A 57671-nucleotide genomic window follows, 5' to 3' on the forward strand; every position below is an offset into this window, starting at 1 on the left:
GAAGAGGCCTGAACTTTCCTGTCAGCTCCTCCACATCTATCTTCATAACTGTGACTATAGAAACCATACGTTCATCAAATGTGAACTCGTCCTTACCTGTCTGTGTTTTCATTATAGCCTGCAGTCCCTTATCTTTTTCCGCCGGGTCATCCACAAAGGTAATCTTTCCGGTTCCCATAAGGCATTCATAGCTTACTCCATATTGGCATGCCATCCTGCCTTCAAAAGGCTCAGCATAAAGCTCCATTGTGAAACAGCACTCTGGATTCTTTCTCATAATATCCAGCTTCCTGCCGGTGTGCCCACTATGAAGATAAAGAATGTAATGTCCATCAGACTCGTCTCTTGCGACACCATAGTTCATAGGCACCACATATGGTTTTCCATCATCCACCAGGCCTAGGTGAAGGTATAAGCAATTGTTCAGTATGTGGTCTATCTTATTTGGGTCAGTAATTTCCCGTTCTCGTCGTGTCATTTATCTCTCCACTTTATAAAATCACAAATAGTGGGGACAGAAAATTTCCCCACTATTGATATGACATAATCTATTATTTTTCTGACAATTAGCGCACAAAATTATCCTATTATCTCTTCATATCTTGCGCTGACCTTACTCCAGTCCAGCACTTCGAAGAACTCCTTAATGTAATCTGCTCTAAGATTCTTATATTTAAGATAATATGCATGCTCCCAAACATCCAATGCAACAAGAGGTATCATGCCGGTTCCCTCGGAAATTGGATTATCCTGATTGCCTGTTTTAGAAACTGCAAGCTTTCCCGATTTATCTGTAGAAAGCCATGCCCATCCAGAACCAAACTGTGTGGTAGCTGCTGTGGTGAGCTGCTCCTTTAAGGCATCCAAGCCTCCAAAAGTCTTATCAATAGCCTCTGCCAGCTTGCCGGTAGGTGCTTTAGCTGGGTTTGGAGAAAACATTTCGAAGTAAAGATTATGGTTATAATATCCACCGCCCTGATTCTTCAGTCCCTGACGAAGAGTAGCATCACTTACTTTATCGAGAGAAGCTAACAGTTCCTCCACTGGAAGGTCCGACATGCCAGCCTTCTCAGCCAGCTCATTAAAAGTCTTAGTATATGTAGCATGGTGTTTGCCATGGTGAGTCTCCACAGTGAGCTTGTCAATGTGTGGCTCGAGAGCATCTGTTGCATATGGCAATTTAATCTGTTCGTACATTGTAAAAACCCTCCCTTTTGTTATAAATTTTTATTAATTATACACTATTTTGAGCCTCTATTGCCAACTATTAGTTCCTCAACTAGCCTCTCAGCTCCGCAGCCATCTATAAGCTCCTGCATTCTTGTTCCAATCTTGCATCTCAAATTATAATCATCTGCCAGCTTTTCGGCAGCCTCTATAATTCTAAGTTGAGCATCAGCGTACAACTCTCCGCTAATCACTTCGTTTGCATCTATAGATTCAGGTACCCTTAAATCTCCTACATTAAGAGCCAAGCCTTGCTTTTCAAACGCCTCTGCTCCAGGAATCTGATTGTCTGCAATTGAATATGTAAGCATCGGCACGCCGCATGCGCAGATTTCATACATTGTAGAACCTGCTGCAGAAATGGCGATGTCACAGGACTGGATTAGTGATTTCATATCTGTTACATTTTCGTGCAAGACCACATTTTCCAATCCATCTGCCATAGAATGAATCTCTTCTCGGTCCTTATTCATGGTGCCAATCAGGAAATGATATACTCGCTCCTCGTTGTCCCTATTAGCAATGGTCTGCAATAATTTAATTGCCAAATGCAATTCATCGGACCCACCTGTGGAGACGAGAATGTCTCTTACCTGCTCTGGCTGAGTCTTGCGAGGTATTCCCTTGAACATCCCGCGAAGTGGAGTGACGGTCGGTCCAAGTATGAGTCTTGGCAATTTAATATCAGCGCCAGCATATAAACCTTCATAATCCACATATGGACCATAAGCGTTGTAATCAACCAAAATATCTACTGGATATGGAAATGTTGCCACGTCATCGATGTATGTTAGCGCCCCTGCTGGATACTTTTCTTTCAAATTCTTAAAGTATCCTTCCGTGACAAAATAGGAATCTAATATGATAATCTCCGGCTGCAAGCCATCTGGCCAGCTCTCTAATTCAGATTCCATATCTCTAAAATCACTTTTCAAAACAGCTGTGCTAAATCCCCGGTCATTTATAAGACTGACCACACTATCATCTGCCAGCACAAACAAAACATTTTTACCAATAGCGTTAAATGCATCAGCTACGCTAAGGCATCTCATTACGTGCCCCATGCCGATATTAGGATTTGCATCTGCTCTAAAAACTATGTCGTAATTATTGTTCATTTAGTATTATTTACCTGCATCAGAGTTTCTAAAGGTAACAACAGTCTCCTTAATCTTCTTCACAGTGCCCTCAGCCTCATTAGCGTAGGCCAACTTCATTAGCTCACCGAGCTGTCCGATAAAAGCAAGCGAATCAAACTTTATAGGCTCTGCAACGTGAATCATGTGATTCTCAGTTTCCTTAAGGCCTTCCTCGCTCATGAGCTTTTCTTCGTAGAGCTTCTCGCCTGGACGAAGACCGATTTCCTTGATTTCGATATCGATATCAGGACGAAGACCTGCAAGCTCAATCATGTTGCGAGCCAAGTCAAGAATCTTAACTGGCTCACCCATATCAAGAACGAAGATTTCTCCTCCAGATGCATTGGCTCCTGCTTTAAGTACAAGCGAAACCGCCTCTGGAATAGTCATGAAATATCGGATGATATCCCTGTGTGTAAGGGTAACTGGGCCACCCTCGGCAATCTGCTTTTTAAACAGAGGTACAACCGATCCGTTAGAACCAAGTACATTTCCAAAACGTACTGCCACATACTCAGTATGACCTGTACCTGCTGCAACCTTGCCCATCTCATTGCTGTCCACATCCACCTGATGTGTGATAAGACATGGGAGCTTATCCTCCTGATGAGTCTGCACCATGTAATCAAATGTCTGGATAATCATTTCGCATATACGTTTTGTGGCGCCCATAACATTTGTAGGATTTACAGCCTTATCTGTGCTGATAAGGACGAATCTGTCACAGCCATATTTCATGGCAGCATAAGCAGTTTTGTAGGTTCCCACCGCATTATTCTTGATAGCCTCGCAAGGGCTGTCCTCCATAAGTGGTACGTGCTTATGAGCTGCTGCGTGGTAGCAAATATTTGGTCTGTATGTCTCAAAAACTGACTCAATACGACGAGCATCGCGAACCGAACCAATCAAAGTAACTAAATCAAGATATGGATATTTCTTCTTAAGCTCCAGCTGAATGTCATAGGCATTATTTTCATATACATCGAAAATAATGAGCTGCTTTGGCTGATACTTTGCAATCTGTCGACAAAGCTCTGAACCGATTGATCCGCCACCGCCTGTAACAAGAACGACCTTGCCCTGAAGCTGAGCAGCCACATCCTCCTGGTGGAGGCTGATAGGATCGCGTCCAAGAACATCCTCGATAGTGATGTTCTGAAGATTTCCAGCACTGATAATTCCAGCCTTCTCAGCATACATATTTGGAAGCTGCTTGATTTTACAATTTGTCTGCTGGCAAATGTTAATCAGATTACGCTTCTCACTAGGACTGAGACTTGCTATAGCAATGAAGATTTCCTCGATGCCATAATCCTCTACAGCCTTGAGAATCTTATCTCTTCCACCAATAACCGCCACGCCATCAATGTAGCGTCCCCACTTGTTAGAGTTGTCATCGATGATAGCCACAATCTTTGAATTGCCATGGGCTCCGCCATCTACAAAATTTACATCGCGTAGAATCATACGACCAGCAGAACCGGCGCCAATAAGGAGTACCTTCTTCTCATCCTGCAACGCCACGTTCTGATTAGTGCGCATAAGAAGGACAAATCGATACGAAAATCTAATCATCACCGCGAAGAAAAACTGGAAGCCGATACCGAATACGTAATATGAAATTGGCATTCGCTGAATAAATGCTGTAACAAAAACCACCTTACAGAATATCGTAATTACGGTAGCGTAAATCAAACGCTTCAGCTCAAAGAAGCTGGCAAATCGCCAAATACTGCGATAAAGTCCGAGCAACTTATAAACTACCACTGTAAAAATCGCATAAGGAACGATGATGCGATAATACATGGATAAATACTGCCACCCAATATGGGTAAAACGGCAGTCAAATCTAAGCCATAAGGCCAAAAAATATGACAGTATAACTGTCAGTAAATCATATATTAAGAGCAAGTAGGCAATGAATTGCCAGTGTTTTATTCTCTCTAAAAATTTAAGCATTATGTGTTAACCTCTTTTGTCATGATAATTATCAAGGTATATTTTAGCATACTTCGATAAAACGGGCGAGACTATATGTCTCTATTGTTCTAGTGTTTCGCAACACACAAAAGAGCTAGTCGGCCTGACCGCTACTAGCTCTTTTAAAAAGACAAATTTTAATTGTTTATATTGTAATTTAAATTAAGGAGTTTTGCAATTGCATCCTGCAATACCCTAGAATAATTTAATCCAGCTTGATCCGCTTTTACTGTCATCCAATATGGTATAGTACAATTTTTTCGTACTGCACGATTGTCATATTGCTTTCTATACTCAGTAAGATCTACATCTACCATTGTCTGCAACCCATCTGAATAATCAAATACTTCCTTGTTAGCCTTTGCTTTTTTTACCGCTTCTTTATAGTTAGAAGATTTTGGCAAATCATCTTCTTTATCCATACAGGCTATACCTATGTAATCTCTAGCCATTTCAATTGCATCTGCCAAATCCTTACCTTCAGTATAACCATCTAAGTCGGGAATAAATACTAAAAAATCTTCCCCATACTCTTTAATTAATACTGGATAAGCAACTTTCATAGTAATTTCCCCTTTCTAATCTAAGCTAAATGACAGAGATACCAAGTAAGGTAGGGATTAAATCCCCGCCTTCTTGATAATCTGCTTTGCCGTTATCTCATTGAGTTCTTTATGTCTCGGCACAACTAACTGAATATTTCCATTAGTATAAATATCATGACCTCCACCATGTCTCAACAGATAATAGCCAGCATTTTCAAGGTTTTTAATTAAAATTTGTCTTTTCATCTTGCCACCTCGAAAACGGAATATTTAATTCATTTATAATTATACGCATTATATGCGCATTGTCAAATGCCATTCTATTCTATTATCACATCAACTCCAAGAGCTCAGCCGCAATCTTATCATCGCATACTCTCATGATATTGTCATCGGCATCCTCTTTTGATAATAAGTTTATACTTCCATACCACACAATCTGATTATCAATCACTGCAAATCTTTCACAATCCTCAGTTCGTAGTCTCACTTCGAATCCAGCGCGTCTAAGTCTCTCCAGGAGCTCCATTCTCACATAATCTTTACCATACACATAAACATCTGGATGCCAAGTTACTATCGTAATATTTACACCTTGCTCATATTTAGGTGACAGCAATTCGATAAGTTTTTCTACTTTATTCGTATTGATACGAGGACTAGAAACCACAACAGACTTCCTTGCTTCCACTAAATCTCTATTATAAACTACTCCATAAGTATCAATGCCGTAAATGGCGTTAGCCTCCTGCTTTTCCCACTCTATTCCTGTGCAAATATCATATCCTATCTTCTTGTAGGCTTTTAATCGTGACAAATACATTTTGTCAAACTTCGGAATATGAATATCTACATAATCAAAAACAACAACTTTATCCTTACCTGAGTAATCTCGATTTAATCTACCAACATACTGCTCAACCACATTTTCCCCTCTGATTGGTGTAGCCATAAAAAGTGTATCTAGACGTGGATAATCAAATCCCTCTCCCAATAAAGAACCTGTTCCTACTAAAATCAAGCTTTCATTTTCCCCAACTGAATTAAGTTCAGCCACTTGTGCCCTTCTAGCTTTTGACCCATCCTTACCTGTGAGAAGAATCACTCTATCAGCCTTACCTTGCATGTTAGCAAACAACTTCTCTGCATGATTTACAAATTTTGTCAGTATTACAGGTGTTCTTCCCGCTTCAACACATACCACTACATCATTTACTATCTGTTTATCCCTGACATCATTATTCCTAATCAATTCATATGCATCATTACCATATGGAGACTTATTCAAATGATGGCTGACAACTGTTCTTGTAAATCTTGGATAAACCAAATGCGGTATTCCCTGCTCCTTCGCCCTATCTTTAGCAGTAAATCTGTACCTTATTGGACCAAGCAAAAGCTCATTAGTTTTCTCTTTTCCATCGCCTCTTTTAGGTGTCGCCGTGACACCATATAAATATCTTGCAGTAACTTCTCTTAATATTTCGACAGCAGAATCTGAGGCACCATGATGGCATTCATCTAGAATAACTTGACCATATTGTTTCAAAAATGGATGTAATCCATCTTTCTTCTTTAGCGATCTAATCATTGCAACATCAACTATACCTGTCAATGAATCATGTGCACCTTGCAAATTTCCGATTAAATCTTTCCGCCTCTTTACACGTCCAGTTTTAGTCTTATACTCAGGAAGCTCTTCATCAATTACTAAAAATTCTTTCAGTCGCTCTGTCCACTGATTCATCAATTCAGCTTTATCCACCAAAATCAAAGTATTAACCTGATGTTTGGCAATCAAATCACAACATACTACTGTCTTACCAAACGCAGTTGCAGCATGAAGTATCCCTTCGTCGTACTTCATCATAGTGCCTAGGGCTTCTTGCTGTGAGTCCTTTAATTCCCCTAAAAAAGACACTTTGATTTTCCTGCCATATTCGCGTTCATCTGTAATTTGATATTTAATACTTGAAGCCCTCAAGAGCTCCTCTACCTTTTCTTTAAGACCTCGCGGTAGTGCAATATAATCTCCTACATCCTCACCGAGATATATGAATCTGGGAGTATCATAATTAGGCATTTCCATAGCCTGATTTCTATAATAGTCTCGATTTGAAAATGCCGCCAGCTGTCTCAGTTTTCTCTTTAACCCGTTTGATAGATTACTCCTCTTTATATACAACTTATCAGCAATCGTTATATCCACATAACCTTCTACATCTGAAGCAGATATATTATCTGTATCCTTCCATGGAATATAATTCTCATCATCTTCGTTTGTGATTGGCTTACTCCACTGCAACAGGTAGCTTTCAATCTCTGTCCTTGTTAGCCTGCGAACGCCCCCTAACGCCTGAAGCTGATTTGGATATGCATTCCAATTTTCATCAACAAAAGCACTATTTCCCTCTCGCAAAGCTCGACCTTGCAATGGTAGTGCAATCACATTTCCCAGTCCTCCTGGTAGCAGTGTGTCTTGTGTAGGTATCATTCTGTCATAATATCTAAAAGATTTTAAATCCACAGACTGTGCTCCTCTTTCCAATAGAGCAAATCCAAATCTTCTTGCCAGCTTCGCTGGGATCATTTCTTTAAAGAAAATCCATACATGGGCGCCATTGCCAGAACGAGAACGCTCTACTATTTCAGGAATCGATAATTCTTTGCATATAGCAATTAACGCATCAACTTCTTCCATCCAATCTTGATTGATGTTTGCAAAGTCCTCCTGCTCTGAGCCCTGTGCATGATTGTCAAAATCAAAAACTAACAGCTGACACATGTTATTTTCTAATGTAGGATATATTGCCACCACATCATTACCGTTTGGGTCAGCCCCTCTCAAATGAGCTTTTATCAAATCTGATGTGACTGGCTTATATGCACGAATCTGGCAATCTTTACATCTAACTCCATCATGTTTATTTATATGACATTCTTTATCCCATCTGTTAAAACACTGTGTGTAATAGCCTGTTTTTCCAGTCTTCGGATTACAATAACGAAGGTCATAAACATCCTGCCTACCTCTGCAGAAAAGCATAAAAAAAATATTGGCGTTTTTATCATTTATCTCGATTGGTTCAATTCTTGCGCCTTGATTTTGTTCGTACTTTTCCTGAGTGTAATCTGTCTGTGCACCTGCAATGTTCTTCTCATTATAAGAAATCCCTGCCTCATCCAATAATTGTTTGAGGCAGAGATTTTCGTGCTCTAGTTGTTCTATTTTCTGTTTCAGTTCAGATATTTGCTGTTGATATGATTCCATCACTTTTCTTATCTCACAACCTTCTCAAAGTCCGCCTTTGGATGCTTGCAAATCGGACAGATGAAATCATCAGGCAATTCCTCGCCCACATACTCATATCCGCATATGCGGCATCTCCAAACTGTCTCGCCCTTTGGTGTGGTTCCAACAGCCTCAGGCTTTGGCTTGATATTATTCTGATAATAGTCGTATGTGACTGATGGTACATCAGAAAGCACAGTCATAAATGTAGGCTCACAGATAAACAATGTGTGCGAACCCAAATCTACCGTCTCCATAACCTTCAGCGAAAAGTATGCATTAGTTCCAGCAACAATATATGGGATTCCATTATCTGCCTGTTTGTAATTCTCCTTTGGATAATCAGCAAATTTATCTACATCACGTCCTGACTGAAATCCAAAATGCTTGAACAAATCAAAGGAAGCATCCTGACTAATGACAGAAATGTTGCAAGCGCCGGTTTCTTTCACCATATCGTGAGTGAAATTCGCCTTGTTAATTGCTACGGAAATACGATTGGGCTCCGATGCCACCTGAATAGCGGTGTTGATGATGCAGCCATTAGCTCTGCCATCACGAACCGCTGTACATACAAACAAACCATAGGATAACTTAAACATTGCCTTAGTGTTCATTTCCGCCATAATAACCCCCTCCTTTTAATTACAACCAATTTGAATCCATTTCATCCTTTAAGTCTTGGAACATTTTCACATATTTTTGCTTGGAATTATTGATAATGCTCTTTGCTATAGCCTCGTTATAAGAATGTGCGACATTATTTCTATCAACAAGTGCAGCCAACCATATCTCTTCATCGTTTATCAATCCCGCACTGTACGCTGCTTTGATAATTTGTCTTGGAGAGCCTGTTTTAAAATCCATATATCCCCCATTTTCCATTATCTCTTTTATAGCTTTCCATGCTTGTTCAAAACATATTTCAAACAAACCTACCATACCAGTAATCTCAACGGTACCTACCGGATCTTCATAATCATAAATATGCTTCAAATTATTAAGTGCATTTGCAAAATTCTCATATTTTTTCATATATTACTATTCCTTCTTTTTTTATCGATTCCAATAGTTCTTTTTGCACAGGACGCTCTAAGTCGATAATATCGAATTTTAGTAACGTATCTATTTCTTCATCCACTTCTAAAATAAATGCGTTAGAATCCCCGCCACAAAAAGCTAAATCTATATCGCTTCTTTCTTTATAATCTCCCCTGGCCCTAGAGCCAAATAATATTACTTTATCTACTTTATTCCTCTTGGCAGCCTTAATAATTTCTTCACATATACTCTTTTTTAACCCGTTTTCCACAGTGTCTACCTCCCATAACAAATAAAAAAGCCAGCGCCGCAAACAGGATGCTATGCGGAAACTAAGTCCTAATTATTCCTAAACAAGAGTCACGTGGCTAGCTATAAATCATTATATTTTATGGGTTGGTTATTCGCAAGTTGCTTACACAAGCCTACCATCCCATCGGTAGATCAAGCTTCCACAGAAAAGTATCAATATCCATACTCATAGCTCCAGCACCTGACTTTGAAGATTTGATATAAACTTTACCTAGCTCTGATTTTATGCTTACATAAGAACCGTCATCCCTGTATATCTTCATTTCCTCTGGTTGATTTTCAAGGATACTCAATGGATTGTTCATCTCTTTCAATGCTTGAATTTCACTATCAATCATATAAAACTCAATCTCTGTTATATTCCTTGGCTTCTTCAACCCTTTTGTCCTGGAACTGCCATCGGTATTCTTGAATCTGTCTGCAAATAGAACATCATCACTCATCCTAGCAAGTAATTCCGATACACCTTGAATATTAGTAATAGCTTCTCCTGAAAGAACTCCTTCAACTACTTTCCGATATTCATCTGTGGTTACTTCAATCCCCATCTGCTCTTTGTCTGGATTCTGTTTATATGTTTTTCCATTTTCGTATTTTATGCTGTATGTGTAGTTTAGTCTCATCGATAAGTCCTAAAAATGCCGCGTTTATTTAAACGATAATAACAACTTGCTTCTATACCTTTACCTAACGGGGTAGAGATTAAATCAAATAAATAATTGATAGTTCCTCCATGAAACACCTTCATTACATCAAATTCACTACACCTCGTCTTTTCTGCCAACTCATGGATTGAATGAGGTTCATGATCCATCATAATACTTAGAATTAAACAAATATCTCGCTTCATCAAAAGCACCTCCTTTATATTTTAATAATTATATTATAATGGACCATTTTTGAATTTATCCCTCCTCTGAGGACATAAATTTTTAGAAGTTCTTCTTTTCTCCCACCTCTTGTCCAAAGCATTTAAATTTATCATTTATTTAAATAAGCTCTATACTCTCGAGTAGCAATAAAATCATTAATATTAACCTTCTTTAGTGCAAAGCCCAAAATATCATTAAATTTGTCACCAAAAACGTCTCTTATTTTTCCCACATCCCCAACATCGCTTATCTGTATTTCCCCAGTATTAAGAGCATCAATAAATAATTGATTTGTTATGATACCCTCATTCAAGGCAGCATTTAATTCCTCCAGTTTTTTACTCCATCTCTCTGTAAAATCTTTTGAATAATTAATGCAGTAAATAGCTGTTACATCTGGTTCAAGTTTACCATCAAACGAATTAACTTTTGATATATTAATACTAAAAAGCCTCGAACCTTGTGATAAATCGAACGCATTCACTTCGGCATCATTCATCAACTTATACTCAGAATCTTTATAATACAAATTGAGAATAAATAATGCTCCTAACGCATTTAGACAATTAATCATGTTTGCTTTTTTATAATTGTCTATTCTGTTATGCTTAACCGCTTGATAAGCCCGCTTCCATCTGATAGCTCTATCTCCAATTTCATCAGCTTTTTTCAACGGCTTAAGATATTTATTTTCGGATTTTTCAAATAAAATCTCTGTGTTTGATACAATAAGTACTTTTTTATCAAGCAACCATGTTTTATTTAAATATTTAAGACAAATATTATCGAAATACTTTTCACTGTCTTTTTGAATAATTGGTCCACCCGCAATATCATATAGAATCTTTGATAAAGCTTCTACCTCGACGGCAGTTCTCAATAAAATATCTAGATACTTTTCTGAGTATACCTCTGCCTGTAAATCGTCACACAAAACATATTGAAACGTAGATATAAATTCATCTTCTAACGATTTATAAATTGGCCAAAAATAGTTTTTCATACGTTTCATCCCCGTATCCCATAGCCCAAAGATTTAACTTATCTTTCTAACCATCCATAATAATCTTTAGCCCACTGAGCACATTTCTCTTCAACTTCGTCTGACGATATTTCTCCTGGAACATATAGATAATACAACCTGGATTCTTTACTATAACTCGGAATTACATCAACTCCAGTTTCGCTACATATTAATTCCATCAACATCGACGAACCCAATTCCTCAATTAGATATGAATCAAGTTTTCCACATTGTCCTTCGAATACAATGCCATCACTCAGGATATAATCACATATGCTTTCTAAATCCGTACCCAAATGCACCTTCAATTCTTCTAAATTAGAAAATTTATAAAAATGTGTTCCATTACTCATCTATATCTCCCCCCCCTAATAATAAATATTCATCTTCTTCACCGCTGGGTTGTCATCCAAGAAAACAACTTCATCGTATCCGCATCTCAATGCTATATCCGCTATTACTTTTCCGTGCCAGCTAGCACCGATTATCACTAATTATTTCATTAATAATCCTTTTTAATATTTTTTTGCGCCAATCTCTCCCCTACAAACTCCTCAATCTGCCTATCCATCACAGCCCCAACATCCTCGCCATTCAGGTAAGCCACCGACCACTCAACAATCTTCTCCATTGTAGTCTCAACGTTCCAAACAGGCTTCCATCCAAATATTGTCTTCAACTTGCTACAATCAAGCTTAAGGAAATTAGCCTCGTGAGGGCCACCATCATGCTTGTTAACCCATTTTGCTTTATTAAGCGCAGCAGAACAGCCAGCAGCCTCAGCAACAACATTCCACTTATCACAAAACAGCTGCACGAGCTCACCTGTAGTCCAACAGTCACTGTCATCTGGCCCCACGTTATAGCTTCCAGCTAATGTTCTGTCCTTATACTGAGCCTCAGCAATCATAAGGTAAGCCATAACTGGCTCGAGTACATGCTGATATGGACGAGTAGAATATGGATTGCGCACAACAATCTCCTGGCCATCTGACACAGCACGGATACAATCTGGGATGATTCTGTCATTTGCAAAGTCGCCACCGCCGATTACATTACCAGCACGACATGTTGTAACCGCAGGCGCATCCACACAATACATCTTATGGTACTCCTCATCAGTAAAGAAAGAATTCTTGTAACTTGATGTTACAAGTTCCGAACAAGACTTCGAGTTAGAATAAGGATCAAATCCATTAAGCTCCTCGTTCTCACGATAGCCCCACTGCCACTCCTTGTTCAGGTAAACCTTGTCTGTGGTAACATTCACGAAAGAACGTACACTTGGCGAGCGACGCGCCGCCTCGCAAATGTTAACTGTTCCCATGACATTAGTCTCATATGTATATACAGGATCCTTATATGAGTCACGCACGATTGGCTGAGCCGCCATGTGAATCACAATCTCTGGCTTCACTTCCTCAAACACCTTGAGCAAATGTGCCAAATCGCGAATGTCTCCCTCAACTGAATTCATCTGTGAAGCCAATCCAAGCATATCAAAAAGGCTTGGTTCTGTAGGAGCCTTCAGTGCATAGCCTGTCACATCCGCCCCTGCGTTGATAAGTGCCTTGCACATCCATGAGCCCTTAAAACCTGTATGTCCTGTAACTAATATTCTTTTTCCTTTATAAAAGTCTAAATTCATATTTACAACTCTCCCATCAGGCTCTTTCTATCTTCAAGAACTCTTCTAAAGAACTCCTGCTGTTCAAAGCCTTCCTCTACGAACTTGCGTCCTGCTGTACCCATAGCTTCCAAATCAGCAGACATTATTCTCTTCATTGCCGCAGAAAGCTCCGGAATAGATTTCTTTTCAATAACATATCCAGTCACATCCTTAAGCATAGCATCTGTTGGGCCTGGAATATTTGAAACAATTACAGGAACCGCCATAGCCTCTGCCTCCACAACTCCCATGCCAAAGCCTTCGCGGTAACTAGGAAGCACGTAAGTGTCCATTGCAGCCAGATACTTCTCTACATCACTTACGAATCCTGCGAAAATAACTCTACGCTCTGCCTTTGCCCATTCCATCAATTTCACATCTATTGTAGCATCAGCTTCATCTGGACCAACGAATATCAGATAAGCATTTTTTTCAACTGCAAATAAATCCTTAGCTGCAGCCAATAATTCATTAATACCTTTATCTCTGGTGATTCGTCCTACATAGCCATAGACAAACGCATCCGTAGGAATAGACAATTTTTCACGCACAAGACTACGCCATGCATCTTTATTCTCCACCTGAAACTTATCAAGCTTCACACCGCATGCACTACCGTTCCAGATCACCGAACCCTTATCACTAGGATACAGCCCCTCAGCATGCGAAAAATCCAAATTGCCCATGCTGTCCGGCTCAATCCAAGTAGCTGATGAACAAACATATTTCTCCACGGCTTTAAAAACACGACGTTCCAATCCAGAGAAGCCTACAAAAGCCATGCCCCACTGACAGTAAAGTCTTACCGGCACCTTTGCCATCTTTCCAGCCATAGATGCATACAAAGATGCATTTGGAGTTGAATACTGAATCAAATCGAATTTCTGCTCCTTGAAAAACCTCTTCATCTCAAGCATTGCGCCGATTCCGGCAAAGCTGATTCCTCTCTCCATCTTTATAGGATGATAGTGAATATACTCCGGCAGGCTAGCCCCGAAATCCTCATCCTCATCACAAACAAAAGTAATATCCCAATCAGTATGCTCGTGAATATATTTAGCACTCTCTAAAATGAAAGCATTAATTGTCGATGGAACTGTAGTTATATAACAAATCTTTTTCAAGATAATCCTCCCGATAATACAAAGATATCAACAGACTCTTATTTTGCAACAGTCCTTCTGATACCTTCTTCAAAACTCACAACTCTGTAATTCACTCCCTCTATCTCAGATAGCTCGGCAGCATACTCGATTCCTCCGTATGCCTTTCGAGCCAAAGAAGTCCACGAAAACAGATATGCTCCCAAGCCCAGTAACTTAGACCGACCTCGAGACAAACCTATTCCAGAAGCAATGGCAGACATCAACTCAACGGCACTCACTGCCTTGTCATCCTGTGGCATAAAAACTCCACCCTTGTGAGCCAAAGCCAAGCCATAAATGAGCTCCACCAAATTATCAATGTAAATCACGCTCTGTTTTACACCATTATAAGCTGCCGGAATAACTGGCAACTTTCTTACAATGGAAGTAAATCCTGTAATATAACCACCCTTGCAACCTTTTCCATAAACATTTGGAGGTCTTACAACTGTGACTGTAAATGACTCATCTGCCAGCTCGCCAAGAGCCAGCTCGGCCTCGTATTTACTTCTTCCATAAAGACTTGTAGGGTTAGGCACCGAAGCTGCATCTAGAACATTTCGTACCAGCTTCTTTTCCACTCCGTACACACCCATGGTACTAAGGAAAATAAACTGCTTTACTCCAGCGGCCTTTGCAACCCTTGCAATTTCAACTGGTAAAACAGTATTCACCTGATGATAGGTCTCCCAATCGTTAATGGTCTTGTTGTGCACAATAGCCGCAACCTGAATCACAACATCAACACCTGTAAAATCAAAGTCACGCCACAAATCGTTTCTGGCATCCACTTCCACGACTTCATTTCCGGAAGCCTCCAAAAACCTGGCACCGATATGATGCCCTATATAGCTATCCTTACCAATTATAGATATCCTCATCTTTTGCCTCTACATCTACAAAGTATAATCCGTCCTCATTTCTAAACCATTTGAACTTCATGCCAAGCTGCTTTGGCGCCTGACAATCCTTGGACAGATTATCTCCAACATACATAATATTCTCGAAGGGCATACGCCAACGATTCTGCATAATTCTGAAGGAAATATCATTAGGCTTTCTAAACTGAACACCACCAAGCTCGTCAGTGATAATGATGTCATCCACCAACTCTTCCAATCCAAGAGCCTTTATCTTATTCTTCTGGCCCTCAACACGACCATCAGTAATAATACCAAGCTTAATACCTGACTCCCTGAGAGCGATCAACCTATCCTTCACGCCTGAATAAAAATGAATATCCGGCATCTGCTCTCGGTAAACTTTCAAACATTCATCCTTAGTATCAAGCATACCCACCGACTCTAAATAACAATCAATAGCAGCCTTACCCTGGCTGAAATACTCCCAAAGCTTGTCAGCTGCTCCAGCAATTCCCAGATACTCTTCTATTTTCTTATAACCAGAACGAACATACTCCTTCTCACCATATAAAGTATCATCCAAATCAAAAATGATTCCGCGAAGCTGTGCATCTTTTCCGCTAGAAATACATACGCTGTCATCAAATCTGCTGTAAATGGCATCATCCTCGATGACACCATCAAAGTATCCTACTGACTCTCCGCAAAGCAATCTCAACACCGCCTCTGCAGAACGGGCGCCAGCCTTCATTGATAAAGGAGCGCCGCCGCCATAACGAGGATTGATTTCGATATAGTAATTCTCTCCAGTAACCTCATCCTGAATCAACTGAACTGTCATAGGGCCGCATGGCTTAAAGTCAGCAATAAGCTTCTTGCTTTCCTCTATCATTACAGAATCCATGTGAATCTGAGTCTTCAAAACCTCGCCTGCACGCACCTGAAGACGCTCTCTTGGTGTGATGAAAATTGGATTTCCATCAAAGTCGCAGAAGATGTCAATAGTATATTCCCTACCAGACACGAATGGCTGAATAATATAATCCTCCACCTGATGAGCATATACCTCCAACTCCTGTGCATCCTCTACCTTGAAAGCATTAATACTACTGCTTCCATCCTTAGGCTTGATGAAGCATGGGAATTTATTATCGTATTTGCGATAATCATTGTAGGTCTTAGGAGCCTTCAAACCGCAGGACTCGAAAAACTCGCCTGTATTGTTCTTATCTCTGCAAATTGCAATCTTATCAGGCTTGCTAATCAACACCTTTGTTCCGATTTCATCAAAGCGACCAGCGTTCTGAGATAATACTAATAAATCTGTATCAATTGTTGGAATGAGCAAATCGATATTGTCCGCCTTACAGATTTCCAGAAGCTCATCAATATACTGAGGCTCCTTCATTCCGCAAACACGTCTTGTGAAATCGCAATATGCCAATGCAGGTGCTGTACCAGCCATATCTGCACCGTAGATTTTTAGATTGACCTTCAGACATAAAGCTGCCTGTCTGAAAGCTTTAAGTAATTCAATTCGTCTTCCAACGCCTGTAAATAAAATATGTATTTCTTGCATTTCTATTTTCTTCTCCACAAAGTATAGCCAGCTTCATTCTGAAGATGTACTTCATAATTAGTTTCAAGGATATCTCGAATTGTGTCGTAATTCCCTTCTGTCAAAATCCATTTAGCTTTAAGAGTACCATACTCTTCAACTATTTCTTTTTTAACTTTTTCTGAGGCCTGGCTAAACCATTGCTCAAATAAGCAATACTTATAATCAGGAATAGTATTTGTGACCATATATACATCATCAATTTTGAATCCGCCATATGCTACAAAAGAGTCAAGCTCATCCACCGGAATTACACATGTTACACCTTCATAATCTCGTACAATACGTTCTCTATAAAAGCGTTTATCTACGGCTTCTGCAACACTAGGAACAGTATTTGCCACTAAATAATGGCCAACCCATACTATAGATAAAACAGCAACTAAAAACTTAAAGTAATCATCCTTTTTTGTCCACATTATTAGCATACCAAAAAAGATTGGAATATTAACCATACATATGAAAGGATATTGATTGTATAAATCACCTAGATTGAATACATATCCCTCAACTAAAGCTGTTATCGTAAATGCGATACACATTCTGTACTGCTTGTTAACAAATGTAACCAATACAATCACCCATATACAATGATAGGCCAAATAACTGTTGATAAATGTAATAACACCATTTGAACCCCATGCAGGGAACCAATTAGTAAGCGTCTCTGTATATAAATAATTATGAATAAAGGTACCATAAATAAATTCATAAAAAGCATGATGGAATGCAAAATATAAAGAAAATGGTACCCATACAACTAAAATACCAACTATACCTGCAACTAGATTCTCTACTAAATTCTTATACTGCTTGTTAATAATCAATGAAATAAATACAACAAAAATCAGACCAATAATCTGGGCGATATTTGTCAGTCTTGTAAGAGAGCATATTCCAATGGTAATTCCATAAAGAAAGGCCCAGCTATAGTAATGATTCTTTTCCTCGGATGCAGATTTGTAGTATTTCATCAAACCGTACACTGTCCAATTTATAAAAGGCATGCAAAACTCTTCGACAGTATCTCCATTAATATAATTAATCTTCATTAATAGAATTGTAAGCACAGTGATTAGAATTGCATACTTTTTGCTTTTGTCAAAAAGGGTAGAAATCTTATAAACACCAGTCAAAGATGCTGTCATAAAGATAATCTGTAATAAACAAATACCGTATTTTCTTCCCCCACCAATAACAAAACCAAGCATATTCACAAAAAATATCCATGGTCCCTTGTGATCAAAAAATTCTACATATGGAATCTTGCCCTTGTACCACATCTTTCCGAATGTAATATAGCAGGCACTATCATACCCATAAAAATCCCTATAGAGTGGTGATGTAGAATAAGAAAATAATATTACAAAAGCACTGCTTATTACAAAGCAAGCCAAAAACCAACTCCAATTCTCTTTAACCAAATCTCTTATATTAATCTTTTTAAGCATAATTCATCGTTTCCTTTTCCATTTTTCACTACTCATATACTTCATCCCAACAGTTGGCATTTAAGGCATTAACCCATTTTCTTGTAATAATTTATAATAGTTCTCAGCACTATTTTTATAATCTTCCCTCTCACCTTTAATAATATTGATATCTCTTACACTCTCTCCTGTATATGGAATCTGGAATGTTTCAATATATGTATTATAGGTTTCATTATGCAATCCTAAACAATTAGATGCGTCAAGAACATATCCTGCCATATAAACCATCACTATCAGCATAGCATAGATTGCAACAGGCTTATTCGCTGCACTAACAACTCCAAGCCCCTTATCCATCAAAAGCTCAAATCCATTCATCGCATATGGGAACAACAGAATAAAATATGTAATAGTATACTGAGATTTGGTCTCCCAGAACAGAAGGAAGGTAAATCCACCCACAAAGCTCAGTAATAAAAATGACTTAAATACAAATGCTTTTTTATCCTCAAAAATAAGCCACAGGATTGTTCCTGTAAATATAATAATCTGGAAGAAATTAAATATCTTAGTAGCTACAGCATATCCCTTCACACTCATAAAAGCATCCAACCACTTAGGGAAGTTTACTCTGTGATTTCTTACCTGATTTATCCAGTAACTCTGGTAGGTTGGCTCAATCCATGTAGATGCAATCTTTCTTGAAAAGAATTCGTAAGCATTATGCTTGTCTCCGAAAAGATAATGTATTCTTTCAATCGTCCCTTCCTTTGCGGCCTTTTCTGATGCCGGACCATCACAATCATAGGCATAGTAAACTAACAATGGATACCCATTGTACCAGCCTGCAGTAGAACCATCTTCCTGAAGCCCCATTGCAATTAAAGCCCAAATACCTGTAGACTCTCTAAGTTCAATACCCATTTTTTTAGAAAGTACATTTTTAGGAAGGACGGCAAATACACCAATTGATAAACACATTGCCACCATCAAAACCAAAATCTTGTAGATTTTAGTTTTATCAATAGCCCCTTTAACTATAGCAAAAATGGCTAGTGCCACCAAGAATATAACAGCGCTACTCTTTACCATATAGGCAAAACCAATAGCAACTGCACATCTTACAATATAAATCCATTTCTTTGACTCAAAATAGTCTACCTCAGCATCAAAGGCAATCAATGCCAATGTCACATGCCAAATGTTTCCATATACAAAAGATGCATACATGATAAGAGGATAGAAAATAATACCACATGCCAATGTGCAGACCTGTGAAAAACGAGAACCGCCAAACTTATCCCAAGTCTCCACAATCTTTTTGTATATCAATGTGATACCAAGCACATTCAATAGCTGCATGAAAACAATATTGTAATCACCAACAATTATCGCTAGAACTCTCTCTACAGTAGCAATACCAATATTATGCGGCCATCTATCCAAATATCCATCAGCCTTCACAAAAGATGTATCACGAACTCCATACTTATAAGCACTTGATAATACATCAAGCTGATCAGAACCAGGTACATACTGAGTAATTAAAACCCACGCAACTCCTATGATTGTGATTACTCTTAACATAATCACTAGAAGTCTCTTGTAGAAATCATCATCGTTTAATTTCTCAACAAATCGATCAATTACCGATTTCTTCTTTAAAATAAGCAAAATGCCTATAAATACCACCAAAACAATAAGGTTTACTACAACATTATCCTTACAAAAGAATGTAATCTCACTATCATCGCTTGATATAAAGCAATCAAAAAACATGGTCATTGTCCAAATAAGCGATACAGAACCAACACCAAATATCAGAAGCATGATTCTATAAAATCTAGCTAAAACATTATTCATTATATTAATCTCCTTTTTGCAATATGCACCATATATGAAATGCCACATATATTTATAATCAGTGTACCATCTCTACATCTTAATTAATATTGATATATATTACAAGTGTTTGAAAATTTAGTGATTTCTCACCAATATCCATTGAAAAACCAACATCTTTAGACTATATTGAGAATTAGAGGATTATTTCCAACCAAATAAAATAAACTATAAGAAAGGTGAGGTTTTTTATGAAAAGATTTGTGAAATTTTTATCATTAGCTGTCGCCACAGCAATAGCCGTATCCGTATTTACGGTAAATAGTTATGCAATGTCTGCCCCAGCAGAAGCACAGCGCCGTGACCTTACAGCAGATGAGATTGCCTTACTCAAGACAATTTTTGTTGCAGATCAATACGGAAGATATTACCCAGATGTAGTTAAAGAATTAGGCAATAACCCAGATGTGCTTTTCAATCATTTTGTTACATTTGGTATTTGGGAACAGCGCCAGCCTTCAGTAGCTTTCAATGTAGATGCTTATGCCAGCAGAAATCTTGACCTTAGACCAATCTTTGGTGATGACATTATTGCTTACTACATGCACTATTGCACCACAAGAAATGAGTGGCCTAATAGAAAAACACCTACCAAGGAAAGCGCACTATGGAATAATGAAACTGTTTACAGTGTTTATGATTTTGTAAAAGGACAGACCGCTCCAAAGAAGGGGGCTATCCCAGTAATGACACCTAACAACCATCCAGGTGTTGTAATCGACCAATAATAAACCATCAAGCGCATCCCAAATTCGGGATGCGCTTTTTAAATCTTACCATCTAGTAATAGGCAATTCCTTGCTGCTAGTATCTACGTATATCTTATCAATTATCTTCTTATCATCATTATCATATACAATGATTTTAAAACCAGGAGTTGAACCTATTTCTGAATAGTTCAAATCTCCAAATTCAAAAGAATACAAATCATATAATGATGTATCAATCGAATACTTTAGGATAAGTCTTCCATCATGGAAGGAGTTTGAATAAGAATAATCCTTCACGCTGACTTTTTCTATAACATCCTTACCATCATTGATTCCGATGTAATGTGCACCTCGTTGCAAAGTTACAAAATCCGTCTTAAATCCTAATGACTGTAACTTTTTAGTAAGACTGCCACCTAAATATTGACCACGCTCATAAAATGGTGCAAACATAACCACACTGTACTTTGAATCATTTACTAAATCCAAATACTTATTTATATCCGTTGTTTTTGATAACAAAGTATTGTTAACCTTATGATTATATACTTCACGTGTCTTCTCAAAAGACGAATCTTTCCGAGGCGCCACTCCATATTTCTCGGCGATTACACCACCTATATATGAAGTCAATTTTTCTGCTCCAGAATAATCTACATGATTGTATCCATTACGCTTTGCATTATATTTTACCTCTTTATAAAGGGATTCTTCATTAAAATCATAGAAAGGTATGTTTTTGCTATCAGCATAATTCTTTACTGATTTATATCTTCCAATTGATTCACCATAAGGAACACAGGTCAAAATTAACTGTATTCCATTCTCTTCACAAAGATTCACTATTTTTTCAAGATACTCGTCTGTTACACGAACAATTGGCTCTTCTTCAGCATTAACGCTATCTTCGGCTTTAAAAGTAACATCTTTTTTTGAAGAATTAACTCCATCATGTACCGAATAGCCTTTAATTCCACCATGCTCTACCATCTCTGCCCTAGAAAAATCATCTTCCGAAAGATCTTTCCAACGCGTATGATATCTGATATTTGTAAAGATATAGCTTAATGCATCCTGTGTGGGATCATATCTTTGAATATCAAAAGCTGCCCTCACTTTCAATGGTGATAGCCTCATAAAATCCATGGCCTTTCTAGCAGATTCCTCTGAGCAGTTCATATCATTATATACATAGTCTTCCTTGTAATAATGAAAAGTGAAAGTCTCCAGCACTACCACTTTTGGAGACTGATATTTCAAAGCCTCTTCCAGCCAATAGTAGGATAATAATGCATTCTGCTGAGGACTGGCTAAATTGTAAGATGTTATACCATATTCATCGTATAACACCTGCGGGTTAAATGCGTTGATACAATGTGAGCTTCCCAGAAACAATACATCAACCGAATCTTTTTCCAATTCATAAAAATCTAGAAAAGTATTTGTAGTTGGCCATTCATTGTTAAAGTAGAACTTTGGTTTCATCACCCCGTTTACTGCTCCCACACAAATACAGAGCACTAAAACAAAGGCAACAAACTTTAATGCAAGCTTTATTCTAATTTTTTGCATATTAAAATCCCCCGTAAATAAAGTCTTGTGCATCAAACCCCCATCCGTAGGTGCCAAAAATCATAACTACTAAAATTGCACAGATATAAACAAACCAACGCGCAAGCATAGGCGATTTTAATACTGCGTCTCTAATTTTATAGCCCTTCTCTTGAGCAACACTTACACAGATTAAAACAACGATTCCTACAATAAGGATGTAAAATTCCTTCCATTCCAATCCCAGGCTATATAATGAATCATTGCTAAATATCCATGGATTGCGTACTGTAAACATTGATGCTATCATTCTCAATCCAGCCGTAAGGCTCTCCACTCTGAAGATAATCCATGCAAGCATTACCAAGAAAAAAGTAACCAATCTTTCCACATACACATAAACCCTACTTACATTATAAATTTTTAATACATCACTCAGCTTATCCCTAACTGGCTGCAACAATTCACCTATAACCTGATATAAACCATGGAGCAATCCCCAAAAAAGGAAATTAAAACCAGCGCCATGCCACACTCCACTTACAAAAAAAGTAATAAGTACATTAATATACTTCCTACCTATACCTTTTCGATTTCCTCCAAGTGGGATATAAATATAGTCCCTAAGCCAAGAGCTAAGAGATATGTGCCATCTTCGCCAAAAATCCTTTATAGAAGTAGCAAAATATGGATGATTAAAATTATCTACAAGCTCAATACCAAATAAAGCTGAAACTCCCTGAGCAAAGGTGGTACAAGATAAAAAATCAGCATACAACTGTAAACTGTATAAAACACCGCCAATCAAAACATAGGCGCCTTTGTATGTTTCATAATTATCAAAAATAGTATCTACTATTACCGCAGCCTTATCTGCCAAACATAGCTTTAAGAAAAAACCCCATATAATAAGCATAAATCCTTTGGTTATTTTCTCTTCGTCAAATCTATGTCCTTCATATAGCTGACCAGATAACTGTGAATATCTAGGTATTGGACCTTGTACTATCTGCGGAAAATAGCTTGCAAATAAAAGGAATTTTAAAAAATTCCTTTCATACTGAATAGTCCCTTTAAATACATCCACCGAATAGGAAATCAACTGCAAAGAGAAAAAAGAGATTCCAATAGGCGCTATCCACCATTCTGGCAAAGCTCGATGAGTGGTTATCCCCATAACAAAACCAGTATCTTTGATTACAAGCAGAGGTACTGCTGATGCGCATATGGCGCATATCAGCAATAACTTGCGATGCTTTTCTGATTCTCCAAGAAGCTTATTTATAATCCAAGTACAAAAAGCCATTGCAATCAAAATCAAAAGCTTTTTCTTTGAATACTCCGAAAGATAAAAATAAAATCCTAAGCTACCGACTAAAAGAACAATCCATCTATGTCTAATTGGCGTAACATAATACGCCAAGAATAAAACTGCTACTAAAACATAAAACCAAAAGGATATAAAAATCATTGCTAGTAAAAACTCCTATTCAAAAACGATTTCCCTAATGTTTGAATTTGCCAAACCATTATTAACTACCTCTAATCTATACACTGCCGTGCTATCAATAGATATCACAACCTCGTTTCCAGTTGGACTGAGCGGATAATTCTTATCTAAAGCTCCATCTTTATACACATTAAGGTATGCTCCATCCTTATCACATGAATAATTAAAGGTAACACACTTTCCTTCTTCTAATTCGAAGTACGCACTAGAAAGTATGATGCGTTCCTCACCTTGAATATCCTCAGGACTGGTATAAAGATAACCATTCTCATCAATACCACCTACATAATAATATTCAGGTGTAGTTGGTAAATCAACTGTTCTAACTCCATCCAACGCACCTGATATTCCGTCGTTTGGATTATGTTCAGCGAATAAAAGCACACAATCCTGAATCTGCCCAACCTGTTGGTAGGAATCAAGAATGTATTCTGGCAATCTATCCAAATCACTATTCCTACAAAGAATCATATTTCTATCAGAAAAAGTGGATTTATCCTTATCTGTATAGTAATAGTCGTAATTTTCTACTCCATTAACGGCTGTAATATAAAGCTCATAGGAATGATTTTTATCAATCAATCTCATTAACTCTGGCAGTTCACTGTAATCCACCATATACATATTATGAGCATCGTATTCATCCAAATAATTTATCAGTTCGCCACAATGCTCAACATCAATCATGTAATATTCAGCAAAATTCTCGTAGTAAGCATCTCTTCCATCAGTGATATTGTAAAAGCTGATGCATGCAAAGCATAATCCTAGCCCCACCACAATTACATTTTGAAATACAGCATAATACTGCTCCAAATATTTCTCTAGCTTAATCACACTCAATAAAAACAGAGCCATCATACCTATCAAATGATATCTAGGCGATGATGATGTCATAAACAAAATAAAGAAATTCCAAATGAACAAAGAAATCAGCATGCTCTCCAACATCTTCTTTGTATCAAATACGTCCTCGTCTGCTCTTAACTGAGGTACAGCAAATATCCTATTTGCATAAAGCAATCCCATAACAAGAAGAATGACTACTATCCACTTCATACAAGCCACTATACCACCTAAGGAAACAGCCTTTAAATCAGAAGCAAAAAATGGATTAATCAAAAAGAGAATATCCTGACAAACAAGCCTGAACTCTTCCAACGGAGCCTCTGTGCTTCGAATCACCATTGAACTACTATCAGGATCAATCTCGAATACCTTGCATAATACATTTCCTATTATCGTAATTCCGAATGTGCCAACTAGAATCCAAATTCTATACAAATCAATTCTTTTTTCTTTAATAAACTGAACCACCTGACACACAAACACCGGCACAATTCCACATATAAAAAGGTATGGTCCACTAGAAATACATGATATAAAATATAAAACAGCAAATAAAACTATCTCCGCTATATTTATCTTGCACTTGCGGTCTTCCTCACTAGTAGTCAAAGCACTAACCAGCAACACAGGAATAGCAACTTTATAAATATACTGACCACCGCAGAAAAACATCATGTTTGAGTGGACAAGCATACCATAATCATAAATGCACAAAACGGCTGCTATAGCAAGCAGCCTAAATGAATACCTAACATTTACCTTTGAAAGAATATGCCAAACTAACACTATTAAAAAGATAGTATTAATTACATTTGCCACAGCGAAAGACTTAAGCACATTACCAGTGAGCATATATAAAGGCAGTGCAATAAGTGCAGCGCAATCAAACTCTCCTGTGGTTATATAATCCCAGTTTTTTAAAAAGATTCTGTGATTATCTCCCATCTCAACAACATGCTTTGCAAGCTTTGCGTAGTCTTTGTCGATTAACAAATCTGACGGAGTGCTGAAATTAATTAATATAATTGCCAACACCTCGAAGGCCACAACCATCGTCATAAACAAAAATAATTTATCTATCTTTGTATCAATTCTAAACTTTTTCATAGTCTAGTCAGTTCCCTTTCATAACACTCTATACAGATACAACCCATAATAGCTATCTGTAAAGTGCTGCTCAAAATTCACTTTTTCCGTATCTACAATAAGCTGATATCGAGATATGACATACTCACATCCCATTTCTTTTAGTTTATCCCAATTGTAATCCAATTCAATAGGTTCGTCGCTGCTAATATCATAAAATTCTGCACCATACTCATTTGTAAATGCATAGCATCTATTTCCCCATTCCCAGAAATATGCCTCTAGATAAGGAGTATTAAGCTCTTCCGCTATAGCGTTTCCAAATCTTTCCTTATAGTGAACATCGTAATTATTAGAATATCCATCTAGGGTGTAGAATCCATTGTACTGTGCAGCTACTGGATGTATTCCTACAGAAATCACTCTATATTCTTCTGGATTTCTATCTATGTAATCTAATACATAAGAAAATCCTTTCTCATCATAAAATTTTCCCCATGTATTCTCGTTATGATCCGCCCTTACCACTGTATCTTTTAAGTTTTGAAGTAAATCCGAGTTCATAATATATACATTCCAACATGGAATAATTAATAATAGAATTATTATCCATCTATTTTTCAAAGTCTTCTTTAAGATAGACAACGTAAATCCTAAAATCATATACCATAAACATGGGTAAAACCAATAAAATCTATCAAATTGCATTGCTAGTAATGGTGTTCCAGCAAATAGTTTATTACGCAAATCTATTCCCATCTGGCAATGATAGAATGCATATAAAACAGCGATAATCACTATCATAAATACTATTGAAAATAACATTAGAATCATCATCCTAGCTGATTTTTCTATTGTTTTTTTCATTACTATTTTTCCAACCAACACTATAATCACTGTAATAAGCATAACCAAAATTATAGATTTTTGAGTACTTACAATATGATTATGTGGTTCTAATAACATTTGGGTAAAGCTATCTCCAAATGAACCGGGCCACAGTGTATACTGAGATTTGTGAGATACAAAACCATTATCACCTTTAAATATACTTACAAGCAGCTCTATGTTTGTGAGAATATAAATACAAAGTAACTCTATAAATATTATCCCGCCTCGAATCAAGCTATTCTTATTTTGCTCAATCGGATTTCGCAAATACAATATCATAAGTATGATATCATATAATATCAATCCACCTAGCACTGCATACCCAAATAACACTAAGGAGGAAAATAAACCATAAACTGCCACGAGAATATAAGGTAATAATTTACGTTCTCCCTTTTTGTATTTTAGCGCCAACCATACAAGCGGCACACCCACAGCAGTCAAACCATACACTGTAAATATTGGAAGCAAAACATATAATAGTGCTACAGCAAATGATATACCTTCTTCTATATCATATTCTTTAAGAAGAAAATATAATGCTAAAAATGCAATTATCCTTACAAAAAACATATTCGTAATAAAGGCATAGACTGGTGGAAGCATTGCATAAAACAGCAACGTTCCAAAAGATGCCACTGACACTTCCGCATTTCCATCCATAAACTGCGAAAAGTGAGTTTGAAATAATGTGTCTAATGACTGTGATCGAAGCATGTAATAAATAACTTCTCCATCTAATTGGTCAACATAATTTATTATTATCCCCTCGCCTTTTATCATGTATAAAACATATAGCGCCAGGAGAGCTACTACTCCTATAAGATATTTCTTTTTTATCATTATCACTCCTACTCTACTTCTCTTAGCTTAAGTAATCTTATTTCAGATAAACTTTCCAATGGCTCAGCTATTTTTTCTCCATCCTGCTCTACCCATATTGAAAGATTATCATGGCTGTGAAGCAACCATTTTGCTCCGGAGCCTAATGGTATCAACAACTTCCCCTCATTCATTTCGCAACGCATTCTGTGAGGTTCTTGATTATCATCCTGCCACTCTACCACCACAGCCATGCCTTTATTATACTTTCTCTTTAAAAGCATTTGCTGAAAAATAGATTTAATCTCACCAACTTCATCTCCACTATAATATGAATAATATTCGCCATCAGTTATATCTTCAAAATCGAGGTAAATATAATCAGCCTGGTCTCCAAAAATAGTTCTATCAAAAGAAAGTACCAAGTTACCATCATCTATTTCACTACCATACTTAGCGTCTAATTCAGTAAGTATGAATTCAAGACTATCAAGTGACTCTCCAAATGAATTTGGATGCAACCCTATATCAAAATCATCCGGTACAGTCGATATGCTCTTATTAATCTGTTGCACTTCATCGACAGATAAGCCATTTGTATTAGGGATAAAAACAGCCCTTTCAGGCGACCACACATATTCGCCTGATGTCATTAGCCAATGATAGAGATAATAGTTGCTTAGTGCATAATATGGTGAATAGTAAATATCCCCAGTACCGCCAACAATACTAGGATTTCTTTTTAAAACATCTATGCATTCCTTTGTTGCATCATATCCCTTGACAGCAGGACCATATTCTATATAAGAAACGGGGGTGACATCACATATATAATAATACCCATATACTGGAAAACTACCTAAATATGTGGTATCTTCAGGATCATTTTTTACAGAGTCATAGTTTTGACTTACAAGATTGTAAATATCTCTGTATTCAAATCCTGTACCCCATTTTCCCAGCCTGTCATTTGTAATATACATATAGCCATCTGGCACAGTAATATATGCATTGCAGGATGTATCGATATTATCCATTGCAATACCACCCCACATAGCTGGTATTACAACCGCAATACATATTGCTGTGATTTTAGCTTTACCTTCCAAATACTTGATTGCAAAGACGATAAGAAGTATACATACCGGAAGCATTAAAAATCTATTTCGGTTAAAAAGCGAACCTTGCTGTAATTTTACAATAGTATAAGAATAACCCACTATAAGAATAATCGGCAATACAGCCATTATACAGGCTTTAAAAAAATCCGTATTATTCTTACCAAACTTTCCTGCTTTCAAAACAAACGCATAGCATATCACTACAAATAAAGCTGGCACCACAAAAGCACTGGCAATATAAATTGTCATTCTTAATCCTGGATAATCTGTTAAGTAGTCCAATACTCCTTCAGGAACCTGCTGCGCAAATTTAACCATTCCATCTGCATAAATTGTTATGCTAGACATGTATCTAATATGTAACAAGGTATTCCATAGAAGCTTTATTGAAGCCACTACAGGCAACAATGTCACACTCCACCAAATCCAAAATGATTTTCTTTTTACATCGCTTTTAAATGTTCCATTTTTCCAATAAGAATAAATCTGCCATATAGCTAATGGCATAAACCCTATGCAGACTCCTGCTCCATACAAAGGATAATACAATCCGTGAAATAGACTTGTAAGAATCCATACCTTTAGCCATAAATTCTTGTTTTCAATAAGCCTGTCTGAAACTAATATCAAAACAATAGGTGCTATAAAAAGAGTTCGTGTATACGTACATATCGAGAACACCGTAGCAATGAGTAAAATATATTCTCGCTTAACATGACCTACCATTGTAATAACGAGCAATACCGCTACACATAACAAAAATATCTGATTTGAAATATTTAGATTGGATACTATTCCTTTTCCAAATAACTTAAAAAATGCTCCATTGACCACTGAATAGAAACCACTGGCTGCAATATAATCTTTGTATGGAATTAATCCCTTCTCAAATATCTGTGAAAAACCAATTACATCTTCAAATGAATGATGTAAATCAGTAGGCATCACTGCCCCTTTTTCTGTGAATACATTTAATGTAAAAATAGTAACAAGGGAACCTATAGAAATTGTTAACCCTTCGTAGCTTGTTCTTCTGGCTTTCCAGCATAATAATACTGCTTCCAATAACATCAGTACAATAACCACGCAAACAAATGCTGTCACCCTACGTGGAACATTTATTGTTATGTATTCGTAATTACGATAATACTGATTCTGCAAGAAAATCAGTAGCGAAAAAGGAATCCATAATTGAACGAAACTAGCAACTATATTGATATTACGAATTGAATATTTAAAAATATTGATTGCTACCACAATTAAGCCAGCAATAATTTCTAGAATCAACGAATTTATGTTTTGCCTTCCACCTGTAAAGACATATATTCTGTATAGAGCTATTTCGGCATAAACAAGAAGTACATACAAGCATAGTGACCGTAATACATTTTCAGCGTTTATCACATGAACAAATACAACCAATACCCCTGCAATAATCAATATCGTACTGACATCTGCACGCCATAGAAATCCTACTGCGGTAAGAACGACAAAAGATAATAACAGCACCCCATTCTTACCCAAAATTTTATCAGATAAAGAAGAGCCATTAACCAATTTATTCCTTACCCATAGATAATAAACAGATACAGCGACTATTCCTACCAAAATAAGTACATATAAAAGCGTTCTTTCTGGAGACTTATTAGTATTAGTCTGAGAAGTAAACTCATATACTAGGTCTGTATATTTCTGTGTGCCATTTCCATTAACAATCAGCCATACAATTGAAAATATAAAACAGCCAATCACTAAAGAAAACCAGAAAAACTTATCCAGGCACATAACAGAGCATGTTTTTTTCTTCACATTAGAAAATACAACAAAAACACTTTTTGAAATCAAGAATAATAAAACTGCCCATATAAAAGCTGTTATAAATGAGAAGCAATCCTTCAAAGAAGCAACGTCTGATTCAGGATTGATTATGATGTCATATATATTAAAAATATTTCCTACCTCGTCACCTAAATCAATCCTAATTCTAGAAGCATATCTACCTATTTCCAAAGTAGTATATGATTCTTCCCCATTAATTGGCTGTGTAATGCTGGATTCATCAGAAAACTGCTCATCACCGTCTACATAATACACCTGAAGATTCCACTCTTTTCCTACACCAACAATTTGATTAATCGCAATATTTTCTATATATGTTCTATCAAAATCTATAAAAAGCTGCGGATCAGAATCAATTGTCGTAACTATATTTCCAGCCACATTAACTCCCGAAAAACTCATGTCCTCTAAATAAAACCTTACAGAAGAATTCTGTGACTCATTCTGCCTGCTATATCTATAATTCGCCGCAATGTATTCACAGACAAATGCTACAATAAAACATAGAATTAATATAAATATATGTTTCGCTATTTTCTTGGAATCCATACAAAGGCAACTCCCCCTCATTATTTACTATTTAAAAGCTTCTTCTATCTATGCATATCAGCAACTTCCATGTTATATAAGTATATACCGATAAATAAAATGGCATATAATACATCCAGAAATAAGCAGGCGCAAGAATAAAATTTATAATTACTATACTTAATAGAACTATCCCAATAATAATTTCTTTATAATTCTTCTTCCAAACATCCCATGCAAATAACAAAAGTAATAGCACTGCTGGAATCAACGTGTTGTATAAAATACCATATAGTACATTCGTCTCGCTGTAATTTTCATTATTCCTACATGCGAGAATGGAAATAACTTTTGTTCTCACATCTCGATTGAGTAGTGGCTCTGACAAGTTAAAATGCTCTGTAAAAAAATGAGCAACTTCCTCATTAGTTATATATTCAAGTTCTAGAACCAATTTAGAACTTTCGGAGCCTGTGTGATTAATTACGTTTGCAATCATTCCATTAGTATATTTAAAAATATAATATCTGTTACCCCAAAATGTGTATGGATATGCCATACATATTTTGACCGCTGATTTTAACCAAGCCATCTGATCTTCATTAGAAATAGAAGGTAATCTCCAATAACTTCCTGGTAGATTTATTAGACATGTGCTCTGTAAGATATCCTCAACCGGTGTTATTGAATCGAGTTTTTCAAAATCCTCTCTAATAGCTTCATTTCCCAATATATCATCGTAGTTTTCATAAAGGACTGCACTCAAACCTGTAAACATACTGGTAAGCTTATAATTATTATGTGAATTACCCATTCTGACAGGAATGCTCAAAACAACATAGACAACTATCATTGTGGTAACAAAACTAATAAAAACTCGCTTATCAATCTTCTTCATAACTAAAGCAACTAAATCTACGACCACCAGTACAGCTACTATAAAACCATATTCCATTTTCCAAGTCATAAGTAAAACGCTTAAGCCCACAAGCAACATTTGTACTTTAGCTGAAAAGAAATTTCCTTCTTTGATATTTTTAGATGTATAGATGACCATAAAGCAAAGTACCCATGCCATTAAAGATGTACGAAGTGTAAATTGATTGTTATCTAATACAGGAAAAAGCAAAAATGGCGCCAGAATAAAATATGACAACCATTTCTTTGTGAGATTCTGATATATATAAATAAAAATATAAGAAGCTATTTCACCTATAATGAATATCTGTAGCAATGTAATCGAAAATAGATATGGCAATATCATCAAAGCACAAATGTAGAAAACACTGGTAATCCATGACTGTGCCCATACAATATCCATATTCATCAGTTTGGGAATCATATAGAATTCATCACCCTTAAATATGCCTGGCCAAACCAATAATAAAATGCATACATTAATTGCAAAATAAATCCAAAAGAAGCCTGCTCTCTTCTTTTGGATTTCTTCTCCAGTTATAAAATAATCAATTTCTGTTATAAATCTATACATTAAAAGACTGGAAACAATCAATGAGACAACGCGCATCATTCGATAAAAATAAAAGGTGTTATCACTATAGGTAAATATCCTGTGGACTTCATTTCTTTGTAAAATGAAATTTAAAAAGACAATGAGTACTGTGATAACAATTTGATTTATTTTTTTCGAATTAATTTTAGACACTTTTTTGTCGCCTCCCATTACTTTATAAAACTAAAACCGAGACCATCTTTATTATCAATAACTTTTTTTGTAAAAATCAAATATACAAAAACATATACTATAATTCCCGCTTTAGAAACCGCCCCATTATTAAACAAATACATTCCGTATGTTATTGTCGAAAGAATGCTTGAATATATGAACACGAAGCTATATCGAGGATTAATAACTGCAACCAACAGCAGTAACACATCCGCTGGATAAGAGTATCTTTCATGCATGCAAGGGAGGAATATATAACAAGTCAATAATGTCCAGGCAGCTAAACTATAGTATTTCTCCTTACTATCCATTGTGCAATTATTCTCTATTAACCAATATAGCATTACTCCAAATATTGCTATCGTAATTAAAATGGCACCTTTTGAAAGCGCATTATAATCATCACCAATTAGTACCCAGATGCTATTAGAATTTTTCACCATATTGATATCTGTTTTTGTTTGAGAAAAGTATATCTTAAAAGGTTCCAATATATTTCGACCTTTGATATATCCAACAATCCCTGACGCCCAAAATGCTAAGATTGTATAAGCAAAGTTTAAAATACTAAACTTTTTTTGCGTGATGTAAATAATAATGATAAATGGTAGAAAGAAAATAGTTTGAAACTTAAACGAGAAAGCTGCGCCCAACGCAATAAATGCATATGCCCATAATTCCTTTCGTAATAAGTACAAAAATAGAATGCAAAAAAAGACATAAATTGCATCACACTGCCCCCATATTGAGGAGTTAAGAAAGAATTCTGGAATTATCATTGCGAAGGAAAAAACTGCTATCCCCTTCATATCAATTACTTTTTCATTTACAATTTTAAGAAGTAAGAACGCAATTCCAAAGTCAAATATGCAAGACAACGCTTTGTATTGATAAACTGGGTCTATATTTATATAGTTCATCAAAGCAATTAACGTTTGATACAGTATATTATAATTACCAACCTGAGTACCTAGTCCGTTTATTCCACCATTCTGCTGTATTTCCTCATACCAAGGAAGTAAAAAATATCTCATGTCCGGTGAAACAAAATCTCTTCCTGCAAATCGAATAAAAAAACCTATAAAAGTCATAATGATAAGAAATAATGGTTTTCTATGCTCTTTTACATAATCAATTAATACTCTTTCTATCTTAGTCATCTTTTTCCTCTACTATGTTTAATCAAAAAACTCTTTATACTTCAATTTAGTCTTCAAATTGGCATATTCAATTTGAAAATACTCGTTCATTAAATCAGAATATGGTGTCCTATCATCATAAGAATACATCTTTCCTGTCTTATCGTAATAAACGCCATACTTTGTAATTATTGGTAATTCATCACGGAGATGAATCATGAAATCATAATAATCTGAAGATTGAATTCCTCCGGCCTCAAGTAATGTTGGCACCATATATACTAGTCCCAAAGTTTCCTGTGGTCTTTTATCAACTAGTAAGTCACTATTATTAGACCATATCACATAAGGAGTTCTTCGAGTAACGAGTTCTTTCATGTCCCTATCATAATCTGGATAATATTCATCCATTATACTAGGAAGAATATGTGGGCAATGATCTCCGACCATCAGCACTATCACATCCCTATCTATGTTATTATAATAATCGAACAAGTATTGTAACGCTTTGTCAGAAAGATAAATACATGAATTATACTCACTAATCTGACTATTAAAATCAACGTATTCAGAATCTGATTGAATAATATTATCTTCAGGTGCATTATATGTCCAAGAGCCATGATTCTGAAGGGTAAGGGCATACAAAAATCTTGGACCTTCACCCATTTCTTCGTACCATCTAATTATGTTTCTATACTGAGACTCATCAGTATATGAAGCATCAGACACCCTGTTTCCCCATGATTCTAAATCTTCATATTCATTTTCAAAATATATTTCATCAAAACCTAACTGTTCGTATCCCCTGCTTCTACTATAATTTATACCAAAACAATCATGAGTTCCTAACGTTTCATACCCCAAATTTTCCAAATGAGAAACCACAGAATTAGCTTCTGCCAAATTTAATACCTGAAAAGGTGTGGCACTTTGATGCATTAATGCAAGACTATTGCTTGTTAGTAATTCGTATTCCGAATCATTGGTTCCTCCACCAACATTAGGTACAACAGCATATCCGGTTAAAACATTTTCTAAAGTAGGGATATAGGTTATTGGATCTTCTGAATTATTGATGTCTAAGACCTGATTTAAATCATAAAATGATTCATTTAAGATAATCATAACATCTGGCGTATTATCTCCTGTATCAGACACCTCATAAGAATCCATATAGCTTTCTATTGATTTAGTATCAACCCCATCTAGCTTTTTTATAGGAGTCATTTCAGCAATAGATTCTTGAACTAGACAATTAAAGTATCCATATAGATATATACCTTCCATCCAGTTCCAGCCAACTGCGTTTGCTGGTATAACAAAACTATACCCATAAATGGTTCCAGATACAGCCATGGCAAGAAATACTGTTTTTAGTTTTATGTTAACCCTGTTTTTATTTAATTCATTAATGCATATCAAAAAGACTGCAATTGCTACAAGAATGATATATTCTTTATATCTTTCGTTATATGTAAAAATATCATCTAAATACCCAGATAGAACACTTCCTGCAGTTTTAGCATTCTTTATTTCCACAAATGAGAATGGAATACCATGAAATCTATAAGTAAAATAGCAAGCCAAAGAAAGAATTGTGCTCATTAAAAGCGCCAGTACATTTCCTATCCACTCTATTCTATGAAAGATTAAATTCAAAAGACAATTTAATGACACAAAGAAACCAACCGCAACTAACATATATTCCTTCTTTGGGCATAAATTGATTATGTAATCTAAGCTAGTTGCACTTATTTCCATTATCAGGAATTCAATCAGAGACAATAGTAATACTACTAGTATTTTAAATATTCGCTTTATCATAATGGGTGCCTCTTTATTTTCATAATTTCTTCAAATAAAACAAAAATAAATATGTATCCCATAAGCCACATATGGAAGAAATATTTATCAAAACTAGCCGGCATAGTCAGCGTAGTTATACTAATATGCACTAACACTCCAACCATCATTATTAGCATGGCCTTATCTCTACGTACTATTCCATATATTGTGCATAAAACGATTAATATCAGTGGCAACACTAAATTAAAACTATTCAAGGCACGTCCAGCTGCCCAGAATGCATGCACTCTTGAGCTTATAAAAACAAGAGGCTCTTTCAATATTACTGAAATAACAGCTCTTGAAAATTCTTCGTACGAAACGCCCTTGTTTTCACGCTGCATATAATATGGACTCTCAACTCCATCAAAAGCATTAGTATCAAAACCGCTCCAGCCCATATCCTGATTCCATTTATCTATAATAGATATATCCACATATTGATCTATAATCTTTAATTCTTCTGATACCTTATCTCTGTCAAAGGATTTTTCACCCATTATGTGAACCAACATGGCATCTACTTCTAAACCTTTTTCCTTCATTCCTCCATCAAGCATCACAGGAATAAAGAATAATAACTCACAAGCAAAAAATACTAATAACCATTTAGCAACTTGTTTTTTCTCAAGCCCCTTCAAATATGCCATAGCAAACAATACTGCTCCAAAAACAAGCAAATAAATACCCTCGCGTCTCCATACGGTAAGAAGAGAAAGAATTATGATAACATAAAGGTTTTCCGAAACATTTTTGTGCCCTTCAACGATATCAAAATAAATTTTTACCATTGCAAATAGGTATATAAAACCATACCAGTGCATTCTATGGACATAAGAACCATATATAAAAAACGCAGGTACTATACATAACAAAAACATTAAATAAGGCCACTTATTTTTATAATGACTTTCAAATCTATAAACTACATAACCCATTATTAAAGCAGCTAAAACTATTTTTACCAAAACAGGTGCCAGTGCTAATGGCAAAATGAAAAAACAGATTAAATATATTTCAGATGCGTATACAAAAAAGTAAGGATACAGTCTTACAGCTGCATCCCATATATTTTTATCATCCCAGGTGAAATAATAGCCATTGTGCCTGTTAACAAGTACAGCCATAAAAAAGCTACTAAAAAATGGTACTGCGTAAAGCAGTACTCTTCGTTCGTATGAATCACCTTCTATTGCATTAAAAATAAACCTTACAAAACTGAAAATAAGTATCCACGCTATTGCAATAGCGACAATCAGCCAAAATATCTGAGCTGATTTACTAACCTGAGTATTAATTTCATTTGTAAGACCGATTGCGTAGTTATTCTTAATAAATCGTAATCCTAGCACTAACGCAGCTATCGCCCAAATAAGACTCACTATTATTTCTAGTCGTTCTTTTTTCATTTACACTCCCCTTTTTTCTTTATCTTGCTATCGCTTTATCTTTTTAATCTTACAAGCATGTTGCTTTGACTTGCTATCATAATTTATACCACAAAGAATAATTTCATTATTAACATTCTCAAAAACTTTAGGGTAATTTCCTCTTTCAATCTGGTCTATTGCACCCTCTTCACTACCATCCATTTTCAGTTCAATTAATAGAACTGGCAAACCAGAACCATCCTTTGGAATATAAACAATATCTGCATATCCATGACCAGAAGGCAACTCTTCTGTCTTAATATAATTGTTTGCACAACTAATATAGGCAAACTTCACCACTGAGCGAAGTGCCTGCTCATCATTATAGAACAATGGAGACACACCAAACGTACCAGCATCATGAACATCCTGTATTGCTTTAGCTACAGCCTTCTCATCACAATTAATGGTATCCACAATTAATTGATCTGAATTCATTATTATTCTATTTGTCGCATCGTGGGTTCCAACTCTGATAGTACTTAAGAACTCTCTGCGTATTTCTTCATTTGGTATTCTAACAGTTTGCTTAGTAGTGCTATATGCAAGATATCCTAAATGTATAAGTAAAGACAATACATCATCTCTTGTCCTAATCGATGTCATATCATTTTGGAAAGTAGATGTATCAACTGGCATTTCATTTCCACCAATCATCTGAATCAAATCTGCCTGAAGATTATTTTGATCCATGTTTATATACTTCAAAAGCGCATTAAAGGTTTCTGTTTTAGACCAATATGTGTCGTACACTCCAGTCCTTATTGCTTGAACAACAGAGTTTGGATTATATACATCCCCTACCTTTGGGAAAGAGTAACCATCATACCATTGTTTCAATTTTGTTTTATTTACTACATATTTTTCAGTAAACCAGTCTATATCACTCTTTGTAAAGCCAACATACTCAGCAAAAATAGAAGGCTGAATCATAGTGTATTCTCTAAAATCAGATATTGCAGACTGATGACCATACTTTTTTATCGGTAAAATTCCAGTCATGTAAGCACCAGCCACAATTTTATCTGTAACATTACCGTTTTTAAAAAGCTCTCTTAAAAAATTCATGTACTCAGTAAGGAGTTCTTCCTCTTCTTTATGTTCACGAAATAGTGCATCCCACTCATCGATAATAAAGAAGAATTTAGAATCACTTTCTGCAACATTAACAAGCATTTCTATCAATGACATTTCTTCAGTGAGATAGGAGAATGCATCTAAGAGCTCGGTTACTATTTTATTTTTAATATCTTTAACAAGCTCTTTTATTTCTGCTTCCGATGAAATGAATCCAGTTATATCCAAATAGATTACATTGTACTTTCCTAAGAATTCTTCGAATGTGTCATCTTTCGAAATAGCATATTCCTGCTTTGAAAATAATTCTTTAGAATCGGAACAAGACTTGTCATAGTATGCGCAAAGCATCTTTGCCGCATAGGATTTTCCAAAGCGACGTGGTCTGCTTATACAGGTAAGCTTATCAGGTGTGTTGATGGTAGAATTAACTACACTAATCAAACCTGTCTTATCCCTATATATTCCATTTATTATATTTTTAAAGCCCTCGTTACCAGGATTTAAGTATATGCCCATTTTTATTCCTTCTTTAACTCGTAAATTATGTTGTTAATATTATGTCTTTTTACATAACTAATTACTCATTTTTTATTGCAATAAATTGTATTCTTTCACCATAGTGGAAATGAAGATATTTAGAAGCTAATGAACGTTTATACAACTCAGTAATACTATATAGCTCTTTTGTAACCATATTATGAAGTGCAAGAATATTAGCCATTTCTTCATCGATTGTACCCGTAATAGCCACCAATTCATTATCTAGATTACAATTTCTTATACTATTAATAACTTTATCAAAATAAAACTCATCATTTGTAAAATCTCTATAATATCTTCTTTCAACAGCTGCTGCATATGACCTACCTATCAATAGCATTTTACCTGCTATTACCGAGGTGTCATCATGTCTTGGATTGCGCCTGCACATATCTTATAATATCTTATCTGCAAACTCCCATTTTTCGCTGTATTCATTTTGTGCCAACTTATATTCAATATATGATATATCCATATGTTTATCACCCACATCCACGTTTACAGCCTCAACTTAGTCTGATAGCAAAATCTATGCATTGTTTGCAAGATAATTATTTTACAATTATTAACAATGAACTAACCTAATCAATTACTTTTGCTCTCCTTAAATCATCTATCAATAGTTCAGTTCTTACTTTCTCTCCCTCTGTACTGCAATGATAAATTGCATTTGACATCAAGCTTTCCTCAAAAAAATAATCTTCTGGATTACTAATATAAGGAATACCTATTTTTTCAATTTCTTGCTGCTTCAAACTCTCAAATTCACTGTAGTCACATATAATAGCTTGCTTAAGAAGGGGCGGTGAAATAAAATAGACATTCGCTCCTTTGCGCTCAACAAATTCTTTGTAATCCTTTAGATAATCAATAGCACTTTCTGAAATCTGAGCATTTGTTATATCAATCTGACCATATAAATCAATATTATTCATATAATCCATTTCGTACTGTCTATCCATTATCATTTGGGCAGTTTTACTATCAAAAGCTTCTCTTGAGTAGATTCCTGATTGTATAGGATAATTATTCTTTATTTCAGCGAACTTAAAAAGATAACCAATAAAATCTTTCCAATGACTTGGTGGAATATGCTTATACATATCAATATTGTCATCTATTCCTGTCATAATCAAATCTTGTCCTAAACTATCAAAACCATTTTCCCAGCCATATTCATACCCTAATAAAACGATATCGCCCTTATTAATGTTTTCCTTTGACAATTCCGAATAGAACAAATGACCAAATCCAGCATGTAATCCTAAATTAACTACTTTATATCCAGATTCTTCCTCAAGCATTTTCTGATCAAGTCCAAATGAAGACGAACTTCCTGACACTACTACAATTTTGGGCTCCTCAGTTTTCTGTAATATCCTATATTTGTCCACAATAACATTTTGATATGATGTATAGAATCTTCCCCTTGGAAAAACAATTATTGCAAATATAACACCCCAAAAAACAAATGCGGTAGACACAATTACAATTAATATATATTTAAGAAAATCTTTCATAAATCTCCCTTAGAACTGAAAATACAAAAACTGTGTATCTATGTTTGCATCTGTGGCACATGCTCCAAATATACACACAGAAATAATTGCCGCAACTAATAATCCCTGTAAAAAAAGCGGCTGTCTACAGTAAACTTCATAGATATTTTGTTCATCTTGCCTTCTAATTTGTACTTTACAAAATAGTATAGTCGAAATAACAATTACAAATGTGCCGACAGCAGTTCCTGCTATACATAATAAATCTGGATTAAAAATACTAAAGTAGTTAAACATAAGAATTCTTTTGCAAATTGAAAATGAATCCATTGTTTCCGATGTGAAAAATATCCATGTGAGTGTAATCAAAAAAAACACTATTACTCTTCTAATCAGCACTATGCTTTCAGTCTTTTCATCAATATTCAATTTCTTATAAACAAATATTTTAAATGGTTTTATAAGCTGTCCAATTACAACAATGACCCCATTAAATAATCCCCAAACCACAAAGTGCCACTGCGCTCCATGCCACAATCCGCTTACCAAGAAGACAATCAACATATTAATATATTTACGAATATTGCCCTTTCTATTCCCCCCTAGAGGAATATAAAGATTTTCAATAAACCATTCATTCAAACTCATGTGCCATCTATTCCAAAACTCAGCTGTACTCTGAGATAAATACGGATTGTTAAAGTTTTTACCAACCTCTATACCTAGTATTTTACCAACGCCCCTAGCCATATCAGAATATGACGAAAAATCCGCATATATATATAAGGAGAAACACATCGCACCAATTAACAACTCTGCAGAAGATCGATTCATATAATCTGGTAATACACTTAGATATATTTGACTAAGCTTATTTGCCACCATAATCTTCTCAAATGCTCCCCAGGTAAATAATAACGTGCCGCTCTTCGCCATATTATAATCAAATGCCCTAGGAGATGAAATCTGTGGTAACAAATTTCTAGATTTCTGTATAGGTCCTGATAACACAGTTGGAAAAAAAGCAACGAAGGTTGCATACTTTATAACATTTTTTTCTACACTAACTTTTCTTCTATACACATCAGATAAATACGTACATGCTTGGAATACCATGAACGATAAACCTACTGGTAATGCAATATCCCAATTAACAGAAATTGATGTTTCCAGCGTCTTACACAATACCTGATTTATATTAGTTATTAGAAAATCTGTATATTTATATATTCCTAGCACTGATATTTCAAGTAAAAAAAATGTAACATATACCGCTTTCCTATTGTATATGTCAAGCAGTAATCCTCCTACGTATGAAATTATAGTCACTAGTATTAACACTAATAATATTTTGGGATTTGACCATCCATAAAACAAATAACTTCCAAGAAACAATATGATATATCTGTGTTGTGGTTGCACCATGTAATATATACGTACGAAAACACATATGAAAATAAAAAAAGTAACACTTAAATAATTCATTCTAAATCTATATTATAGATTAATTCTAAAGTAGTTTAATCTTTTTCCTCTCATAATAATCTTGTTATATCTCTTGTTAACTCACTTTTTCTCATTTTTTCATAATCACATAGATGAAGCTATCTAAGTCCATGCCATTCCCCACGTCCAAAACTACGGATATATAGGTTTCCAGGGTGCACTTAATAAGACGTCGTCTTATTCTGCTATGATTGGCCTTCTAAATCCCAGGTTCCTTACGGCAGCCCAACCTCCCATGTCATACGGGATCACCTTCAATAGGGTCCTTAATTCCTTCGTTCTGCTTATCCATAAAGGGGTGTCACTATGCTCCAACACTGAGTCGTACTCTGATGGGAAAAAATCTGACTTCGGCTCTCTATGTTCTCTTTGAATAAATGATTCTCTCAGCACTTTTCAGCGGACGTCTTCCTGAGATTCACATACTAATCTTTTACGCAGCTAACGATTGCCTATGAATATCAGAAAGTATCTTCTGAGGATCATAAACAGTATTGTTTTTTAGTATTGCGTAGAAGATTCTTATCAGCTTACAGCTGATGGCTATAATAGACTACTTCTTTTTAAGCGGATTACTTTGTCTGGTAGTGTAATACTCATGCAATGCTCTAAACTCTGGATTCTTCGCAACTAATGGTATTACCGCCTGAAACAGTATAGCTCTTAGCTTACTTCGACCTCGTTTACTTATGGTCGTCTGTCCCTTATGTTCACCAGAACTATTCTCTCTTAAAGAAAGCCCCCGCTAACTTTTGGATTTGCTTTGGTGATTCAAAACGTCTAACATCACCAATATCACCCAAAAATCCAGCAACAGTTATTACTCCTATACCTTTTATGGCAAGCAATTGCTCGCTTTCAGGTATCTGCTTACACAAACGCTCAATCTCATCCATGATGTAATCAAGCTGTGTCATCTTATACTCATAATCCTGAAGCAACATCTTCATCTCGATTTCTGCGTCCGATGATCCCTTCTTTAGCCCGATACTTCTTTTTGCTGCTTCACACAGGGTCGTTGTCCTCTTTTTACCTACAGCACGTAATTTTTCTCTTCGCCAAATCTGATCTATACCGTCCACTCCAAGTGTAAGTATCGCTTCTGGAGTACATGCTTCTTTCAAAAGCAACATACTACTCTTTGACTCGTAATCCCCAAACACCTCTAAATATTCAGGAAAATATATGGCAAACCATCTTGCAAATCGATTTTTAATCTGGGTAAGTTCCCTAATGAGTCGCTTGCGATTATTTGTCATTATTCGTAAATCTGCATAGACACCATCAAGTGTATATATGGAGCAGAATATCTGCCTTCGATAACAAGCTTTGCTATTACCTTAGGATCTTTACAATCATTTTTACTTTGGCTGTTATCATCCAGTTCCTTGGTCTGCTTTACCGCATAAGGGTTAACCATAACCAGTAGGATACCTCCATCCTCAAGATAAGCGCCAAGATCAAACCAGTAATGACCAGTTGGCTCTATTCCTACTATCACATCTGACTTATTGTTTATATTTAGTATCCACTGCATCCAGTCCTTAAAACTATCAAAGCCTTCTCGACTGTTACTAAACTTAAAAACTTTACCTAGTTCAATGCCTCTCCAATCAAAGGCTCTGGCATAATGTGTAGTACTTCCTATATCAATTCCAACTACCAAAGTTGATTCTTTTACTTGATTGATTCTCTCATTCTGCTTACAATTCATTTGTGGGTGTCTCCTTTGAACAATGATTTTTATTAACCGGCAAGTTAACAATCATTATTCTATGAGAGGCACTCATTTTTTACAAACCTGCTATTTATTACTTAACAGGAATGCTTTCTATAATTGGTATAAAAGGCATAGTTTACTAAAATGATATTTGACTCATTACATCTACTATTATTTCTAAATATACAAACATCACACCTTGTAATATAACTAAAGAATTTACTTTACCACCATTTTTATACCAACATAGCACCAGCAATAATTGTGGAATGCATGGAATATAATATCTTCCCTGTAAGCCTACAATCTGTGTATATCCAAATGGTGTCATTAAAAATCCCGTTGCTGTGATCATTACTATCTCTATAATTGTTACTGCAAATACACCAAAAATAAATTTCTTTGACAATATACCTGTAGAGCCTGCTTCCTTATCATCAGTTGACAGGAAAAGCAAGCCGACATATAGCCATATCACATGTTCCTTTATATTTACATATAATCTAGCTAACTTTTGTCCAAACATCTCCAAAAATAGTTGATTCAAGCAATTGTAAACTGTCGTAAGATATACCTTCATATACATTATTGGTTCCCTAAATATTCCACTAATACTATAAATATTTTTATCATTATAAGAATATCCGTTTGAAGCTGTTATTGTAGCTTGTACCATAGTCATTGATGCGCGAGCTGATTGTTGTATCAATACTGTAAAAATAAAACATAATAGCACTAGTCCCACCCCCTCTATAAATGCTCTTCTCTTTTTTTCTTTCTTTTCAACCAATACCAAAAAAAACAATACTAGCTCAATATAATACACGAACTTTATTGGAGCAATTAGCAATATACTCACAAAAGTCACAATATAATCGCGCCAATAGACATTTCTTTTATCTGACACTAACTTAAGTATATAGGCAAAATATAATAATGAAATACCATTAATTTGCATATCATATGACAGGGAACTTGCTTGATGCATTGACATTGGATTTATTGCTAATAATAAAAATGAAGTTTTATAAAATGGTGTTATTTTTACAGCAAAACTCACAATAATAGAATAAACCAGTAAATTTACAAATCGTCCTAGCATATACATACTCGTGCCATGCAACCCTATTATTCTTGCAACAGAAATTCCTAAAGCCTGTGGCAAATAGGCAATTGGATAATCTAATTTGTTGTATACATATTCAATTATCTCTTTATTATTAAAATAGACATTTTTATATTCAATTGTTTGAATAAAATCATTAAAGCTGTTTCTGCCGCTACATAAAAATAAATCGCATGAATCTATAACACATATATGTTTCTCACCTATAATTACGTTTGAAAGAATATATGATGAATAGTAATGATAGCTTTCATCTGGTCCATTACCTGGGGATATTATTATCATCATTATAATTCCTAAAATTAATGTAATAACAAAGGTTTCCTTTTCAGCTACTTTATCCTTCCTAATCAAAATATAATTTATTAACAAGAATAATAATACAAATGATATAACAGCAAAATAATTAATATACGCATGTGCTAATGCAATAAATATACATCCATCATTGTATCTCCCAGAATGCGTAGAAAGGCAAGATTTATACTGAATTCCGTCAACTGTTCCAATAGAAGATATACTTTCTACCCCCGAAAGAGTTATCAAATTATCTTCTGTTAATTGGGGTGCATATACATGTATGTAGTAAGTTTCACCCTGTTCCAACGTATTATCTAGGAAAAATTGTTTCCAATAATTTCCAATTAATTCTTTTCTTTCATTAGCCCAGCCTTGTATGGTTTCACCATTTTTATTACGTAATTCAACTGTATACTCTCCAAAATAATTTGCTGCATTTATTGTTGATAAGGGTAAATCTATTTCATTAACATCCTCTTCATTACAGACAAATTCTTGTAGAAGTACATTATCTCCGTAAATTTGGTATTCATATTCCTCATTTGTACCTATCCTATTCACATAGTATTTAGATATTTTAGGAATCGGATTAACCCAACATAATATTAGAGTTCCTATTAAAAAAAATAGATTTACAAAAAAAAGAATCTTATTCCGACTCAAATTCCCTATTAAACCTGCCATCTTCCCCTCCAATTTTTCGGTATATAAAACAGGCTCCTACACAAATAACTAATGCTATCCATATTCTAATACTTTCACTTTCTTTAATAAAAGACGAGCCCAACACATAAAACACTAAATTTTTATCCGTTTCTTTACCATTTATTTTCAGTTCTGCATTATCTATTCTATCTGATGTTTGCAGAACTGTAACAGCATTACCTTTGACTGAATCATTTGAAAATATCCTGATGATATATGTTCTTTCAAATCCTTCTAATCCTGTCATCCTATGAATACTTAATTTTATATAATCTGTTTCTGTGATTTTGTCTAAATTAATATCCCAATAATCTAACAACTCTTCTGTATCTTTATCATATAATTCCACTTTAAGAGTACCATTATTATCTCGACCATAATTATTAACCATCACCCCAATCGAAGATATAAGAGGACTAGCGCAATAAAAAGACTGTTCTATTTCGACATCGTCATAAATCTCTCCAACTGTATCAACTTTTTCCCAATCAAGTGGTACTTTTATTATCTCACCCGTTTCTCCATAATATATTGGCTTATCATCCCTAATGTAATCTACAAAAACTGGAATAAACGACCACACGAATATAATAGCAACACATATATAGATGCTATTTTTCTTTGATACCCTCTCTATTTGTTTTCTAACTATTTTTATATTTAGCAATATGCTAACAATAAAAACTACTAATGCCCAATATAAATAATTAATCATTTATAATCACACCTTTTTCATCCTATTTGTACGCTATAATATATATCACTAGATTTTGAAGCCATATATGATATCATTTTATGTATCGTGTGAAATAATACTACAACCGACATTCCCTTTATAAAAATATTACTAATGACAATGGTACTTTCCTCATTGACATAGCTAATTCACGGCGCACATAGGATAATTCTTTTTCATTGTGTGATAGTAAACATAAATAACACAAAGCTTACTGAATATTCCAGTAATCCCCCCTGTAAACTGGACCAATTATACTCTTGGCGTATTCTTGTACTAACACCGATGGTGATGTTGCTAAAGACGTAGACGTTATACTTTATTTTTCAAATGAGCAATTTTTCTCTAAGCCCCACCAGCAGAATAATACTAAATACTTCAAATCATAATAACTTATTTGCTTATTGGATGAATCCTTTAGTTATAGTACTAGACTTAACTTGTACGCCACTTTTAAATCTACAATTATAATAAAACGTTCATTACAAGATGCTCTATTCTCATTAATATATTTTGAATCACATAACAATTATTGCTCAAATCGATTTAATCCCTCAATAAATCCATCTATAGACTCATCAAATTTATTAACTTGACGTTCCACCAATCTATATAGCCTCCAAAGGTTTCCTTTATCGTTAAGATCATCTTCAATTATTACACCTAATTGAGTACTATTTGCACCAATAATCGTAATACGGCAATGATAATCCAGATATTCTTCTCCACCTATGTCATATTCTCTTGTATCATATTTAACTAGCACAAGTTTCTGATCACCATTATATATACAATAAGCAGGATATACATAATCTATCTGTGAATCTCTTTCCCATTTTAATTTTTTTTCTTTAGTGCCATTTATCAAAGCAATGACATACCTATCATTATTATTTACTGATTGCATTCTTTCTCCTATCACAGAATCGTCAGTTCTTTCGCCTTCAATTCTCCTACCAAGTTATTAAGAACCGAAACAAGTTTCTTCTCTTGCTTTTTATCAAATGGTAAGTCTGTAATTCTTTTTACTTTTAGGAGCTTTCTTCGAGCTTTTCTATTCATAAATACAGCAAAATGATCTATACTCGAAACCTCCCTTACGATTTCACCATATATTTTAGAATCAAAAATGTTGTCTATTTCAATTGACCGAACAATACTCTCTAGTTTTTCGCAGCTTCTCCTTTTCTGACTTTGATATAACTGAAATTTCAATGTCTTTTTTATTTCCTTCTTTATTTGGCCTGTATGAACAAATACGATAAACGAAAAGAAAAAACTTGCAAGACTGATAAAACCACCATAACTATTCAGCCATTCATTAAGTTGAATCCACATATACATTAATTTAATGTCATCATTCACAAATATTCTTACTCCACTATGCTTTTTCACTAATATATTCCGATATTTGTTCGTTAATCAGTTGATTAGTACCATCATCATTAAGATAACTCACAGACCACTCCACAATCTTCTCCATCGTGGTCTCAACATTCCATCTAGGCTGCCAACCAAATGTTGTCTTTATCTTACTACAATCCAACTTCAAAAAATTAGCCTCATGTGGTCCACCATCATGCTTATTTACCCAGTGAGCTTTATTAAATGTATCGTTACCATTAGCTAATGCTACTTCATTCCATTTATCACAGAATAACTGCACAAGTTCACCCGTTGTCCAACAATCGCTTTCATCCGGTCCGACATTATAACTACCAGCCAGCTTCTTATCTTTATACTGAGCCTCCGCTATCATAAGATAAGCCACAACAGGCTCTAACACATGCTGATACGGACGAGTTGAATATGGATTTCTCACCACAATCTCTTCACCAGCCTCAACAGCACGAATGCAATCTGGGATAATTCTATCATTGGCGAAATCTCCGCCACCAATAACGTTGCCAGCGCGGCATGTAGATACAGCAGGTGCATCTATGCCATAATTAGCTTGATAATATTCATCTGTAAAGAATGAATTCTTATAGCTAGATGTTACTAGCTCAGAACATGATTTAGAATTAGAATATGGGTCAAATCCATTAAGTTCCTCATTTTCACGATAGCCCCATTCCCATTCTTTGTTAAGATATACTTTATCAGTTGTAACATTTACAAATGAACGCACACTCGGGGTCAGACGAACAGCTTCACATATATTAACTGTCCCCATTACATTCGTCTCATATGTGTAAACAGGCTCTTTATATGAATCACGTACAAGCGGTTGTGCTGCCATATGAATCACAATCTCAGGCTTAGTTTCTTTAAACACCTTTAGTAAATGATTTAAATCCCTAATATCCCCATCAATGGAATTCATTTTATCTTCCAATCCCAGAGTATTAAAAAGACTTGGTTCTGTTGGAGGTTTTAATGCATATCCAATCACATCAGCGCCAGCATTTATCAACACCTTGCACATCCATGATCCTTTAAAGCCAGTATGGCCTGTAATTAAAACTTTTTTCCCTTTGTAAAATTCAAAATTCATTTTTCCCACCTTACATATATTCTTTAATATTTCAGAATAGCTACATCCTCTTCTCGATATCTTTAACAATTATATTTTCAATATCTAAAGCTGATTCTTTGTTATCAGCTGTCACACTAATATACGCCTTCAGTTTAGGCTCCGTACCAGAAGGTCTAATAACAACAGAACCATCTACTCCTTCGCCTTCAAAGAAATACTTTAAAACATCAGATTTAGGAAGCCCGTTTAAACCCTTACTGTAATCTTCAGTCTTAACTATCTTGTATTCTCCCACTGAATCCAATCCTTTATGGAATTCAACCATTATTGTTTGCATCTTTTCCATTCCCGTAGAACCTGGGAACTCATAAGAATGAAGTGTATTCATGCAATAACCATATTTATCATAAATCTCTTCCAACTTTTGTAGTAGGCTTATTCCTCTAGTCTTATAGAATGCAAACATCTCGCAAATCATATATGCAGCATTCACCGCATCTTTATCTCTTACATAAGCACCAGTTAAATATCCATAAGACTCCTCAAAACCACAAATATAATCATCTACTCTTTCTTGACTTTCTAGCAGCCCAATTTGTTCTCCAATAAACTTAAATCCAGTAAGCACATTTATTGTTTGGACACCATAATTTTGCGCAATCTTCTCCGCCAAATCCATTGTAACAATAGTTTTGATAAACACTGGGTTTTCTGGCATCTTGCCATGTTTCTGTCTCTGGCTACATATATAATCTAAAAGCAACAGCCCTACCTCATTACCAGATAATAATTGATAATCTCCGGTATTTGTTTTTACAGCTATTCCGCATCTATCTGCATCTGGATCTGTGGCAAGAAGCAAGTCTGCATCTGTTTTTTCGCAATATTTTAATCCAAGCTCCATAGCATCCCGTATTTCTGGGTTAGGATATGGACATGTTGGGAATTTACCATCTGGATTCTTCTGTTCTTCAACAACTGTTATGTTACTGAAGCCAGATTCAGACAAAGCTCTTGTAACCGGTTTCAACCCTGTACCATTTAATGGACTATATACAATTGATACATTCTTATCAATAGAATCTCCAAAGAGGACACTCTGCCCTTTAACCTCATCAATGAATGCCGTTAATACCGAATCATCTATATTTCTAATTAAACCTTTTTCTATGGCATCATCAAAATCAATTCGTTTTACATCAATAAATATATCAATAGCATCAATCTCAGATAAAATCTTGCTTGCAGCTTCTGTTGTAATTTGACAACCGTCAAATCCATATACCTTATATCCATTATATTTAGCAGGATTATGTGAAGCTGTTATCATAACACCTGCATCAGCTTTCAAATAACGTGTAGCAAAGCTAACAGTTGGAACAGGATTAAGTTCTGGCCAAATATTTACAGCTATACCATTAGCAGCAAATACGGATGAGGCAACTTTCGCAAAAACATCTGATTTTATTCTACTGTCATAACCAATAACTACACTTTTCTTTTCACTATTTATTGATAGCAAATAATTAGCCAGTCCTTGAGTAGCTTTCGCTACAACATAGATATTCATTCTATTTGTTCCAGCCCCAATAGTACCACGAAGGCCTCCTGTACCAAATGCAAGATTTCTATAAAATGCATCTTCAATAGCATTCTCATCCATACATTTTAATTCGACTAATAAATCTTCATCTTCAGCGCATTCTAACCAACGTTCATATTCTCTTCTATAATCCATAACTAACCTCTAGCCTTTTTTGTACTCTCAATAACTCTTCTAATTCCCTCATCAAACGTAATCTCTGGTTCAAATTCAAGTGCTTTATAACTTTTATCTGTATTAGGCTCTATTCCATAAACAGGTTTATCCCCTGATACAGCAAATTCACACATTGCATCCTTAAATTTCGATGCCACTTGCTCAATATACTTTCGCAATGGCTTTGATTCGTTCCCCGCCACGTGGTAAATACCACTTTCTACTTCTTTTATTCCCAAAAGATAAAACATTCTACCAGCATCAGACTCAAACAAGTAATTCCACGTCTGAGTTGCTGCTGAAAAACTGGCAGTTTCACCTTTAATAAATTGATTTATAGCATAATCAAGCATAGTACCTTCATTATCATTGCACCCATACACACTGAAAATTCTAGCCCATATATGCTTAATGTCTAGCTGTTCACACATTCTTCTGCTTAACAAATTTGCAGATAATTTTGATATACCATATGATGTTGTAGGATTAGGAACAGTATCTTCTGTTATCTCACAACTATAATTCCCATATTCAGCTTGCGAACCTGCCCCTACAAATTTCTTACACCCCAACTTGTTTGCAAGTTCCACCGCCTCTAACGTTGTGCGAATGTTATCTTCTTGGGCAAGAGGCAAATCTCTCTCAACCTTCGATGTATGACCCCAAGCAAAGTGATAAAACACATCATAAGGCTTCCCATCCCCCTTAACATTATCAAGATTATCAAGATCAGCGAACTCTATCTGAATCAAATAAGACTCAGGAAGTCTCTTTAAACGCCTAGTTCCTTCTCTAACTATAGCAAGAACTCTATCTCCATTTTTTACACATTCATTTATAAGAGCTACACCAATCATACTTGTAGCACCAGTTATAACCACACGCATCTAATTATCCTCGATATTTGAATCTACATTATATTCATTCAAATTCATCAACTCCATATATAACCTTCTATCCAACAATGGTTCTTGATCTTGATTAGGTTTTCCGAATTCTAGTTTAGGAAATATATATGTATTCTCATTTAGTATTATTTCAATAAACGCAGGATTATCATCTGTCAATAACTCAATTGGTAATTTGCAAATATCATCTACTGATGTTGCTGCCGCATACGCTATACCATAGGCGTTTGCAATTAATCTAAAATCAGGAGATGAGAATCCACCTTCTGGAACAGTCTGATAAAAATTATTGTTAAAGTACATTTCTTGAAAATGTCTTATCATACCTAATGCATTATTATTAAAAACAATAATCTTTACTGGCAGTTTTTCTCTGGCAACAGTCATTAATTCTTGAATATTCATTTGCAGACCACCATCTCCAGTGAAACAATATGCTTTTTTCCTAGAAGCTAAACAAGCACCAACAGCCGCTGGTAACGAATATCCCATTGCGCCATGTCCACCAGAAAAGAACATTCTTTGGTTGTTCTTTAATTTAAATGACTGTGCTACCCATACCTGATTTTGTCCTACATCCGTAGTAATTACAGAATCATCTGGAATAAAATAACTGATAGCGCCAACCATTTCATTGGGAAGTTTGCAATCTATTCCTGTTAATTTTTTCTTTATCACATTGCATACTCCCACCCATTTTGAATAATTCAATTTATAGTTCTTTTTTGCCGCTTCACCTAGCAATTTCTTTATTGCAAAACGTAAGTCTCCTCTTATTTGAACTTCGTTTTCATGAACTTTATATTCAAGTTCACCTTCATCGATATCTACTCTAATTATTTTAGCGTTTGGTGCAAAGTTTTCCCTCTTAACACCTACCTGTCTAATATCTAGTCTCGAACCTATCGAGATAACCAAGTCGCTTTTAGCCACAATAAAATTCGCTGTTCTATCACCATATGCACCTATAAATCCATAATTATACTTTGAATCAGATATCGCATCTACCGCAATCATGGATGTAACCGCTGGTATTCCTAAAGAATCAACTAACTCTTTCATTTCCTTAGTTGCATTAGCAGTCTTAACTCCATTTCCTATTATCAAAACTGGTGAACATGCATTGTCAAGCTCCTTGATAATACCCGAAACATCTATTGGCTCATTATTCTGACTGGAATTCTCATAGCCCTCAAGCTCATTAACATCTATATCTGCTCTAAAAATATTCATCGGAATATCTAGAAGGACTGGTCCGCGTCTTCCAGATATAGCTTCACTTACAGCATAATCAAGATAATATTTTATCTTATTAGCATCATCTATCTGTGCCGCATATTTTGTGACGGATTTTACTATTGAAATAATATCCGTCTCTTGAAAACCTCTCTGGCGCACCCCATAATTACCTTTTAATTCATTAGCATTAACCTGACCGGTAATAAACAGTGTAGGTATCGAGTCAAAATACGCATCACAGATTCCTGTAATAAGGTTTGTAGCTCCAGGACCACTAGTAGCATAAGCAACCCCGATATTTCCTGACTCCTGCGCATATCCACAAGCAGCAAAAGCAGCGCCCTGTTCGTGATACGTAACATGCGCTGCAATTTTATTTTCATATTTACTAAAGGAATCCATCAAATGCGTTACCATACCACCTGGGTAGCCAAATACATGCTTGACTCCTTTAGCTATTAAGTATTCAACAATGTAATCTGATACTTTCAATTCTATCCTCGTTTATTGGTTAACAGCCTCAATAATAACTTGTGCCATATAATCAATCATTTCATCTGTCATTCCTGGATATACACCTACCCAGAATGTATTATTCATAATAAACTCTGTGTTTTCAAGATTTCCAACCACTCTGTATGCATCTGTACCTCTAATCTGATTAAAGCAAGGGTGCTTAATGAGATTTCCAGAGAAAAGAAGTCTTGTCTGAGCATTATGCTCTTCAATATACTTTGTCACATCATTTCTCTTAACACCACTTTCGGGCTTTACTGAAATAAGGAAACCAAACCAACTAGGCTCTGAATTTTCAGCTGGTTCAGGTAGAATAAGCTTATCTGCCACGGAACTATTTGCAAGAGCATCATGAAGTCGTGCCCAGTTGTGACGACGTCTTTCAATAAAGCTTGGGAACTTCTTAAGCTGCTCTACACCAACTGCTGCTTGAAGATCTGTGACCTTAAGATTATATCCAAAGTGACTATATACATATTTATGATCATAACCCTGTGGAAGCTGGCCATACTGTCCATCATATCTATGTCCACAGAAATCATCCTGTCCTGATGGGCAAATGCAATCACGTCCCCAGTCACGATATGAAAGAATAAGTCTATTAAGCTGAGGATTGTTTGTATAAACACAGCCTCCCTCACCCATTGTCATATGATGTGGTGGGTAGAAGGACGATGTTCCTATGTCACCCCATGTACCTGAGAAGCGTGTCTCTCCATCAATTGTGTACTTTGTTCCAAGTGCATCACAATTGTCTTCTACAAGCCAAAGATTGTGCTTATCACAGAATGCCTTTACAGCCTTTAAATCGAATGGATTACCAAGAGTGTGAGCAATCATAACCGCTTTTGTCTTAGGACTGAGAGCTTCCTCAAGCTTAGTAGCATCGATATTGTACTGAGGAACTGTTACATCAACAAATACTGGAACAGCACCATACTGAATTATTGGTGTAACTGTAGTAGGGAATCCTGCCGCTACTGTAATAACCTCGTCTCCTCGCTTAATCTGTCTATCACCTAATTCTGGCGCTGTAAGGACAGAAAAAGCTATAAGATTTGCCGAAGAACCTGAGTTTACAAGATGAGCAAACTTCACACCAATCCACTGTGCAAACTCCTTCTCAAACTGGTCAGAAAAACGACCTGTAGTTAGCCAAAAATCGAGCATTGCATCCGTAAGTGATTGCATTTCCTTTTCATCATACACACGGCTTGCATAACTAATACGATCTCCTGGCTTGAAGTTCTCCTTTGACTCCTTAGGCTCTTTAAAATCATGATAATAATCAGCAACAAGAGCTTTAATCTGCTCACGTGCTTCTTCTTCTGTTTTCCAATTAGACATATATATTCCTCTTTCTATACTATTGTTCCCATTTCATCCATGGTGCTTTACCTGCGGCAATTAGTTTTTCAAGAGTATCCTTTTCACGCATATTATCCATACACTGCCAGAATCCTTTGTGAATATAACTCATTAATTCTCCTTGCTGCGCCAATTTTTCAAGCGGTTCCTTCTCAAGGACAGTCGAGTCCCCATCTATATAATCGAAAATATTTGGTTCGAAAACCATATAGCCAGCATTAATTGGCACGCCATCATTAACCTGCTTTTCACGGAAGGATTTGACAGCATTATCACCACCAATATCTAATACTCCCTTAGATTGATCCTGAAGTACCGCCGTAAGAGTAGCAATTTTGTTATTTTCTTTATGAAATTCGATTAACTTATTAATATCAACGTCACAAACACCATCGCCATATGTCATAAGGAATGGTTCGGTACCTACATATTCTTGGACTCGCTTAATACGTCCACCGGTCATAGTATTAAGGCCAGTATCTACGATTGTGACCTTCCATGGTTCTAAATGAGATTCATGCACTATCATCTCATTATTACCATTACGATAATCAAAACTAATATCGCTATTTCGCAAAAAATAATCAGCAAACCATTGCTTAATAACCTGCTGTTTATACCCAGCACAGATTATAAACTCATTATGTCCATAATACGAATATTCCTTCATAATATGCCATAATATCGGCTGATTACCTATATCTATCATTGGTTTTGGTTTGAATGCAGATTCTTCGGAAATACGTGTTCCAAATCCACCTGCTAAAAGAACCACTTTCATTCTTACACCTCTTTTTATCTACTCAATAGCCGAAGCTATATTATCATATATTTCATCCAACAGAATCTCAGAATCGTATACCAAAATATATCTTTGATTATAAGAAAATGATAACACCGTTTTGTTAACTAAAACTAATATGCTTGGATCGCAAACGTGAATAATTGATTTCTACCCTCTTATATCTAAAAACTGCATTTTTCCATGTATTCTAAACATTTCTGAATTAGCTGGAACAAAAACGCAATCGCCCTTAAATACATCTAAGGAAAAATCCTCATTCCCGATGGTTCCACATCCATTTATGCAAAGCAGAACTCGAAATCCTAATTCATCGGATTGATAATGCACAATCTGTCTTCGCTCAGTATTGACAATCATTCTGTATACTTCAAAATACTTACATCTTGAGAGCAACTCTCTTGCAACGCCATTCTCATACTTTAAAACTCTAATTGGTTGCCGCGGTTCTTTAGAAGCTGAAGTGTTGGCCACATCCACTGCTTTATCAAGATGTAACCCACGCTTTTTCCCATTTTTATCTATTCGATTGTAATCATACAATCTATAAGTTAGATTCGAACTTTCTTGTATCTCTGCTATCAAGCATCCAGCACCAATAGCATGTATTGTTCCTGATTCAATATAAAAAACATCATCTTTATTTACAGGAATAGTTTGTAGATACTTCTTAATCGAACCATCCAATGCAGATTTTTTTAACTCATCCGTTGTGACATCTTCTCTTAATCCATAAACCAACTTAGCATCTTTTGCGGCATCCAAAACATACCACATCTCTGTCTTGCCCTTTTGCCCATTTTCGTTCTTGAATGCATAAGCATCATCTGGATGTACTTGGATAGATAAATCCTTGTTGGCATCTATAAACTTAACCAAAATAGGTAATTCGTTAAGCCCATTATTTCTCGTTCCCAAAAAATCTGGATTTGCCTTAAGAACTTCATTTAATGGTAATCCCGTAAAGCGCCCTGAAGCTACCACGCTGAGACCATCAGAATGCGTAGAGCATTCCCATGTCTCTGCAAGTGGCGTCAATTCAATTTTTTTTGCATACTCTGTATTTAGCCTATTACCACCCCAAAGATAATCTTTGGCTGCTGGCTTTAATAAGAACGGTTTATTCAACCTACTGCTCACTGTTAATACTCCAACTCAAATTTTTCTTTATCTTCTACAGTTATTTCTTTTCCAAGCTGGACCTCAATGATTTGTAGTTCAGTCTCAGCTTTAATTGTGTGCCTACATCCAGCACTCATGGTAATAACATCTCCTGCTTTAACTTTTTGATGCATTCCATCTACAATTGTCGTTCCTTCTCCAGAGATGACTACCCAGACTTCATCCCTCAGTTTGTGGCTATGATAATTCATAGCATTTCCTGGATGAAGCGTCACCTTCATCGTCATACTATCATCTTCTACGTCTACGACCTTAAAGCTTCCCCAACTTTTTTCAGCAAACATAATCTGCTGGTCGATTTCATCAACATATGGCTTTATGAATGAGCTCTCATGCTTATCTGAAACCAGTATTCCTTCGGGCGAAGCTGAAATAACAACATCTTTTAATCCCATTGCTATAATAGGAACATTCATTTCATTAATCACATGAACATCTTCACAAGAATCGCTCAAACGTCCTTTGCCTACTACATTTTCCTGCATGGCTTCTGTAAGAGTATTCCATGTGCCCAAATCTTTCCACTGGCCTGCAAATCTCATCACCTGAATACTAGGCTCTTTTTCAACGACAGCATAGTCAAATGATATTTTTTCTATTTCTTCGTACTTTGAATACAAATCATGATAATCTGTAAAATCTATTAGCTCATGTGCTTTATCAATAACATATTTTAGTTTGTAGGCAAACACTCCTCCATTCCAAAGTGCTCCTCTAGATATATAATCTTCGGCCACAGCAGCTGTCGGTTTCTCTTTAAATGTATCAACTTTACTTATTTGTTCCGCAGTCTCAGGAATTATATAACCATACTTCTCCGATGGGTATGTTGGTTCAATTCCCATAAGGACTAGATTTGCTTCTCCTTTTTCAGCCTGGGCACATAATTCCTTTAACGCTTTAAAATAATCATCCTCCACATATGGATCAACAGGACATACCACAACTGCTTCATTTTCATCTACTCCCTGAACGTCAACAAGGTATGCGCTCGCAAGAGCAATTGCAGGAAACGTATCTTTGCGACATGGTTCAATTGATATTCCAACCTTCTGTCCAAGCTGATTGTTAATCTCTGAAACCTGTGTCTTAGAAGTCGCAATAGTTACAACTGCGTCACTATCAACAGTCTT

General features: G+C 35.7%; 47 protein-coding genes and 1 pseudogene (2 of these 48 cut by a window edge). 1 reads left to right on the forward strand and 47 read right to left on the reverse strand.

Annotated features, from left to right (window positions below):
- The 21 genes from BLP54_RS03620 to BLP54_RS03715 form a co-directional block, all read right to left on the reverse strand.
- Positions 1–478, reverse strand: partial view of a pyridoxamine 5'-phosphate oxidase family protein gene (locus BLP54_RS03620; RefSeq protein WP_090166873.1) — the 5' portion only. 23 nt of this gene lie to the left of the window's left edge; only the first 478 of its 501 coding nucleotides appear in the window; it begins with the start codon at positions 476–478; its stop codon lies off the left edge, out of view.
- A 101-nt stretch (positions 479–579) separates the two neighbouring features.
- Positions 580–1197: a superoxide dismutase gene (locus BLP54_RS03625; RefSeq protein ID WP_090166875.1), complete on the reverse strand. Its 618-nt coding sequence runs from the start codon at positions 1195–1197 to the stop codon at positions 580–582.
- A gap of 44 nt (positions 1198–1241) precedes the next feature.
- Positions 1242–2345, reverse strand: coding sequence for a UDP-2,4-diacetamido-2,4,6-trideoxy-beta-L-altropyranose hydrolase (pseG, locus tag BLP54_RS03630; RefSeq protein WP_090166878.1), 1104 nt, complete (start codon positions 2343–2345; stop codon positions 1242–1244).
- Between the two features lie 6 nt (positions 2346–2351).
- Positions 2352–4325 (reverse strand): polysaccharide biosynthesis protein, encoded by a 1974-nt coding sequence (locus tag BLP54_RS03635; protein WP_090166880.1) that lies wholly within the window; start codon positions 4323–4325, stop codon positions 2352–2354.
- A gap of 158 nt (positions 4326–4483) precedes the next feature.
- Positions 4484–4909: a type II toxin-antitoxin system HicB family antitoxin gene (locus BLP54_RS03640; protein ID WP_090166882.1), complete on the reverse strand. Its 426-nt coding sequence runs from the start codon at positions 4907–4909 to the stop codon at positions 4484–4486.
- A gap of 57 nt (positions 4910–4966) precedes the next feature.
- A complete protein-coding gene (locus BLP54_RS03645) occupies positions 4967–5137 on the reverse strand; it encodes a type II toxin-antitoxin system HicA family toxin (protein WP_090166884.1) in 171 nt (56 codons plus the stop codon).
- 85 nt (positions 5138–5222) lie between these two features.
- Positions 5223–8162 carry a TOTE conflict system archaeo-eukaryotic primase domain-containing protein gene (locus BLP54_RS03650; protein WP_090166886.1) on the reverse strand — a complete coding sequence of 980 codons (2940 nt, stop codon included), beginning with the start codon at positions 8160–8162 and terminating at the stop codon, positions 5223–5225.
- Positions 8163–8170: 8 nt separating this feature from the next.
- Complete coding sequence (locus BLP54_RS03655) at positions 8171–8800, reverse strand: flavin reductase (RefSeq protein WP_090167127.1); 630 nt, start codon at positions 8798–8800, stop codon at positions 8171–8173.
- 28 nt (positions 8801–8828) lie between these two features.
- The gene (locus tag BLP54_RS03660) at positions 8829–9218 is read right to left on the reverse strand and encodes an HI0074 family nucleotidyltransferase substrate-binding subunit (protein ID WP_090166888.1); all 390 of its coding nucleotides are present in this window, start codon (positions 9216–9218) and stop codon (positions 8829–8831) included.
- Positions 9205–9495: a nucleotidyltransferase family protein gene (locus tag BLP54_RS03665; RefSeq protein ID WP_242870617.1), complete on the reverse strand. Its 291-nt coding sequence runs from the start codon at positions 9493–9495 to the stop codon at positions 9205–9207. Before BLP54_RS03665 ends, BLP54_RS03660 begins: the two co-directional genes overlap by 14 nt.
- A gap of 154 nt (positions 9496–9649) precedes the next feature.
- Complete coding sequence (locus BLP54_RS03670; protein ID WP_090166890.1) at positions 9650–10159, reverse strand: hypothetical protein; 510 nt, start codon at positions 10157–10159, stop codon at positions 9650–9652.
- Positions 10156–10386 (reverse strand): hypothetical protein, encoded by a 231-nt coding sequence (locus BLP54_RS03675; RefSeq protein WP_090166892.1) that lies wholly within the window; start codon positions 10384–10386, stop codon positions 10156–10158. Before BLP54_RS03675 ends, BLP54_RS03670 begins: the two co-directional genes overlap by 4 nt.
- 131 nt (positions 10387–10517) lie before the next feature.
- Positions 10518–11411 (reverse strand): hypothetical protein, encoded by an 894-nt coding sequence (locus tag BLP54_RS03680; protein ID WP_090166894.1) that lies wholly within the window; start codon positions 11409–11411, stop codon positions 10518–10520.
- Positions 11412–11449: 38 nt separating this feature from the next.
- Complete coding sequence (locus tag BLP54_RS03685) at positions 11450–11785, reverse strand: hypothetical protein (protein ID WP_090166897.1); 336 nt, start codon at positions 11783–11785, stop codon at positions 11450–11452.
- Between the two features lie 15 nt (positions 11786–11800).
- Positions 11801–11923 (reverse strand): PglD-related sugar-binding protein, encoded by a 123-nt coding sequence (locus BLP54_RS16330; protein WP_176754456.1) that lies wholly within the window; start codon positions 11921–11923, stop codon positions 11801–11803.
- Between the two features lie 11 nt (positions 11924–11934).
- The gene (gene rfbG, locus BLP54_RS03690; RefSeq protein WP_090166899.1) at positions 11935–13080 is read right to left on the reverse strand and encodes a CDP-glucose 4,6-dehydratase; all 1146 of its coding nucleotides are present in this window, start codon (positions 13078–13080) and stop codon (positions 11935–11937) included.
- 2 nt (positions 13081–13082) lie between these two features.
- Positions 13083–14225: a glycosyltransferase gene (locus tag BLP54_RS03695; RefSeq protein ID WP_090166901.1), complete on the reverse strand. Its 1143-nt coding sequence runs from the start codon at positions 14223–14225 to the stop codon at positions 13083–13085.
- 38 nt (positions 14226–14263) lie between these two features.
- On the reverse strand, positions 14264–15127 hold the full coding sequence (locus tag BLP54_RS03700) for an NAD-dependent epimerase/dehydratase family protein (protein ID WP_090166903.1): 864 nt from the start codon (positions 15125–15127) through the stop codon (positions 14264–14266).
- Complete coding sequence (locus tag BLP54_RS03705) at positions 15105–16688, reverse strand: HAD-IA family hydrolase (protein WP_090166905.1); 1584 nt, start codon at positions 16686–16688, stop codon at positions 15105–15107. Before BLP54_RS03705 ends, BLP54_RS03700 begins: the two co-directional genes overlap by 23 nt.
- 2 nt (positions 16689–16690) lie before the next feature.
- On the reverse strand, positions 16691–18178 hold the full coding sequence (locus BLP54_RS03710) for an ArnT family glycosyltransferase (protein ID WP_090166907.1): 1488 nt from the start codon (positions 18176–18178) through the stop codon (positions 16691–16693).
- Between the two features lie 60 nt (positions 18179–18238).
- Complete coding sequence (locus BLP54_RS03715; RefSeq protein WP_090166909.1) at positions 18239–20023, reverse strand: glycosyltransferase family protein; 1785 nt, start codon at positions 20021–20023, stop codon at positions 18239–18241.
- Between the two features lie 230 nt (positions 20024–20253).
- Between BLP54_RS03715 and BLP54_RS03720 the strand changes: the two genes are divergently transcribed.
- Positions 20254–20790, forward strand: coding sequence for a hypothetical protein (locus tag BLP54_RS03720; RefSeq protein WP_090166911.1), 537 nt, complete (start codon positions 20254–20256; stop codon positions 20788–20790).
- Positions 20791–20835: 45 nt separating this feature from the next.
- Here the strand turns inward: BLP54_RS03720 and BLP54_RS03725 are convergent, their stop codons facing one another.
- The 26 genes and pseudogenes from BLP54_RS03725 to BLP54_RS03850 all read right to left on the reverse strand — a co-directional run.
- Positions 20836–22344, reverse strand: coding sequence for a hypothetical protein (locus tag BLP54_RS03725; RefSeq protein WP_090166913.1), 1509 nt, complete (start codon positions 22342–22344; stop codon positions 20836–20838).
- A gap of 1 nt (position 22345) precedes the next feature.
- Positions 22346–23794, reverse strand: coding sequence for an MBOAT family O-acyltransferase (locus BLP54_RS03730; RefSeq protein WP_090166915.1), 1449 nt, complete (start codon positions 23792–23794; stop codon positions 22346–22348).
- A 15-nt stretch (positions 23795–23809) separates the two neighbouring features.
- A complete protein-coding gene (locus tag BLP54_RS03735; RefSeq protein WP_090166917.1) occupies positions 23810–25789 on the reverse strand; it encodes a glycosyltransferase family protein in 1980 nt (659 codons plus the stop codon).
- Positions 25790–25807: 18 nt separating this feature from the next.
- Entirely contained in the window at positions 25808–27502 is a 1695-nt protein-coding gene (locus BLP54_RS03740; RefSeq protein WP_090166919.1) for a DUF6044 family protein, read from the reverse strand.
- An 8-nt stretch (positions 27503–27510) separates the two neighbouring features.
- Positions 27511–30990 (reverse strand): hypothetical protein, encoded by a 3480-nt coding sequence (locus BLP54_RS03745; RefSeq protein WP_090166921.1) that lies wholly within the window; start codon positions 30988–30990, stop codon positions 27511–27513.
- A 31-nt stretch (positions 30991–31021) separates the two neighbouring features.
- A complete protein-coding gene (locus tag BLP54_RS03750; RefSeq protein WP_090166923.1) occupies positions 31022–32635 on the reverse strand; it encodes a hypothetical protein in 1614 nt (537 codons plus the stop codon).
- A 17-nt stretch (positions 32636–32652) separates the two neighbouring features.
- Entirely contained in the window at positions 32653–33816 is a 1164-nt protein-coding gene (locus BLP54_RS03755) for a hypothetical protein (protein ID WP_090166925.1), read from the reverse strand.
- An 18-nt stretch (positions 33817–33834) separates the two neighbouring features.
- On the reverse strand, positions 33835–35622 hold the full coding sequence (locus BLP54_RS03760) for an LTA synthase family protein (protein WP_090166927.1): 1788 nt from the start codon (positions 35620–35622) through the stop codon (positions 33835–33837).
- Positions 35619–37052, reverse strand: a complete 1434-nt coding sequence (locus BLP54_RS03765; RefSeq protein ID WP_090166928.1) for a hypothetical protein — start codon at positions 37050–37052, stop codon at positions 35619–35621. The genes BLP54_RS03760 and BLP54_RS03765 overlap by 4 nt, the downstream gene beginning before the upstream one ends.
- 27 nt (positions 37053–37079) lie before the next feature.
- Positions 37080–38669 (reverse strand): AAA family ATPase, encoded by a 1590-nt coding sequence (locus BLP54_RS03770; RefSeq protein WP_090166931.1) that lies wholly within the window; start codon positions 38667–38669, stop codon positions 37080–37082.
- Positions 38670–38730: 61 nt separating this feature from the next.
- Positions 38731–39027: a hypothetical protein gene (locus BLP54_RS03775; RefSeq protein WP_176754457.1), complete on the reverse strand. Its 297-nt coding sequence runs from the start codon at positions 39025–39027 to the stop codon at positions 38731–38733.
- A gap of 247 nt (positions 39028–39274) precedes the next feature.
- Complete coding sequence (locus BLP54_RS03780; RefSeq protein ID WP_090166934.1) at positions 39275–40213, reverse strand: hypothetical protein; 939 nt, start codon at positions 40211–40213, stop codon at positions 39275–39277.
- Positions 40214–40222: 9 nt separating this feature from the next.
- On the reverse strand, positions 40223–41569 hold the full coding sequence (locus tag BLP54_RS03785) for an MBOAT family O-acyltransferase (protein WP_176754458.1): 1347 nt from the start codon (positions 41567–41569) through the stop codon (positions 40223–40225).
- A gap of 562 nt (positions 41570–42131) precedes the next feature.
- A pseudogene (locus BLP54_RS03790) lies at positions 42132–43412 on the reverse strand (IS110 family transposase).
- 145 nt (positions 43413–43557) lie between these two features.
- On the reverse strand, positions 43558–45528 hold the full coding sequence (locus BLP54_RS03795; protein WP_090166938.1) for a DUF2142 domain-containing protein: 1971 nt from the start codon (positions 45526–45528) through the stop codon (positions 43558–43560).
- Complete coding sequence (locus tag BLP54_RS03800; RefSeq protein ID WP_090166940.1) at positions 45494–46264, reverse strand: hypothetical protein; 771 nt, start codon at positions 46262–46264, stop codon at positions 45494–45496. Before BLP54_RS03800 ends, BLP54_RS03795 begins: the two co-directional genes overlap by 35 nt.
- Before the next feature lie 550 nt (positions 46265–46814).
- Positions 46815–47192, reverse strand: a complete 378-nt coding sequence (locus tag BLP54_RS03805) for a hypothetical protein (protein ID WP_090166942.1) — start codon at positions 47190–47192, stop codon at positions 46815–46817.
- Positions 47193–47203: 11 nt separating this feature from the next.
- Positions 47204–47650, reverse strand: a complete 447-nt coding sequence (locus BLP54_RS03810; protein ID WP_090166944.1) for a hypothetical protein — start codon at positions 47648–47650, stop codon at positions 47204–47206.
- Positions 47651–47666: 16 nt separating this feature from the next.
- Positions 47667–48782 carry a CDP-glucose 4,6-dehydratase gene (gene rfbG, locus BLP54_RS03815; protein WP_090166946.1) on the reverse strand — a complete coding sequence of 372 codons (1116 nt, stop codon included), beginning with the start codon at positions 48780–48782 and terminating at the stop codon, positions 47667–47669.
- Between the two features lie 40 nt (positions 48783–48822).
- Positions 48823–50502: a phospho-sugar mutase gene (locus tag BLP54_RS03820; RefSeq protein WP_090166948.1), complete on the reverse strand. Its 1680-nt coding sequence runs from the start codon at positions 50500–50502 to the stop codon at positions 48823–48825.
- Positions 50503–50504: 2 nt separating this feature from the next.
- A complete protein-coding gene (locus BLP54_RS03825; RefSeq protein ID WP_090166950.1) occupies positions 50505–51410 on the reverse strand; it encodes an NAD-dependent epimerase/dehydratase family protein in 906 nt (301 codons plus the stop codon).
- A complete protein-coding gene (locus tag BLP54_RS03830; protein ID WP_090166952.1) occupies positions 51411–53162 on the reverse strand; it encodes a thiamine pyrophosphate-binding protein in 1752 nt (583 codons plus the stop codon).
- Between the two features lie 12 nt (positions 53163–53174).
- A complete protein-coding gene (gene rfbH / locus BLP54_RS03835) occupies positions 53175–54533 on the reverse strand; it encodes a lipopolysaccharide biosynthesis protein RfbH (RefSeq protein ID WP_090166954.1) in 1359 nt (452 codons plus the stop codon).
- A gap of 19 nt (positions 54534–54552) precedes the next feature.
- Complete coding sequence (gene rfbF / locus BLP54_RS03840) at positions 54553–55335, reverse strand: glucose-1-phosphate cytidylyltransferase (RefSeq protein ID WP_090166956.1); 783 nt, start codon at positions 55333–55335, stop codon at positions 54553–54555.
- Between the two features lie 171 nt (positions 55336–55506).
- The gene (locus tag BLP54_RS03845) at positions 55507–56496 is read right to left on the reverse strand and encodes a type I phosphomannose isomerase catalytic subunit (protein ID WP_176754459.1); all 990 of its coding nucleotides are present in this window, start codon (positions 56494–56496) and stop codon (positions 55507–55509) included.
- A gap of 2 nt (positions 56497–56498) precedes the next feature.
- Positions 56499–57671: the 3' portion of a sugar phosphate nucleotidyltransferase gene (locus tag BLP54_RS03850; RefSeq protein WP_090166958.1), read on the reverse strand. The gene runs 144 nt beyond the window's last position; the window shows 1173 of its 1317 coding nt (coding positions 145–1317); its start codon lies beyond the right edge, outside the window; it ends in the stop codon at positions 56499–56501.

The sequence above is a fragment of the Pseudobutyrivibrio sp. 49 genome, from assembly GCF_900100545.1.
Lineage (GTDB): Bacteria > Bacillota > Clostridia > Lachnospirales > Lachnospiraceae > Pseudobutyrivibrio.

What these genes read in the sequence shown, in the direction of transcription:
- BLP54_RS03675 (WP_090166892.1), bottom strand. Translation starts at nt 10,386, where the DNA reads ATGAAGCGAGATATTTGTTTAATTCTAAGTATTATGATGGATCATGAA.
- BLP54_RS03820 (WP_090166948.1), bottom strand. Translation starts at nt 50,502, where the DNA reads ATGGATTATAGAAGAGAATATGAACGTTGGTTAGAATGCGCTGAAGAT.
- rfbG (WP_090166946.1), bottom strand. Translation starts at nt 48,782, where the DNA reads ATGAATTTTGAATTTTACAAAGGGAAAAAAGTTTTAATTACAGGCCAT.
- BLP54_RS03645 (WP_090166884.1), bottom strand. Translation starts at nt 5,137, where the DNA reads ATGAAAAGACAAATTTTAATTAAAAACCTTGAAAATGCTGGCTATTAT.
- BLP54_RS03650 (WP_090166886.1), bottom strand. Translation starts at nt 8,162, where the DNA reads ATGGAATCATATCAACAGCAAATATCTGAACTGAAACAGAAAATAGAA.
- BLP54_RS03745 (WP_090166921.1), bottom strand. Translation starts at nt 30,990, where the DNA reads ATGGATTCCAAGAAAATAGCGAAACATATATTTATATTAATTCTATGT.
- BLP54_RS03655 (WP_090167127.1), bottom strand. Translation starts at nt 8,800, where the DNA reads ATGAACACTAAGGCAATGTTTAAGTTATCCTATGGTTTGTTTGTATGT.
- BLP54_RS03800 (WP_090166940.1), bottom strand. Translation starts at nt 46,264, where the DNA reads ATGATTAATTATTTATATTGGGCATTAGTAGTTTTTATTGTTAGCATA.
- BLP54_RS03625 (WP_090166875.1), bottom strand. Translation starts at nt 1,197, where the DNA reads ATGTACGAACAGATTAAATTGCCATATGCAACAGATGCTCTCGAGCCA.
- BLP54_RS03680 (WP_090166894.1), bottom strand. Translation starts at nt 11,411, where the DNA reads ATGAAAAACTATTTTTGGCCAATTTATAAATCGTTAGAAGATGAATTT.
- rfbF (WP_090166956.1), bottom strand. Translation starts at nt 55,335, where the DNA reads ATGAAAGTGGTTCTTTTAGCAGGTGGATTTGGAACACGTATTTCCGAA.
- BLP54_RS03735 (WP_090166917.1), bottom strand. Translation starts at nt 25,789, where the DNA reads ATGAAAAAGTTTAGAATTGATACAAAGATAGATAAATTATTTTTGTTT.
- BLP54_RS03740 (WP_090166919.1), bottom strand. Translation starts at nt 27,502, where the DNA reads ATGATAAAAAAGAAATATCTTATAGGAGTAGTAGCTCTCCTGGCGCTA.
- BLP54_RS03805 (WP_090166942.1), bottom strand. Translation starts at nt 47,192, where the DNA reads ATGCAATCAGTAAATAATAATGATAGGTATGTCATTGCTTTGATAAAT.
- BLP54_RS03640 (WP_090166882.1), bottom strand. Translation starts at nt 4,909, where the DNA reads ATGAAAGTTGCTTATCCAGTATTAATTAAAGAGTATGGGGAAGATTTT.
- BLP54_RS03720 (WP_090166911.1), top strand. Translation starts at nt 20,254, where the DNA reads ATGAAAAGATTTGTGAAATTTTTATCATTAGCTGTCGCCACAGCAATA.
- BLP54_RS03765 (WP_090166928.1), bottom strand. Translation starts at nt 37,052, where the DNA reads ATGAAAAAAGAACGACTAGAAATAATAGTGAGTCTTATTTGGGCGATA.
- BLP54_RS03660 (WP_090166888.1), bottom strand. Translation starts at nt 9,218, where the DNA reads ATGAAAAAATATGAGAATTTTGCAAATGCACTTAATAATTTGAAGCAT.
- BLP54_RS03755 (WP_090166925.1), bottom strand. Translation starts at nt 33,816, where the DNA reads ATGACTAAGATAGAAAGAGTATTAATTGATTATGTAAAAGAGCATAGA.
- BLP54_RS03770 (WP_090166931.1), bottom strand. Translation starts at nt 38,669, where the DNA reads ATGGGCATATACTTAAATCCTGGTAACGAGGGCTTTAAAAATATAATA.
- BLP54_RS03795 (WP_090166938.1), bottom strand. Translation starts at nt 45,528, where the DNA reads ATGGCAGGTTTAATAGGGAATTTGAGTCGGAATAAGATTCTTTTTTTT.
- BLP54_RS03725 (WP_090166913.1), bottom strand. Translation starts at nt 22,344, where the DNA reads ATGCAAAAAATTAGAATAAAGCTTGCATTAAAGTTTGTTGCCTTTGTT.
- BLP54_RS03685 (WP_090166897.1), bottom strand. Translation starts at nt 11,785, where the DNA reads ATGAGTAATGGAACACATTTTTATAAATTTTCTAATTTAGAAGAATTG.
- BLP54_RS03715 (WP_090166909.1), bottom strand. Translation starts at nt 20,023, where the DNA reads ATGAATAATGTTTTAGCTAGATTTTATAGAATCATGCTTCTGATATTT.
- BLP54_RS03700 (WP_090166903.1), bottom strand. Translation starts at nt 15,127, where the DNA reads ATGAGGATATCTATAATTGGTAAGGATAGCTATATAGGGCATCATATC.
- BLP54_RS03705 (WP_090166905.1), bottom strand. Translation starts at nt 16,688, where the DNA reads ATGCAAGAAATACATATTTTATTTACAGGCGTTGGAAGACGAATTGAA.
- BLP54_RS03780 (WP_090166934.1), bottom strand. Translation starts at nt 40,213, where the DNA reads ATGAAAGATTTTCTTAAATATATATTAATTGTAATTGTGTCTACCGCA.
- rfbG (WP_090166899.1), bottom strand. Translation starts at nt 13,080, where the DNA reads ATGAATTTAGACTTTTATAAAGGAAAAAGAATATTAGTTACAGGACAT.
- pseG (WP_090166878.1), bottom strand. Translation starts at nt 2,345, where the DNA reads ATGAACAATAATTACGACATAGTTTTTAGAGCAGATGCAAATCCTAAT.
- BLP54_RS03635 (WP_090166880.1), bottom strand. Translation starts at nt 4,325, where the DNA reads ATGCTTAAATTTTTAGAGAGAATAAAACACTGGCAATTCATTGCCTAC.
- BLP54_RS03730 (WP_090166915.1), bottom strand. Translation starts at nt 23,794, where the DNA reads ATGATTTTTATATCCTTTTGGTTTTATGTTTTAGTAGCAGTTTTATTC.
- rfbH (WP_090166954.1), bottom strand. Translation starts at nt 54,533, where the DNA reads ATGTCTAATTGGAAAACAGAAGAAGAAGCACGTGAGCAGATTAAAGCT.
- BLP54_RS03760 (WP_090166927.1), bottom strand. Translation starts at nt 35,622, where the DNA reads ATGATAAAGCGAATATTTAAAATACTAGTAGTATTACTATTGTCTCTG.
- BLP54_RS03710 (WP_090166907.1), bottom strand. Translation starts at nt 18,178, where the DNA reads ATGCTTAAAAAGATTAATATAAGAGATTTGGTTAAAGAGAATTGGAGT.
- BLP54_RS03825 (WP_090166950.1), bottom strand. Translation starts at nt 51,410, where the DNA reads ATGCGTGTGGTTATAACTGGTGCTACAAGTATGATTGGTGTAGCTCTT.
- BLP54_RS03670 (WP_090166890.1), bottom strand. Translation starts at nt 10,159, where the DNA reads ATGAGACTAAACTACACATACAGCATAAAATACGAAAATGGAAAAACA.